General features: G+C 63.5%; 56 protein-coding genes (2 of these 56 only partly in view). 13 read left to right on the top strand and 43 right to left on the bottom strand.

The features are described 5' to 3' along the window. The 16 genes from AKL02_RS02830 to rplO form a co-directional block, all read right to left on the bottom strand. Nucleotides 1–390, bottom strand: the beginning of a protein-coding gene (locus AKL02_RS02830; protein ID WP_083077694.1) for an amino acid ABC transporter permease. The gene continues 873 nt to the left of window position 1, outside the view; the window shows 390 of its 1,263 coding nt (coding positions 1–390); it begins with the start codon at nt 388–390; its stop codon lies beyond the left edge, outside the window. A gap of 137 nt (nt 391–527) precedes the next feature. Continuing rightward, the gene (locus AKL02_RS02825) at nt 528–1,544 is read right to left on the bottom strand and encodes an amino acid ABC transporter substrate-binding protein (RefSeq protein WP_083077695.1); all 1,017 of its coding nucleotides are present in this window, start codon (nt 1,542–1,544) and stop codon (nt 528–530) included. 219 nt (nt 1,545–1,763) lie between these two features. Continuing rightward, nucleotides 1,764–2,474 (bottom strand): ATP12 family chaperone protein, encoded by a 711-nt coding sequence (locus tag AKL02_RS02820; RefSeq protein ID WP_083077696.1) that lies wholly within the window; start codon nt 2,472–2,474, stop codon nt 1,764–1,766. After that, nucleotides 2,471–3,136: an HAD-IA family hydrolase gene (locus AKL02_RS02815; RefSeq protein ID WP_083077697.1), complete on the bottom strand. Its 666-nt coding sequence runs from the start codon at nt 3,134–3,136 to the stop codon at nt 2,471–2,473. The genes AKL02_RS02820 and AKL02_RS02815 overlap by 4 nt, the downstream gene beginning before the upstream one ends. Then, nucleotides 3,133–4,173: an RluA family pseudouridine synthase gene (locus AKL02_RS02810; protein ID WP_083077698.1), complete on the bottom strand. Its 1,041-nt coding sequence runs from the start codon at nt 4,171–4,173 to the stop codon at nt 3,133–3,135. Before AKL02_RS02810 ends, AKL02_RS02815 begins: the two co-directional genes overlap by 4 nt. Continuing rightward, entirely contained in the window at nt 4,170–4,547 is a 378-nt protein-coding gene (crcB, locus tag AKL02_RS02805; protein WP_083077699.1) for a fluoride efflux transporter CrcB, read from the bottom strand. The genes AKL02_RS02810 and crcB overlap by 4 nt, the downstream gene beginning before the upstream one ends. 44 nt (nt 4,548–4,591) lie before the next feature. After that, complete coding sequence (locus tag AKL02_RS02800) at nt 4,592–5,908, bottom strand: replication-associated recombination protein A (protein WP_083077700.1); 1,317 nt, start codon at nt 5,906–5,908, stop codon at nt 4,592–4,594. 86 nt (nt 5,909–5,994) lie between these two features. Next, nucleotides 5,995–6,585 carry an acyl-homoserine-lactone synthase gene (locus tag AKL02_RS02795; protein WP_078545313.1) on the bottom strand — a complete coding sequence of 197 codons (591 nt, stop codon included), beginning with the start codon at nt 6,583–6,585 and terminating at the stop codon, nt 5,995–5,997. 52 nt (nt 6,586–6,637) lie between these two features. After that, nucleotides 6,638–7,249 carry an autoinducer binding domain-containing protein gene (locus AKL02_RS02790; protein WP_078521787.1) on the bottom strand — a complete coding sequence of 204 codons (612 nt, stop codon included), beginning with the start codon at nt 7,247–7,249 and terminating at the stop codon, nt 6,638–6,640. A 245-nt stretch (nt 7,250–7,494) separates the two neighbouring features. Further along, complete coding sequence (gene rplQ / locus AKL02_RS02785; protein ID WP_078521789.1) at nt 7,495–7,914, bottom strand: 50S ribosomal protein L17; 420 nt, start codon at nt 7,912–7,914, stop codon at nt 7,495–7,497. A gap of 140 nt (nt 7,915–8,054) precedes the next feature. Then, nucleotides 8,055–9,071 carry a DNA-directed RNA polymerase subunit alpha gene (locus tag AKL02_RS02780; protein WP_075775948.1) on the bottom strand — a complete coding sequence of 339 codons (1,017 nt, stop codon included), beginning with the start codon at nt 9,069–9,071 and terminating at the stop codon, nt 8,055–8,057. A 120-nt stretch (nt 9,072–9,191) separates the two neighbouring features. After that, nucleotides 9,192–9,581 carry a 30S ribosomal protein S11 gene (gene rpsK, locus AKL02_RS02775; RefSeq protein WP_078521791.1) on the bottom strand — a complete coding sequence of 130 codons (390 nt, stop codon included), beginning with the start codon at nt 9,579–9,581 and terminating at the stop codon, nt 9,192–9,194. 15 nt (nt 9,582–9,596) lie between these two features. After that, nucleotides 9,597–9,965: a 30S ribosomal protein S13 gene (rpsM, locus tag AKL02_RS02770; protein ID WP_078521793.1), complete on the bottom strand. Its 369-nt coding sequence runs from the start codon at nt 9,963–9,965 to the stop codon at nt 9,597–9,599. A 178-nt stretch (nt 9,966–10,143) separates the two neighbouring features. Then, nucleotides 10,144–10,800 (bottom strand): adenylate kinase, encoded by a 657-nt coding sequence (locus tag AKL02_RS02765; protein ID WP_083077701.1) that lies wholly within the window; start codon nt 10,798–10,800, stop codon nt 10,144–10,146. 30 nt (nt 10,801–10,830) lie between these two features. After that, a complete protein-coding gene (secY, locus tag AKL02_RS02760) occupies nt 10,831–12,201 on the bottom strand; it encodes a preprotein translocase subunit SecY (protein WP_078540199.1) in 1,371 nt (456 codons plus the stop codon). 103 nt (nt 12,202–12,304) lie between these two features. Beyond that, entirely contained in the window at nt 12,305–12,772 is a 468-nt protein-coding gene (gene rplO, locus AKL02_RS02755) for a 50S ribosomal protein L15 (protein WP_083077702.1), read from the bottom strand. Nucleotides 12,773–13,193: 421 nt separating this feature from the next. Here rplO and AKL02_RS02750 point away from each other — a divergent pair, with 421 nt between their 5' ends. Further along, nucleotides 13,194–14,207: an NAD-dependent epimerase/dehydratase family protein gene (locus AKL02_RS02750; protein WP_083077703.1), complete on the top strand. Its 1,014-nt coding sequence runs from the start codon at nt 13,194–13,196 to the stop codon at nt 14,205–14,207. Between the two features lie 84 nt (nt 14,208–14,291). Then, on the top strand, nt 14,292–15,470 hold the full coding sequence (locus tag AKL02_RS02745) for an MFS transporter (RefSeq protein ID WP_078602049.1): 1,179 nt from the start codon (nt 14,292–14,294) through the stop codon (nt 15,468–15,470). Here AKL02_RS02745 and AKL02_RS02740 read toward each other — a convergent pair. From AKL02_RS02740 to ectA, 7 genes are all read right to left on the bottom strand, one after another. Then, entirely contained in the window at nt 15,467–17,749 is a 2,283-nt protein-coding gene (locus AKL02_RS02740; protein WP_083077704.1) for an FdhF/YdeP family oxidoreductase, read from the bottom strand. The genes AKL02_RS02745 and AKL02_RS02740 overlap by 4 nt on opposite strands. A 186-nt stretch (nt 17,750–17,935) precedes the next feature. Then, nucleotides 17,936–18,949 carry a cytochrome d ubiquinol oxidase subunit II gene (cydB, locus tag AKL02_RS02735; RefSeq protein ID WP_083077705.1) on the bottom strand — a complete coding sequence of 338 codons (1,014 nt, stop codon included), beginning with the start codon at nt 18,947–18,949 and terminating at the stop codon, nt 17,936–17,938. After that, entirely contained in the window at nt 18,946–20,364 is a 1,419-nt protein-coding gene (locus tag AKL02_RS02730) for a cytochrome ubiquinol oxidase subunit I (protein WP_083077706.1), read from the bottom strand. Before AKL02_RS02730 ends, cydB begins: the two co-directional genes overlap by 4 nt. Nucleotides 20,365–20,529: 165 nt before the next feature. Continuing rightward, nucleotides 20,530–21,960, bottom strand: a complete 1,431-nt coding sequence (locus AKL02_RS02725) for an aspartate kinase (RefSeq protein ID WP_269780186.1) — start codon at nt 21,958–21,960, stop codon at nt 20,530–20,532. A 10-nt stretch (nt 21,961–21,970) separates the two neighbouring features. Beyond that, nucleotides 21,971–22,372, bottom strand: a complete 402-nt coding sequence (locus AKL02_RS02720; RefSeq protein WP_075775937.1) for an ectoine synthase — start codon at nt 22,370–22,372, stop codon at nt 21,971–21,973. Between the two features lie 53 nt (nt 22,373–22,425). Continuing rightward, complete coding sequence (gene ectB / locus AKL02_RS02715; protein WP_098409932.1) at nt 22,426–23,712, bottom strand: diaminobutyrate--2-oxoglutarate transaminase; 1,287 nt, start codon at nt 23,710–23,712, stop codon at nt 22,426–22,428. A 47-nt stretch (nt 23,713–23,759) separates the two neighbouring features. After that, nucleotides 23,760–24,290, bottom strand: a complete 531-nt coding sequence (gene ectA / locus AKL02_RS02710) for a diaminobutyrate acetyltransferase (protein ID WP_232621702.1) — start codon at nt 24,288–24,290, stop codon at nt 23,760–23,762. Nucleotides 24,291–24,543: 253 nt separating this feature from the next. Between ectA and AKL02_RS02705 the strand changes: the two genes are divergently transcribed. After that, complete coding sequence (locus AKL02_RS02705; protein ID WP_078522117.1) at nt 24,544–25,023, top strand: MarR family winged helix-turn-helix transcriptional regulator; 480 nt, start codon at nt 24,544–24,546, stop codon at nt 25,021–25,023. Here the strand turns inward: AKL02_RS02705 and AKL02_RS02700 are convergent, their stop codons facing one another. Continuing rightward, complete coding sequence (locus tag AKL02_RS02700) at nt 25,024–25,809, bottom strand: metallophosphoesterase family protein (RefSeq protein ID WP_078540209.1); 786 nt, start codon at nt 25,807–25,809, stop codon at nt 25,024–25,026. Beyond that, nucleotides 25,806–26,732 (bottom strand): diacylglycerol/lipid kinase family protein, encoded by a 927-nt coding sequence (locus AKL02_RS02695; RefSeq protein ID WP_232621701.1) that lies wholly within the window; start codon nt 26,730–26,732, stop codon nt 25,806–25,808. Before AKL02_RS02695 ends, AKL02_RS02700 begins: the two co-directional genes overlap by 4 nt. Before the next feature lie 408 nt (nt 26,733–27,140). On the opposite strand from AKL02_RS02695, the gene AKL02_RS02690 reads away from it, so the two are divergent. The 3 genes from AKL02_RS02690 (at nt 27,141) to AKL02_RS02680 (ending at nt 30,245) form a co-directional block, all read left to right on the top strand. Next, nucleotides 27,141–28,148, top strand: coding sequence for an ABC transporter substrate-binding protein (locus AKL02_RS02690; protein ID WP_083077709.1), 1,008 nt, complete (start codon nt 27,141–27,143; stop codon nt 28,146–28,148). Nucleotides 28,149–28,240: 92 nt separating this feature from the next. After that, nucleotides 28,241–29,152 (top strand): ABC transporter permease, encoded by a 912-nt coding sequence (locus tag AKL02_RS02685; protein ID WP_083077710.1) that lies wholly within the window; start codon nt 28,241–28,243, stop codon nt 29,150–29,152. Then, nucleotides 29,145–30,245, top strand: a complete 1,101-nt coding sequence (locus tag AKL02_RS02680) for a quaternary amine ABC transporter ATP-binding protein (protein ID WP_078602058.1) — start codon at nt 29,145–29,147, stop codon at nt 30,243–30,245. The genes AKL02_RS02685 and AKL02_RS02680 overlap by 8 nt, the downstream gene beginning before the upstream one ends. Before the next feature lie 50 nt (nt 30,246–30,295). On the opposite strand, the gene AKL02_RS02675 is transcribed toward AKL02_RS02680, so the two are convergent. Further along, on the bottom strand, nt 30,296–30,598 hold the full coding sequence (locus AKL02_RS02675) for a hypothetical protein (RefSeq protein WP_083077711.1): 303 nt from the start codon (nt 30,596–30,598) through the stop codon (nt 30,296–30,298). Between the two features lie 318 nt (nt 30,599–30,916). Between AKL02_RS02675 and AKL02_RS02670 the strand changes: the two genes are divergently transcribed. Continuing rightward, entirely contained in the window at nt 30,917–32,137 is a 1,221-nt protein-coding gene (locus tag AKL02_RS02670) for an efflux RND transporter periplasmic adaptor subunit (RefSeq protein ID WP_083077712.1), read from the top strand. Nucleotides 32,138–32,147: 10 nt separating this feature from the next. Next, complete coding sequence (locus AKL02_RS02665) at nt 32,148–35,216, top strand: efflux RND transporter permease subunit (protein ID WP_078521832.1); 3,069 nt, start codon at nt 32,148–32,150, stop codon at nt 35,214–35,216. A gap of 143 nt (nt 35,217–35,359) precedes the next feature. On the opposite strand, the gene ptsP is transcribed toward AKL02_RS02665, so the two are convergent. From ptsP to AKL02_RS02645, 4 genes are all read right to left on the bottom strand, one after another. After that, entirely contained in the window at nt 35,360–37,603 is a 2,244-nt protein-coding gene (gene ptsP, locus AKL02_RS02660; RefSeq protein ID WP_078545276.1) for a phosphoenolpyruvate--protein phosphotransferase, read from the bottom strand. A gap of 40 nt (nt 37,604–37,643) precedes the next feature. Next, nucleotides 37,644–38,897 (bottom strand): aspartate kinase, encoded by a 1,254-nt coding sequence (locus AKL02_RS02655; RefSeq protein WP_078521836.1) that lies wholly within the window; start codon nt 38,895–38,897, stop codon nt 37,644–37,646. A gap of 157 nt (nt 38,898–39,054) precedes the next feature. Then, nucleotides 39,055–39,489 carry a DUF1178 family protein gene (locus tag AKL02_RS02650; RefSeq protein ID WP_083077713.1) on the bottom strand — a complete coding sequence of 145 codons (435 nt, stop codon included), beginning with the start codon at nt 39,487–39,489 and terminating at the stop codon, nt 39,055–39,057. A gap of 67 nt (nt 39,490–39,556) precedes the next feature. Beyond that, nucleotides 39,557–40,765 (bottom strand): 3-deoxy-D-manno-octulosonic acid transferase, encoded by a 1,209-nt coding sequence (locus AKL02_RS02645; RefSeq protein WP_083077784.1) that lies wholly within the window; start codon nt 40,763–40,765, stop codon nt 39,557–39,559. Nucleotides 40,766–40,933: 168 nt separating this feature from the next. Here AKL02_RS02645 and AKL02_RS02640 point away from each other — a divergent pair, with 168 nt between their 5' ends. After that, nucleotides 40,934–42,529, top strand: a complete 1,596-nt coding sequence (locus tag AKL02_RS02640) for a GMC family oxidoreductase (protein ID WP_083077714.1) — start codon at nt 40,934–40,936, stop codon at nt 42,527–42,529. Nucleotides 42,530–42,669: 140 nt separating this feature from the next. On the opposite strand, the gene AKL02_RS02635 is transcribed toward AKL02_RS02640, so the two are convergent. Together AKL02_RS02635 and AKL02_RS02630 are read right to left on the bottom strand one after the other, a co-directional pair. Next, nucleotides 42,670–43,425 (bottom strand): EcsC family protein, encoded by a 756-nt coding sequence (locus tag AKL02_RS02635; protein WP_078545270.1) that lies wholly within the window; start codon nt 43,423–43,425, stop codon nt 42,670–42,672. 48 nt (nt 43,426–43,473) lie between these two features. Next, a complete protein-coding gene (locus AKL02_RS02630; protein WP_083077715.1) occupies nt 43,474–43,956 on the bottom strand; it encodes a GNAT family N-acetyltransferase in 483 nt (160 codons plus the stop codon). 77 nt (nt 43,957–44,033) lie between these two features. Between AKL02_RS02630 and AKL02_RS02625 the strand changes: the two genes are divergently transcribed. Beyond that, the gene (locus tag AKL02_RS02625) at nt 44,034–44,633 is read left to right on the top strand and encodes a flavin reductase family protein (protein WP_083077716.1); all 600 of its coding nucleotides are present in this window, start codon (nt 44,034–44,036) and stop codon (nt 44,631–44,633) included. Here AKL02_RS02625 and AKL02_RS02620 read toward each other — a convergent pair. Next, nucleotides 44,623–45,501 (bottom strand): DMT family transporter, encoded by an 879-nt coding sequence (locus AKL02_RS02620; RefSeq protein WP_078540221.1) that lies wholly within the window; start codon nt 45,499–45,501, stop codon nt 44,623–44,625. The genes AKL02_RS02625 and AKL02_RS02620 overlap by 11 nt on opposite strands. A 137-nt stretch (nt 45,502–45,638) precedes the next feature. Between AKL02_RS02620 and AKL02_RS02615 the strand changes: the two genes are divergently transcribed. The 3 genes from AKL02_RS02615 to AKL02_RS02605 are packed head-to-tail and all read left to right on the top strand — an operon-like array spanning nt 45,639 to nt 47,468. Continuing rightward, entirely contained in the window at nt 45,639–46,511 is an 873-nt protein-coding gene (locus AKL02_RS02615; RefSeq protein WP_083077717.1) for an S-methyl-5'-thioadenosine phosphorylase, read from the top strand. Nucleotides 46,512–46,518: 7 nt separating this feature from the next. Continuing rightward, nucleotides 46,519–47,049, top strand: a complete 531-nt coding sequence (locus AKL02_RS02610) for an adenine phosphoribosyltransferase (protein ID WP_078521850.1) — start codon at nt 46,519–46,521, stop codon at nt 47,047–47,049. Further along, nucleotides 47,046–47,468: an NUDIX hydrolase gene (locus tag AKL02_RS02605; RefSeq protein WP_083077718.1), complete on the top strand. Its 423-nt coding sequence runs from the start codon at nt 47,046–47,048 to the stop codon at nt 47,466–47,468. Before AKL02_RS02610 ends, AKL02_RS02605 begins: the two co-directional genes overlap by 4 nt. Before the next feature lie 123 nt (nt 47,469–47,591). Here AKL02_RS02605 and AKL02_RS02600 read toward each other — a convergent pair whose 3' ends face one another. From AKL02_RS02600 to coxB, 10 genes are all read right to left on the bottom strand, one after another. Then, nucleotides 47,592–48,995 carry an FAD-binding oxidoreductase gene (locus AKL02_RS02600; RefSeq protein WP_083077719.1) on the bottom strand — a complete coding sequence of 468 codons (1,404 nt, stop codon included), beginning with the start codon at nt 48,993–48,995 and terminating at the stop codon, nt 47,592–47,594. A 134-nt stretch (nt 48,996–49,129) separates the two neighbouring features. Further along, the gene (locus AKL02_RS02595) at nt 49,130–49,714 is read right to left on the bottom strand and encodes a GNAT family N-acetyltransferase (RefSeq protein WP_078604300.1); all 585 of its coding nucleotides are present in this window, start codon (nt 49,712–49,714) and stop codon (nt 49,130–49,132) included. Then, nucleotides 49,714–50,973, bottom strand: a complete 1,260-nt coding sequence (locus tag AKL02_RS02590; RefSeq protein ID WP_078540225.1) for a M16 family metallopeptidase — start codon at nt 50,971–50,973, stop codon at nt 49,714–49,716. Before AKL02_RS02590 ends, AKL02_RS02595 begins: the two co-directional genes overlap by 1 nt. Then, nucleotides 50,970–52,367, bottom strand: a complete 1,398-nt coding sequence (gene thrC / locus AKL02_RS02585) for a threonine synthase (protein WP_083077720.1) — start codon at nt 52,365–52,367, stop codon at nt 50,970–50,972. Before thrC ends, AKL02_RS02590 begins: the two co-directional genes overlap by 4 nt. Nucleotides 52,368–52,376: 9 nt before the next feature. Further along, on the bottom strand, nt 52,377–53,057 hold the full coding sequence (locus AKL02_RS02580) for an SURF1 family protein (RefSeq protein WP_083077721.1): 681 nt from the start codon (nt 53,055–53,057) through the stop codon (nt 52,377–52,379). Between the two features lie 72 nt (nt 53,058–53,129). Continuing rightward, on the bottom strand, nt 53,130–53,933 hold the full coding sequence (locus AKL02_RS02575; protein ID WP_078545248.1) for a cytochrome c oxidase subunit 3: 804 nt from the start codon (nt 53,931–53,933) through the stop codon (nt 53,130–53,132). 17 nt (nt 53,934–53,950) lie between these two features. Further along, nucleotides 53,951–54,544, bottom strand: a complete 594-nt coding sequence (locus AKL02_RS02570; RefSeq protein WP_078521866.1) for a cytochrome c oxidase assembly protein — start codon at nt 54,542–54,544, stop codon at nt 53,951–53,953. Then, the gene (locus tag AKL02_RS02565; RefSeq protein WP_078540229.1) at nt 54,541–54,735 is read right to left on the bottom strand and encodes a cytochrome c oxidase system small membrane protein; all 195 of its coding nucleotides are present in this window, start codon (nt 54,733–54,735) and stop codon (nt 54,541–54,543) included. The genes AKL02_RS02570 and AKL02_RS02565 overlap by 4 nt, the downstream gene beginning before the upstream one ends. A 3-nt stretch (nt 54,736–54,738) precedes the next feature. Further along, a complete protein-coding gene (gene cyoE, locus AKL02_RS02560) occupies nt 54,739–55,674 on the bottom strand; it encodes a heme o synthase (RefSeq protein ID WP_078545244.1) in 936 nt (311 codons plus the stop codon). Nucleotides 55,675–55,708: 34 nt separating this feature from the next. After that, nucleotides 55,709–56,017 carry the 3' end of a cytochrome c oxidase subunit II gene (gene coxB / locus AKL02_RS02555; RefSeq protein WP_108722365.1) on the bottom strand. Its footprint extends 570 nt past the window's final position, so only the last 309 of its 879 coding nucleotides appear in the window; its start codon lies beyond the right edge, outside the window; the stop codon is at nt 55,709–55,711.

Raw genomic sequence — 56,017 nt, 5'->3', positions numbered from 1 at the left:
GACGGTCATCAGCCGCGCCACGAGCCAGTTCTTCGACAGGCGCAGCACGCCCACGAAGATCCCGATGATCGTCGCGGCGACGCAGCCCAGGAAGGACACCCAGAGCGTATTGATGAGGCCGACAAGCAGCGCACGTCCGTGGCTCATGTCGTTGTTATACGGGATGATCGCATTGCCGATATCGTAACCGGCCCTCTGCCCGAGGAAGGAGAAATTGAAATCCTTCCCGAGGTCGTTGAGGTTCTGGATCACATTGTCCACCAGCCATGCCGCGCCGCCCATCACGAGGATGAAGACGATCGCCTGAATCGTCAGGGAGCGATAACGCGTGTCATAGATAAGCTGGCTGAGCCGGAAGCCCTGCTCCGGCGCGTCGGGCGCGCTTGTCATTCTTATTTCCCCTGTTGCCGCGTCGTTATTTTTGTCTGGCCATTCTTGCGGGCCTTAATGGGGATGTCTCCCCTACGCACGGTCTCTTGAAAACGGAACAGGGGCGCGGATTGAACCGCGCCCCTGCCGGGCCCTTCTTAGCGGAAGGGAGGAGCGTACATCAGACCGCCTTGGGTCCACTGAGCGTTCAGGCCACGGGCCAGACCGATCGGGGTCTGCTCGCCAATGGTCGCGGCGAAGATTTCACCGTAGTTGCCGTTGGCCTTGATGGCTTTGACGGCCCAATCCTTGTCGAGGCCGATCATCGCGCCGAGGTCACCCTCGGTGCCGAGCAGGCGGTTGACTTCCGGGTTGTCGGTGCCTTTGGCCAGCTCGTCGATATTGGCCGAGGTCACGCCGTATTCTTCAGCACCGATCAGCGCGAAGACGGTCCAGCGGACGATGTCGGTCCACTGATCGTCGCCCTGACGGACGGCCGGAGCCAGCGGCTCTTTCGAGATGATTTCCGGCAGGATCACGTAGTCGGCCGGGTTCGCGAAAGCGGCGCGGGTCGCGGCGAGGCCGGACGCGTCGGTGGTGTAGGCGTCACAAGCGCCGGCGAGGAACTGCTGTTCGCCCTCGGCGTTCGAATCAACCGTGATCGGCTGATAGGACATGTTGTTGGCCTTGAAGTAGTCGGCGAGGTTCAGCTCGGTCGTGGTACCAGTCTGGATACAGATCGACGCACCGTCGAGTTCCTTGGCCGAGGTCACGCCCGAATCCTTGCGGACCATGAAGCCCTGACCGTCGTAGTAGTTGGTCGCGGTGAACTGGAGCTTCAGGTCGGTGTCGCGCGAGAAGGTCCAGGTGGTGTTGCGTGCGAGCAGGTCCACTTCGCCCGAACCGAGCGCGGTGAAGCGCGTCTGGCCCGAGGTGGGGACGTATTTAACCTTCGAGGGGTCGCCCAGCACAGCGGCGGCGACGGCCTGGCAGACCGCGACGTCGAAGCCGGACCAGTTACCGTTGGCATCCGGCGCGGCGAAGCCCACGAGACCGGTGTTCACGCCGCAGATCAGCTCTCCGCGCGATTTCACGTCATCGAGCGTGGCCGCGCCAGCCAGACCGGCAGTCAGCGTCGCAGCCGTCAGCGCGCCGAAAAAGACGGATTTCTTCATTTTTACCTCTTCCTGTTGTCGCCGCTCTGACAGAGCGGTTCTTGGTCCCTCACGGACCTGGTCGATCGTGTCTCCATGACACGGAGTAACGAAAGTTTGGTCCATCCGATCAAAGAAGGTCAAGGCTAGTTTCCGGAATTCGTGAGAGCCCCTGCGTAAATCGTCAGCAACTGCCGATGCTTTTGGCAGGTCAATAAGCGGCGTGAGAATCCCAGGCGGTCACCTTTCGGTGAGCGTCCAGATTCGAGCCGCGTCACACAGCGCCTCGCGCTTGTGTGCTGCGATCTCCGCTGCCTCTTCGTCATCGCCCCATTGGGCGATTTGCCAGTCTTCGTCGAGCCGCGAGAGCTCCCATGCTTCCTCGGCCGAGAGCCTGCCGCGGGTGACCGCCAGCCCGAGGACGAGGGAGCCGGTGATGCCCACGAGATCATGCAGAGCTGCCAGCGCGAAGGGGTCGAGGTTTGCCACCTCCGCCTCCAGCCGCGCCAGATGGTCGGCAGGCTGATCGACCGGCAGGATGCCCGTCGTGACCTTCAGCTCCGCGCCATAGGTTTGCGCCGCCCATTCCAGCAGCGGGTCCCATTTCGCGCTCTGAAGCTCGACCAGTTCCGTCGGAGCCTCGGCGCGGTAGCACAGAAGATCGGTGCCGCCGAATTCGCAGACATGGGTGACGACCTCGGGATGCTGATGCGCCACTTTGTCGATCGCCGCATTGGCAGAGCGGGTGACGGGCATCGTATGGGGTTTGATCGCGCCGTCCTGCGCGTCCCATTCGGCCGCGATGGCCTCGGCATAGGCGCGGGTCGGCACGGTCAGCGCGGCTTTCGCCGGCGTCTTCACCGCACGCCCGTCCAGCGCCACGCCAAACCCCTCGGCGTGCTCGGTGACGGTGGTTTTCGTCCAGAACCGCTTGGCCGCCCATTCGCTCATGCGCTCATCTCCCACAGATCCAGAAGTGTCGTTTCCAGCCCGTCGAAATCATCGACCATCTGATGCGCGCCCGCCGCTTCGAGCAGGTGCGGCGCGTGGTAGCCCCAGCGCACGCCGATCGTCGCGACGCCCGCGCTGCGGCCCATCTCGATATCGAAGCTGGTATCGCCGATCATCACCGCGTCGCGTGCGTCCACGCCCGCCTCGCTCAACGCCGCGCCGATCATCGACGGGTGCGGCTTGGAGGGGTGATCGTCGGCGGTCTGTTGGCTGACGAACAGCCTTTCCAACCCGTGATACTCGATCAGTGCCCGCAGGCCGCGGCGGGACTTGCCGGTGGCGACCGCCAGAAGCATGTCGTCGCGCGCGGCGAGCTTGCGCAGCAGCGCCTCTGCCCCGGGATAGAGCGGCGCAGGCGAAGCCGCGCGGGCGGTCTTGTAGCTTTGCTTGTATCCCTCGACGATGCGCGCCTGCGTCTCGGCATCGTGCTCCGGCGCAAGCCGCGCCACCGCAAGCGGCAGCGACAGACCGACGATCTGCAACACGGCGGAGGCCGACGGGGCCGGCAGGCCTGCCGCCTCGAACCCAATCGTCATCGCGTGGGTGATGTGGTTCTGGCTATCCGAGATCGTGCCATCGACGTCGAAGATCGCGAGCTTCATTTCAGATCCTCGAACGGATCGGCGGGCACGTCTTTTTCGTGCCAATCCAGCAGGTTCCAGGTCCGCTTCATGTGCTCGGGCAGCGGCGCGGTCAGCGTGATACGCTTGCCGCTGATCGGATGGTCGAAGCTGATCTGACGGGCATGCAGGTGCAGCTTGCGGGAAATCTCGCCGCCCAATTGCGCGCCCCAGCCGTCGCCCATGTTCTCCTGGCTCGAACCGCCATATTTGCCGTCGCCGATGATCGGGCTGCCGATCTCGGCCATATGCGCGCGCAGCTGGTGGGTCCGCCCGGTGATCGGCACCAGCGCGACCCAGCTGACCCGCTGGCCGAGAATGTGCAGCGTGAAGTAATCGGTGGTCGCGCGCTTGGCGCCTTCGGTCTTGTCGACCTTGGCGGGATGGATGCAGATCATCTTCTCGCCTTCGCCGCCGCGCCCGTGACCCGGCGCTTTCACCAGACCGAAGCGGATCGTGCCGGTCTTCGGTTCGGGCGCGCCCGCGACGGCCGCCCAATAGATCTTGCGCGTGGTCTTGCCGCGGAACGCCTCGGACAGGCGGCGCGCGACGCGGTCGGTGCGCGCCAGCAGCAGCACGCCCGAAGTGTCCTTATCGAGACGATGCACCAGCTTCGGCTTGTCCTTGTAGCCGAATGTCAGCGCCTCGCTCAGCCCGTCGACATGGCGATTGCCCTGCCCCGAGCCGCCCTGAGAGGGCAGCCCCGGCGGTTTGTTGAGCGCGATGATATGCTCGTCCTTCCACAGCACGCAGCTCTGGATGAATTTCGCATCCTCCTCCGAAATGCCCTCGGTCCTCGGCGCGGGCGCGGAATCGGGAATCGGCGGCACGCGGATCTCCTGCCCCGGCGCGACGCGCGAATTGGCCTTCACCCGACCCTTGTCCACGCGCAGATCGCCTTTGCGGCAGAACTTTTCGATCATGCCCTGAGACAGATGCGGGAAACGCTTTTTCAGGAACCTGTCGAGGCGCTGTTCGCCCTCGTCCTCGGTGACGGTGATATGCTGGACGCCGCTCATAGCATGGCCCTCATCAATAGAACGCCCGCGACGAGGCCCAGAAGCCCCGCGCCGACCGACAGTCCGATATAGCTGACTGCCAATGTGACATCGCCTTTCTCGATCAAGCGATAGGCTTCGAGCGAGAAAGAGGAGAATGTGGTGAAGCCGCCGAGAAAGCCGGTCGCGAGGAAGGCGTTCCAATGGGTCAGCTGCTTGTCACCGACGAACACCACGAGCGCGCCCATCAGGAACGAGCCGAGGATATTCACCGTGATGACGCCCAGCGGGAAAGGCTGCGCGCCGAAGCTGCGCATCATTCCGACGCCGACGAGGTACCGCCCCGATGCGCCCATCGCGCCGCCAAGCGCGACCTGCAAGATCGTAGAAAGCATCGCTGTCTCCTTTGGCGCCCTAAGAGCGGTCACAGGCCTGAATGTCAAGATTTGCGCTGTTCGCGCAGCTTGGCAAACCAGTCGACCCGCTTTTTCAACTCGCGCTCGAAGCCACGCTCGACGGGCTGATAGAGGACCGGGCGCTTCATCGTGTCGGGGAAGTAGTTCTGCCCCGAGAAGCCGTCCTCGGCGTCGTGGTCATAGGCATAGCCCGCGCCATAGCCCTGTTCGGACATCAGTTTGGTCGGGGCGTTGAGGATATGCTTGGGCGGCGGCTCCGATCCGGTCTTCTGCGCCTGCGCCCGCGCACCTTTGTAGGCGACGTAGCCCGCGTTGGATTTCGGGGCGAGCGCGAGATAGATCACCGTCTGCGCCAGCGCCAGCTCCCCCTCGGGCGAGCCGATCCGCTCGTAGATTTCCCACGCATGGAGCGCATGGGTCTGGGCCTGCGGGTCGGCCAGCCCGATATCCTCGACCGCCATGCGCACGAAGCGCCGCGCGAGATAGCGCGGGTCCTCGCCGCCCTCCAGCATCCGCGCGAACCAATAGAGCGCAGCATCCGGGTCCGATCCGCGCACGGATTTATGGAGCGCCGAGATCAGATTGTAATGCTCATCGCCGGATTTGTCGTATTTCGCTGCGCGGCGCATCAGCCGGGTCGACAGCGCGTCGGTGTCGAGCGTGCCGGTGACTTTCCACGCCGCCACCTGCTCGATCAGGTTGAGAAGCGCGCGGCCGTCCCCATCGGCCATTTCCAGCAGCGCCTCGCGCGCCTTGCCGGTCAGCGGCAGCGGACGATCGAGCGCTTTCTCGGCGCGCTGCGCGAGGCGTTCGAGATCGGCGAGGTCGAGCCGCTCCAGCACCATGACCTGTGCCCGGCTGAGCACAGCGGCGTTCAGTTCGAAGCTCGGGTTCTCGGTGGTGGCGCCCACCAGCATGATCGTGCCGTCTTCCATATGCGGCAGGAAGCTGTCCTGCTGCGCCTTGTTGAAGCGGTGGATCTCGTCGACGAAGAGGAGCGTTCCCCTGCCCTGCCCGCGCCGCAGCTTGGCGGCCTCGAAGACTTTGCGCAGTTCCGGCACGCCGGTGAAGATTGCGGAAATCTGGACGAAGGCGCGATCGGAGGCATCGGCCAGCAGTCGCGCGATGGTGGTCTTGCCGACACCCGGCGGCCCCCAGAGGATCAGCGATCCGAGCGAGCCTGCGGCCAGCATTGCCCCCAAAGGCCCGTCGGGGCCAAGCACCTGTTCCTGACCGATCACCTCACCCAGAGTTTTCGGGCGGATGCGATCAGCGAGCGGGCGCGGCGCTTCGGGCGCAGGCGCATTGGGGGCGGGGGGCGTGTCGAATAGGTCGGCCATGATGGCGTGAACCTAGTGTCTCGCTCCGCCAACGAAAAGCCCCCGCGCGTGTGGGGCGCACGGGGGCTCTAATCTTTCCCATCCCTTTAATGAAGGTTTTGGGAAAAGTTCATCGATACGACCTGGTTCTTGATCCCGTCGATCTCCAGCACCGGTCCCATCGCAGTCATGTCCACGCCAACCCGACCCGCCCAACGCGGCCAATTCGCGTTCAGAAGGGTAAGAGCGGAGCTTGCGCCGAGTTCACGCGCCGAATTGCCGATTTCCTGCACGAGACGCGCATGAACCTTGCGGCGCATCGCCATCGGCACATCGTGGGACACAAAGAGACGCGAGCTTTCCCAGACAGTCTCGCTGACCGGAGCTTCGTCATAGAGAAGATTGGACGGGATCGTCGCGAGCAGCCCCCGCTGCGCATCGCGGATCATGTAGCTGTAGATCCCGCAGGTCGTCGTCGTGGGCGTCAGACGGTTGCCTGCCAGCACCTTGCCCAGCTCGTCATGGACGACCACCCAGCGGCTCGCCGGGGTGTCATACTGGTCATATTCCATGCCCATCGCTTCTGGGAGATCCCATTTATTCTGGACAATGAAGAGCTCGCGCCTGGCGCGCAGCATGTTTGCGAAAAGCTCACCGTGATTATGAAAATTGGTGAACGAAAGCGTAGTGGTCTGCATGTCTTCCTCCTGCAGGTTAGTCACAGTACAGCCGTGCGGAGGGTCAACAACACTATAACAGGCGGAAATCCTTTGCGCGCTGAATAGCTTCGGCGGTCGTCCGAGCCATCAGTCTTGCGCGCGCAGAATTCAGCCGCGCCTTGAGCGCGCTTTCCGAAATTCCAAGTTTCGCGGCCGCCGCCGCGTGTCGGTCACCCCCAGCAACACAGCGCAGGGCTTCGATCTGAGCTCTCGTGAGTTCCTCAGGCGGTTGAGTCATGTCGTGCAATTCGCGCACGATAAGCTCAAAGGTCTCGATCTCGGGTAGGTCGAATTCCCGATCATCGCGCGCCATGCTTGCGATAGTACGGGACCGGATCGGGCCGCATGAGACTGTCGCCCCGTAGATCAGACCATAGTGTTTGGCCTCATCGAAGAGACGGAAAGGATCGGGTAACCGCGGGTCGCTCCACCGGATTGAGCCGGTCTCGCTAAACCCCCAAGCAGTCATAGGGTCACGGAGCACATAGCCGTTTGCGGTATAATGATCGAGCCAGGCTTTGTCGTAAGTCTGGAACGTCATCAAAGGCGCCGTAAAACGAATATGCAGTCCAACAAAATAACCGCTTGGAGCTAAACGATCCAAGTCACGAAGTTTCAAATCGATTCTGCTCTGTATCGACATATCTTTTTAGACAGTTTGGAATTAACCCGGTCAACTTAAAAGTGTTCGCGCCGTGCGGAGTTCGCTCCGACAGTGACATTACGTCCCTACCCGCCCACGCGCTTACACTCGCGAATGCGCATCATCTGCGCAATAACCTTTTGCGTGAGAAATGCGGGAAAATGCAGGCGGAAATAAGAAAATCCCGCCTAATAGGCGGGATTTCGCAATTCTCATTGATTTCGCAGGGAAATCGATCGCGAGGATCAATCCTCGGCAGCCTCTTCGGCTTCGACGCGTGCCTTATCTGCCGCACCTTTTGCGTCCAGATCGCGCTCGACGAATTCGATGATCGCCATCGGAGCCATGTCGCCGTAACGGAAACCGGCTTTCATAATGCGAACGTAGCCGCCCTGACGGTCCTTGTAGCGCGGGCCGAGGATGTCGAAGAGTTTCGCGACATACTGGTCCTGCTTGAGCTGCGAGGCCGCCTGACGGCGTGCGTGCAGATCACCGCGCTTGGCGAGCGTGATCAGCTTCTCGATGACCGGGCGCAGTTCTTTCGCCTTCGGCAGGGTCGTCTTGATCTGCTCGTGCTCGATCAGCGAGCCAGCCATGTTGGCGAAGAGCGCCTTGCGGTGCTCATGGGTACGGTTGAGGCGGCGGTAGCCACGTGCGTGACGCATTGTCTATCTCCAATCTTGCGTTTTGCTTTGTCAGGCCAGCGATGCGTGTCACCGGCTCACCTTGGGGTCTTGTGACCCAGATCGTCCCCGGCAGTCCGGGCATTGGAGGGGCGTTTAGCCAACGCCCCTCAATTCGTCAATCAGAACTGGTCTTCGAAACGCTTGGCCAGATCTTCGATGTTCTCCGGCGGCCAATCTTCGACTTCCATCCCGAGATGCAGGCCCATGCCCGAGAGCACTTCCTTGATCTCGTTCAGCGACTTGCGGCCGAAGTTCGGGGTGCGGAGCATCTCGGCTTCGGTCTTCTGGATCAGGTCGCCGATGTAGACGATGTTGTCGTTTTTCAGGCAGTTTGCCGAACGCACGGACAGTTCCAGCTCGTCCACTTTCTTCAGCAGAAGCGGGTTGAACTCGAGACCGTCGTCCTGGTCCTGCTTGCCAGCCGATTCCGGCTCTTCGAAGTTCACGAAGATCGACAGCTGGTCCTGCAGGATGCGAGCAGCGAAAGCCACCGCATCCTCGGCCGAGAGCGACCCGTCGGTCTCGACCTTCATGGTCAGCTTGTCGTAGTCCAGAACCTGACCTTCACGGGTCGGCTGCACTTCGTAGGCAACTTTCTTCACCGGCGAGTAGATCGCGTCGACCGGGATCAGGCCAATCGGCGCATCCTCGGGACGGTTCTTGTCGGCGGCGACGTAGCCCTTGCCGGTGTTCACGGTCAATTCCATGAACAGGTCGGCGCCATCGTCGAGGTGGCAGATCACGTGATCCTTGTTCAGGACCTCGATGCCCGCGGTCTCGGTGATGTCGCCAGCGGTCACGACGCCCGGGCCCTTGGCCGAGATCGAGAGGCGCTTCGGACCTTCAACGTCCATACGCAGAGCCACGCCCTTGAGGTTCAGGACGATGTCGGTCACGTCTTCACGAACGCCTGCGACCGAGGAGAACTCGTGCAGCACGTTGTCGATCTGTACGCTGGTGATCGCGGCGCCCTGAAGCGACGAGAGCAGCACGCGGCGCAGTGCGTTGCCGAGCGTCAGGCCAAAGCCACGCTCGAGCGGTTCAGCGACGATCGTCGCCTGACGCAGCGGGTCGTTGCCGGGCTTGATTTCAAGCTGCGTCGGCTTGATGAGTTCAGCCCAATTCTTGTGGATCATGCGTTTGCCTCCATACCTGTCCCAGACCCATGCCCAAAGTCGGGGACGCCCGAGGATAAAACCGAAAAATGCGGGCGGGCCGCACGGGAAATCCGCACGGCCCGACCGTCGTAATCTTGATTAGACGCGGCGACGCTTCGGCGGGCGGCAGCCGTTATGGGCGATCGGGGTCACGTCACGGATCGAGGTGACGGTCAGACCGACCGCAGCCAGCGCGCGCAGCGCCGATTCACGACCCGAACCGGGGCCCTGAACTTCGACGTCCACGGTGCGCAGACCGTGATCCTGAGCCTTCTTGGCCGCATCTTCTGCAGCCATCTGAGCGGCGTAGGGGGTCGACTTACGCGAGCCCTTGAAGCCCATCGTGCCAGCCGACGACCACGAGATCGCGTTGCCCTGCACGTCAGAGATCAGGATTTTGGTGTTGTTGAACGAGGAGTTCACATGAACGACGCCAGCGGCGATGTTCTTGCGTTCCTTGCGCTTAGCGCGAACCTTATCACGAGCCATTTGTCCTGCCTCCCCTTACTTCTTCTTGCCAGCGATGGGTTTCGCCGGACCTTTGCGCGTACGCGCATTCGTATGGGTGCGCTGACCGCGCACGGGCAGGTTGCGACGGTGACGCAGGCCACGGTAGCAGCCGAGATCCATCAGGCGCTTGACGTTCATCTGAACTTCACGGCGCAGGTCGCCCTCGACGGTGTAGTTGGCGTCGATATGTTCGCGGATGGCGAGCACTTCGGAATCCGAAAGCTCGTTGACGCGGCGGGTCACGTCGACACCGGTAGCTTCGCAGATCTGCTTAGCCGAGTGAGGACCGATCCCGGTGATGTAGGTAAGTGCGATCGGGACGCGTTTCCCGGTCGGAATGTTGACGCCAGCAATACGTGCCAAAGCGTGTATCCTTTCGTTGCGAGCCCGTAACCCCAGGCCCTTTTTTCACAACACGAGGCCCGAAACTGGCGCTTCGGACCCCACGATTAACTCCCTCGAGAATCTTCCCTTCTCGGAAACGATTCCCGTCGGAGACGCCGTGACCTAGAGGTAAACGCCCTCCGGGTCAAGGCTTCATTTACGATTGCTCTTGCTGATCGAGAATTCGTGCGATCGAGGTCGCCACGGTCTCGATTTCGGCCAGCCCGTCGATCGTGAACAGATCGCCCGCGTGGTAGTAGTAGCCGATCAGCGGAGAAGTCTTCTTGTAATACTCCATCAACCGGGTGCGCAGGCTGTCTTCGTTGTCGTCAGCGCGGCGCTTCACGTCGGTGCTGCCGCACTTTTCGCATTTGCCGTCTGCGGGCCAGGGTTTGGTCTGGTCGTGATAGACCTCGCCGCAGCCGCCGCAGGTCGAGCGACCGGTGATGCGGGCGACGAGCGCTTCGTCATCGACCTGCATCTCGATCACCGCGTCGAGCTTGGTGCCCATCTTGGCGAGCAGCTTGCCCAGGGCGTCGGCCTGTCCCAGCGTGCGCGGGAAGCCGTCGAAGATGAAGCCCTCGCCACCGGCAGCGAGCTTTTCCTCGATCAGACCGATGACGATCTCGTCGGTCACGAGCTGGCCCTTGGCCATGACATCGGCGACGAGATTGCCCATCTCGGTGCCCGAGTCCTTCGCTTCACGCAGCATGTCGCCGGTGGAGAGTTGGACCATGCCGCGCTCTTCGACGAGACGGCGGGCCTGGGTGCCCTTGCCCGCGCCGGGCGGGCCGAGAAGAATGATATTTGCCATGTCGGCTCCCCCTGAAAACGCTTGGCGGATTTAGCGGCGCGCGGGCGGCTTGCGCGGCCCCTTCTTCTTCTTGCCCGAACGGCCGCGAAGTTGCGAGCGCTCGATCAGACCCTCGTATTGGTGGGCCAGAAGATGCGACTGAATTTGGTTGATGGTGTCCATCGACACGGTGACCACGATCAGGACCGAGGTGCCGCCGAAGTAGAACGGGATGGACAGCTGCGAACGCAGGATCTCGGGAAGAAGGCAGACCGCGGCGAGATAGGCGGAACCGATCACGAGAATGCGGCTGACGACGTAGTCGAGATATTCCTCGGTCTTCTTGCCGGGACGGATGCCGGGCACGAAGCCGCCTTGGCTCTTCAGGTTGTCTGCGACCTCGTCCGATTTGAACGACACGTTCGCGGTGTAGAAGTAGGCGAAGAACACGATCATCGCGACGTAGAACAGCAGATACAGCGGCTGACCCGGCCCGAAATAGGCGAGGATCGTCGACATCACCGGACCGGTGTTCTGGCCCGAGAAGGTCGCGATGGTGGTCGGCAGCAGCAGCAGCGACGAGGCGAAGATCGCCGGGATGACGCCCGCCGGGTTCACCTTGATCGGCAGGTGGCTGGAGCCGCCGTCATAGACCTTCATCCCCACCTGACGGCGCGGATACTGGATATGGATCTTGCGCAGGGCGCGTTCCATGAAGACGACGAAGGTGATCACGATCGCGATCATCAGGATCACCCCGAGGATCACCGGAGTGGAGATCGCACCGGCGCGGCCCTGCTCGAGGAAGCGGGCCAGAGCCGCCGGGATTTCCGCGACGATACCGACGAAGATGATCAGCGAGATGCCGTTGCCGATGCCGCGTGCGGTGATCTGCTCACCCAGCCACATCAGGAACATGGTGCCGCCGACGAGCGTGATGACCACGGCAGCGACGAAGAACAGGCCCGGATCATGCGCCAGATCGCCCTTTTCGAGCGACACGGCCAGACCCCATGCCTGGAAGGTCGCCAGAGCAACGGTCGCATAGCGCGTGATCTGGTTGATCTTCTTGCGGCCCTGCTCGCCTTCCTTCTTCATCTGCTCAAGTGCGGGCACCAGAGCGGTCAGAAGCTGGATGATGATCGAGGCCGAGATGTAGGGCATGATGCCGAGCGCGAAGACGCCCATCCGGCCGAGCGCACCGCCCGTGAACATCGACAACACGCCGCCGAGGCCAGAGCCCGCGCTTTGCATGAATTCGCGCAGTGCCTGCGCGTCGATGCCCGGAACCGGAATATAGGTCCCGAGGCGGTAGATGATCAGCAAACCAATGGTGAAGAAGATGCGCTGGCGCAGCTCGGTGGCTTTGCCCAGGGCGTCCCAGCTGAGGTTCGCCGCCATTTGCTCTGCAGCAGATGCCATATGCTCGTCTCTTTCATGTAAAGCGCCGCCCAACCGGTTCCCGGTCGGCGGCGCCTAGAAAACCTTCGCCTATGTAATCGGGCCGGGGCCCGCTCACAACAGCTTATTCAGCGGCCTGCGCCACCGTGACCGAGCCGCCAGCCTTCTCGACAGCCTCAACGGCCGATTTCGAAGCGCCGGTGACCTTCAGAGCCACTTTCGACTTGATGTCGCCCTTGGCGAGAACACGCACGCCATCGAGCTTGCGGCGCACGACACCGGCCGCGACCAGCGCGTCTTCGGTGATGTCCGACTTCGCGTCGAGCTTGCCGGCCTCGATGAATTTCTCGATCTGGCCGAGGTTCACGACGTTGAACTTCTTCGCGTTCGGCTTGGTGAAGCCACGCTTCGGAAGACGACGATAGAGCGGCATCTGGCCGCCTTCGTAACCGTTCAGGGCCACACCCGAACGCGACTTCTGACCTTTGATACCACGGCCAGCCATCTTGCCTTTGCCCGAGCCGGGACCGCGGGCGACGCGTTTTTTCTTCTGGGATGCGCCTTCGTTGTCGCGCAGTTCATTGAGTTTCATATCGCTTCTCCTTGCCGGAACACCTTCCCGAAGCGAGTGCGGAAGGGACACGGCTTTTCGTGTTGATTCTGATGCGGCCGTCGGGCCACCGGGGGCGTATAGTGCGTTTGCCCCGCGCACGCAACTCCCGCGTTTTCGCGCAATCGGGGCGGTCTCGCAGCTAGCGCGCGCCCTGCCCCACCGGGCTGGTCGCCCGAAGGTCGCGCGCCTCAGGCGTGGTATGGCGCCGCCGGTCTCCCGACACCCTATCACGATGCCGCGATGAGCCAGCCGGTGGTCTATATAGACGCCAACGCGCCGGTCGGCGAGCCCGAGCAGACGAAGCTGACCGCACGACCGGGGCCTTCTCTTATCCCGCGCGGCGCTTGACCTTCCCGCCCCGCGCTCGCTACTGCAGATGCAGCATTGGCGAGGGACTTTCATGACGCGCATCGTGATCACCGGCACCGCAGGCTTCATCGGCTACCATCTGGCGAAGCTCTTGCTCGACGAAGGCTATCGGGTGCATGGCTATGACGGAATGACCGACTATTATGATGTCGCCCTGAAACAGCGCCGCCATGCGATGCTGCTGCAGAACCCGAATTTCTCCGCGACCGAGGGGATGCTCGAAGATCTCGAGACGTTCGACGCGATGGCGGATGAGTTCAAACCCGAGATCATCGTCCATCTCGCAGCCCAAGCGGGCGTGCGCTACAGCCTCGAGCAGCCCCGCGCCTATATCGACGCCAATATCGTCGGCACCTTCAACGTGATGGAGGCCGCGCGCCGCCATGAGGTGCGGCACCTTCTGATGGCCTCGACCTCCTCTGTCTACGGCGCGAACGAGGACATGCCCTATGCCGAGACCGACAAGGCCGACACGCAGCTGACGATCTATGCCGCGACGAAGAAGGCAACCGAGTCGATGGGCCATTCCTATGCCCATCTGTGGAACCTGCCGACGACGATGTTCCGCTTCTTCACGGTCTACGGGCCGTGGGGACGTCCGGACATGGCGCTGTTCAAGTTCACCGATGCGATCCTCAACGACCGCCCGATCGACATCTATAACCATGGCGAGATGTATCGCGACTTCACCTATGTCGAAGACCTCGTGCGCGGCATCCGCCTGCTGATCGACGCGGCCCCCGAGCGCCCCGCCTCGCGTGACGAGATCGCCGAGGGCGACAGCCTCTCGCCCGTGGCCCCCTACCGGGTCGTCAATATCGGCAATTCGGACAAGGTGAAGCTTCTGGATTTCGTCGATGCGCTGGAGGCCGAGCTGGGCCGCCCCGCGCAGCGCAATTACATGGAGATGCAGAAAGGCGACGTGCCCGCGACCTGGGCCGATGCCTCGCTTCTGCAATCCCTCACTGGATACCGTCCGCAGACCGATGTGCGCGAGGGGATCGCGAAATTCGTGGCGTGGTTCCGCGACTATTACGGGAAATAACCCGCCGGCCCCTTGCCGCAGCGCAGCGATCGCCTAAGTCACGGGGCTGATACCCGGCGCTACACCTATTTTCGGAGACTACCCATGACGCTCGAACCCCGCCACGCGCGGGCCGTGATCCTGTCGCTGGCCCTCGGCACTTTCGGTATCGGCGTGATCGAGTTCGCGTCCATGGGGCTGCTGCCCTATTACGCGGCCGATTTCGGGATCTCCGAGGCGCGGGCGGGTCATGCGATCTCGGCCTATGCGCTTGGCGTTGTGATCGGCGCGCCGCTTCTGGCGGTGATCGGCGCGAAAATCCCGCGCAAGCAATTCCTGATCGGGTTAATGGGGTTCTATGCGGTGGCGAACCTGCTGGCCGGCTTCGCCCCGAATATGGATTCCTTCATGGCGGCGCGCTTCGCCTCGGGCCTGCCGCATGGCGCCTATTTCGGGATGGCGATGCTGTTCGCCGCCGATCTGATGCCGGTAGGCAAACGCGCGCAGGGCATCGCGATGGTGATCACCGGGTTGACCATCGCGAATATCGTGGGCGTGCCGCTCGCAGGTGCGATCGGGCAGAATTTCGGCTGGCGCTGGGGCTTTGCCATCGTCGCGGTGATCTGCGCGGCCTCCGCATTGATGATCGCGCGCGTCGCCCCCGCGACGCCGCGCGACCCGAATGCCAGCCCGATGCGCGAGCTGGGCGCGCTCGCCAATCGCTCGGTCTGGTTGACGCTGCTCGTGGGCTCGATCGGCTTCGGCGGCATCTTCGCGGTCTATTCCTACCTGTCGGCGGCGATGATCGACACGCAGGCAGGCCCCGCCTGGACGATCCCCGTGGCGCTTTCCGCCTTCGGCGTGGGCGGCACGCTAGGCAACTGGATCTCGGGCAAGCTGTCGGACTGGTCGCGCTTCGGCGCGGGCGTGATCCTGCTTTGCGGGATGATCGTGATGTCGATCCTCTACACCTTCACGATCGGCAACTGGGTGGCGATGTCCGTGGCGATGATCGCACTGGGGTCGACCGCCGGGATGGTGATCCCGATGCAGATGCGTCTGATGGAGGTCGCGGGCGAGGCCCAGACCCTGGCCGCCGCCCTCAACCACGCGGCTTTCAACCTCGCCAATGCGATTGGGCCATTCCTTGCCGGGATCGCGCTTGCGAACGGCTATGGCTGGACGGCCACCGGCTATGTCGGCGCGGGGCTGGCGGCGGCGGGGCTCGTCTTCCTCGCCATCGCATGGCTCGATAGCCGCCGCCCCGCCGCCGTTCCCGCTTAGGCCTTCTCGATGCGGACCGGGACGCCCTTGGAGCCGGGCGTCTTCGACAGCTCGTCATTGAGCCCCACCGGCACCAGCACGTTGCATTCCGGGTAATAGCCCCCGACCGTGCCGCGCGGCAGTTCGAACGTAATGACCTTCAGCCCGGTCTTGCGGCGCGCGACGCCGTCATCCATGTCGCCATGGACCACGACCGGATCGCCGTGCTCGAGCCCGAGATCGGCCATGTCGATCTTGTTCATCAACAGCACGTCGCGCGTCCCTTCGATGCCGCGGAACCGGTCCGAATAGCCGTAGATCGTGGTGTTGAACTGGTCGTTCGAGCGCATGGTGATCATCCGGAAACGGCCCGGCTTGTCGTCGAAGCCAAGCGCGTTCAGCTTGGACGGCGTGGTGAATTCCAGCTTGCCGCTTTCCGTCTTCCAGATGCGATCATGCGCCGGGTTGCCGCGCCAGAAGCCGCCCGGCTCGTTCATCCGCGCGTTGAAGCCACGGAAGTCGTCCGGGTAGGTCGCCTCGATCAGATCGCGGACAACAGAATAATCCTTCACCCATTCGTCCCATTGCAGCTTCGGGTTCGGATCGCAGGCGGCTTTCGCAATGCCGCAGGTGATCGCCAGTTCGGACTTCAGCTTGTCCGAGGCGGGCGCGCTTTTGCCAAGCGAGCCGTGGATCTTCGAGAAGCTGTCCTCGACCGAGACATATTGATTGCCGCTCTCCTGCTCGTCCTTCTCGGACCGGCTGAGACATGGCAGGATATAGGCCACCTCGCCCGGATAGAGATGCGAGCGGTTGAGCTTGGTCGAGATCATCACCGTCAGCTTCTGCTTCGGCCAGGCCTCTTCGATCCGCTCGCTGTCAGGCAGCGCGCGCACGAGGTTGCCGCCAAGCGAGAACATGGCCGAAACCTTGCCTTCCATCATCGCCTGCGCCGCATCGACGATGTGATAGCCGTCTTCCTGCGGCGGCTCGAAGCCGTAAAGCTCGCGGAGCTTGTCCATCGGGATCAGCTTGGCCTTCTCGGCAATGCCCACCGTACGCTGGCCCTGCACGTTCGAATGCCCGCGCACCGGACAGCAGCCCGCGCCCTTGCGGCCGATATTGCCGCGTAGCGCGAGAAAGTTCACCAGCATGCCGATATTGGTCGCGCCATGGGCATGCTGGGTCAGCCCCATGCCATAGACGCCGATGACCTTCTCGGCGTGGATATAGATGTCGGCCGCCTGACGCAGTTCGGCCTCGGACAGCCCGCATTCTTCTGTGATCTTTTCCCATGGCGTCGTCCGGCAGAAGGTCAGGAACCCGTCATAATTGACCGCGTGTTCCTTCAGGAAGTCCCAGTCGATGATCGCCGAGCGGCCCTGTGCCTGCGCTTTTTCGTCCTCTTCGATCACCGCTTTGCACAGGCCGGTTAGCGCCGCGATATCCGAGCCCGCTTTGAGCTGGTGATATTGATCGGAGATGATCGTCTCACGCCCCGTCGCCATGTCACGGATGTTCTGCGGATCGACGAAGCTGACGAGCCCCTGCTCTTTCACCGGGTTGAAGGTGACGATCTTCGCGCCGCGATCCTTCGCCGCCTTGAGCGGATGCAGGAAGCGTGGCGAGTTGGTGCCGGGGTTCTGGCCGAAGAAGAAGTAACAATCGGTCTCCTCCAGGTCTTCCCAAAGCACCGTGCCCACCGACGACCCGATCACCTTCTTCAGGCCGACCGACGTCGTCTCGTGGCACATGTTCGAGCTTTGCGGCAGGTTGTTGTTGCCATAGGCGCGCGCCATCAGCGCCCAGAGGTAGCTGGCCTCCAGCCCGGCATGGCCCGAGGAGTAGAACACGACCTCTTGCTTCGGCAGGTCCTTGAGGATCGACCCGATCTCGGAGAAGGCCTCGTCCCAGCTCACCTCGACATAGCGATCGGAGGCGCGGTCGTAGCGCATCGGCGCAGTCAGGCGGCCGGTCTTTTCCAGCTCGTGGTCGGACCAGTCCATCAGGTCCGAGACCGTGTGGTCGTCCCAGAACTCGGGCGTGTGGCGCGACTTGGTCATCTCCCACAGCGTCGCCTTCGCCCCATTTTCGCAAAATTCGAACGGGTGGTAATTGGCGGGTTTCGGGAAGGCGCAGGACGAGCACATGAGACCGCCCGGTTTGTTCTGACGCTCCAGCTCGCGCAGCACATCCGGCGAGGGCCACGAGTCGCCAAAGACCCGGGCGATGCCCCGCATCGAGCCCCAACCACCGGAGGGGCCGCTCTCTTCGGGTAGTTTATCAAGCTTGTCAGACATGGCGCGTAGCTCCTCCGGGGTCGATCCGCGCACATGAAATTGCGCGCGCCCCAACGGGCGCGCGCAGGCCAGCCGACCGGCTGAAGTCCGCAGAGGGAAAGGCTCTGCATATGATGCGCGGGATGTGGGTCACATCGTTCCAACCCTGCCTGCGCCCGGTCGGTTCCGGCCGTCCCGTAGCCTCACTCAGTAGTGATGCTCATGCTCCGATGTCTTGCCGCGGAACACCCAATATGCGTAGGCCGTATAGGCCAGAATGATCGGCAGGAAGATCGCCGCACCGACCAGAATGAAGCCCTGCGACATTGCCGTCGTCGAAGCCTCGCGGATCGTGATCGAGGCGGGCACGATATAGGGGAAGATCGACAGACCGAGCCCCATGAAGCACAGGATGAAGATCGCAATCCCCGAAAGATAGGCGACCACGCCCCGATCCGAGCGGATCGCGGTCCAGTAGCCGAAGCCCGCCACCATCAGCAAAAGCGGCACCACGGCGCTCCAGATGACGCCCGGCCACTGGAACCAGCGGTGATAATATTCGGGATGCAGGAACGGCGTCGCGAGCGAGGCGAGAGCGATAAACCCGAGTGTCGCGATCAGCGACACCTGCCCGACGCGCCGCGCGAGATCATAGAGCCCGTGCGAGGTCTTGATGACGAGCCAGGCAGAACCCAGCATCACATAGCCCGCGACCAGCGCCAGCGCCGTGCCGAGCGAGAACCAGCTCACCCAGTCGAACGGCCCGCCGGTAAAGGTGCGCCCGGTCACTTCGGGGCCGCGCAGCAGCCCACCAAGGATCGCGCCCTGCGCCAGCGTCGCGATCAGCGAGCCGCCGAAGAACGCCTTGTCCCAGAGCTTCTGCCAGCGCCGGGTCTTGCCGCGAAACTCGAAGGCCACGCCACGAAAGGCGAGCGAGAGCAGCATGATGATGATCGGAACATAAAGCGCGTTCAGGATGATCCCGTAGGCCAGCGGGAAAACGGCGAGCAGACCGCCCCCGCCCATCACCAGCCATGTCTCGTTACCGTCCCAGACCGGCGCGACCGAATTCATCGCGCGGGTTCGGTTCTCCTCGGAGCCGAGGAAGGGAAAGAGGATGCCGATGCCGAGGTCGAACCCGTCGAGCACCACATAGGTCAGGATCGCGAAGGCGATGATCGCCGCCCAGATGTCGGGCAGGTAATGGGCGAAGCCGCTCATACGTGGGCCTCCTCTTTCTCGGTCGTCACATCGTTGGCGAGCATCGCGCCCGCCACGCCGCCGGCGCGCTGGGGCGTATTCTCCACCGGCTCCGCCGACTCCGGCCCGCGCCGCATCAGTCGCAGCAGGTAGAAGGTGCCCGAGCCGAACAGGAAGGCATAAACGACCACGAAGCCAATCAGCGCCGCCCAAGCTGCGCCATGGCTGAGGTTCGACACCGATTCCGCGGTCGTGAAGTGACCGTAGACCGTATAGGGCTGGCGGCCGAATTCGGTGGTGAACCAGCCCATGATGATCGCGAGGAACCCGCCCGGCGCGAAGACCAGCGCCATTTTGTGGAACAGCCCCGGCTCGTGCAGGCGCTTGCGCCACATCAGCCAGCCGCCCCAGAGCCCGATCGCCGCGAAGGCGAAGCCGAGACCCACCATGATGCGGAAGGTGAAGAAGACGATCGTCATCGGCGGGCGTTCATTCGCCGGGAAGTCCCCGAGGCCGGGCACTTCGCCGTCGAGCGAGTGCGTCAGGATCAGCGAGGACGCATAGGGCACCTCGATCTTGTAATCGGTGCGCTCCTGGCTCGGGTTCGGGATGCCGAACAGGATCAGGCCTGCGCCCTTGCTGGTCTCCCAATGCCCTTCCATCGCCGCGATCTTGGCGGGCTGATGTTCGAGCGTGTTGAGCCCGTGCTGGTCGCCTGCGAAAATCTGGATCGGCGCGGTCACGAGGATCATCGCCACCGCCATGCGGAACATCGTGCGCACCGCATCATCCGCCGTGCCCTTGATATGGTGCCAAGCCCCGACCCCAGCCACGACGAGCGCCGTGGTCAGGTAGGCCGCCAGCACCATATGCACGAAGCGATAGGGCAGCGAGGGATTGAAGATCACCTCCCACCAATCCTTCGGAATGAACTGGCCGACATCGTTCATCGCAAAGCCCGCGGGCGTCTGCATCCAGCTGTTCACGGAGAGGATCCAGAAGGCCGAGAGCAACGTCCCGAAGGCCACCATCGTCACGGCGAACATGTAGATCCACTTGTTCACCCGGTTGCGCCCGAAGAGCATGATCCCGAGGAAGCCCGCCTCGAGGAAGAAGGCCGTCATCACCTCGTAGCCCATCAGCGGCCCGATCACCGGTCCCGCCTTGTCGGAGAAATGCGCGAAGTTCAGGCCGAACTCGTAGGACATAACGACGCCAGAGACGACGCCCATCCCGAAGACCACCGCGAAGATATGCTTCCAGAACTCGAATATCCTCAGGAAGACCTCCTTGCCGGTAATCATCCGCAGGGCTTCCAGCACCATCAGGTAACTGGCCGTCCCGATGGAGAAGGCTGGAAAGACGATATGCGCCGAGACGACGAAGGCGAATTGCGCCCGCGCCAGATCGAGTGTCGGTATGTCGAAAATGCTCATGGCCGTCCGCGTTTCTGCACGTTGCGTGATAAGAACTAGACTTACCCAAGGATACGGCAACCGCCGGAGCGTGGTTCAAAGCCCAACTGGGACGGGTTGTCGCAGCCAAAGAAAAAAGCCCGCACGGAGATCCGCACGGGCTTCATCAGTTCAATGCCGCTTATTTCAGGCGACTTGTTTGAGGGCGCTTTCTTCCGGGATGAACTCCTCATGGAGCGCCTTGATAACGGGTTTCAGATCACCGCGTTCGAGCACGTATTGCACATCGACATTGCGCGGACCCTGAGTCGCACCGAGGCTTTCCATGCCCGCTTTCGCGATCGCCTGCAGACCCCGGGTCAGAACCGAGAGGCCCTTCAGGTCGCGCCCGATGACCGAAGCCATTGACAGCATCCGCGCCGAGATTTCCGCCGAAGGGTAGATCTCGCAGAGGTCTTTCTCGACCTTCTGGAGCACTTCGATCGGCGCGTCGACATAGTGGGTAATCGTGTTGGCGTTCGACGCTTTCGACACGATGCGCACGCCATGACGCGTCAACACTTCGAGGATTTTAGCGTCGTAGCCCTTCACGCCGACCATGTCCTGTTCGAACACTTCCAGCGCGATGATATCGAGCCCGGTCACCATCTCGACCGCCGCTTCCTTGGCAGGCTTGTCGTCGATCAGCGTGCCCGGATCGCCCGGGTCGAACGCGTTGGTGACGCGCAGCGGAACGTCCGCCTGGCGCAGGGTCTTGGCGGCTTTCGGGTGGATCGCCTCCATGCCCATGTTCGACATCTGGTCGGCCACGTCATAGTTCGTGTGACCCAGCTTGCGCACCTTGCCTTCGCCCACCAGCTTCGGGTCGGCGGAGGACAGGTGGAATTCCTTGTGAATGATCGCCTCGCGCGCGCCGGTGAGAGCTGCGAGCTTCGAGAAGGTCACCTCGGAATAGCCACGGTCGAATTCCCGCATCAGGCCTTCGGCGCATTGCGCATAGCCCGTCACGATCGGCATCTCGGTCGCGGGGTCGACATCCTTCATCGCACCCATGATCCGGCCTTCGAGATCGTGGTCGGTCTCATCGCGCCAACCGGACAGGTCGACGAGACGTGCGTTCACGCCGTTGCGCTGCAGTAGGAGCGTGGTGACGAAAGCGGAATGCGCCTCGCCCAGACCTGACAGCAGCTCGCGAATCTGCAGCATGTGCTGCGAGAGCCGGAAGTGCCCGTAGGAGCACAGACGCTGCAGGTCGATCAGGCAGTTGCGCGCGCCTTCGATACGCTCACGCACGAACTCGGTGGCCTGCGCGATGTCGCCCGGGTGCTCGAGCACCTTCTCATGCGCTTCGACCATCGCGGACGAGACGCGGCTCAGCGCCTCGTGCCAGCCATGTTCGCTATCGGCCTTGGCAAATTGCGCATAGACGCCTGCCTCGCCCGACTTCTTATGTTCGAGCAGCAGATTGGTGATGCCACCAAACGCCGAGACGACGAAAATGCGGTTGTAAAGAACGGCGCCCTTGCGGTCTCCGATGAACAGCGTGTCGAGCAACTCGTCCACGCGGCTCATCGAGGTGCCGCCAATCTTTTCGACTGTGTGATTCTGGTGGGTCAATTTGGCCCCCTTACGAATTTTCCAGTTCTTCGGCCGGCGCATACGAGCCGTCCTCACGGTGAACCTCGTTACCGGTCACCGGCGGGTTGAAGCAGCAAGCCATGACGAGGTCTTCGTCACCCGCGACGAGGCGGTGATGGTCATGCAGGTTCAGCGCATACATGACACCCGGCTTGATTTCGTGGCGCGTGCCGTTGTCGAGCTCGGTGATGTGGCCGTTGCCCGAGATGCAGTAGACGCTCTCGAAATGGTGCTTGTAGTGGAACGTGTGGTCCGAACCGGCCTTAAGCGTGGTGATGTGGAAGCTGAAGCCCATCTTGTCGTCGGCGAGCAGCATGCGCACGCTGCTCCAATCGGCGTCGGACACGTCGCGGTCGGTGTTTTTAAGCTTGTTGAAATCACGAACGATCATGTGATGTGTCTCCGTATCTGAATTTCTTGGTCGCTGGGGGAGGCAGCGGCGGATTATTCCGCCGCGATGTCCGTGCGCTCGCCGGTCACCTCGGTGGCGGCTTCGCGCAGGATTTCCAGACCCTTGCGGAATTGTTCCATCGGCGTGGTCAGCGGCGCGAGAACCTTCACGACCTGGTCGTCATTGCCCGAGGTTTCGATCACGAGACCTTTCTCGAAGCAGCGGCCACAGATCGCCGAAGCAAGCTCGCCGGTGCCGACATCGACACCCTGCATCAGACCACGGCCCTTGAGGAAGGCACCCGGCACGAGATCGGCCACAGCGGCCAGACCTTCCCGCAGGACGTCCGATTTCACGGCCAGTTCCTTCTGGAACTTGTCGTCGGCCCAGAACTTCTCGATCGCCACGGTGGCGGTCACGAAGGCATGGGTGTTGCCGCGGAAGGTACCGTTATGCTCGGCCGGGCCGAACACGTCGTAGTCGGGACGCACCAGAACCAGCGCCATCGGCATGCCGAAGCCCGAGATCGACTTCGCCTGGGTCACGACGTCCGGCATCACGTCCATCTCCTCGAAGGAGAAGAAGGTGCCGGTGCGGCCGCAGCCAGCCTGAATGTCGTCGATGATGAACAGCGCACCGTGCTTGCGGGCAACTTGCTCGACGCCCTTCACGAATTCCGGGCTTGCGGCGTTGAGGCCGCCCTCGCCCTGAACCGTCTCCAGCATGATCGCCGCCGGAGCGTCGATACCGCCCGAGGCGTCCGAGAGCATTTGGTCGAGCAGCGCGACCGAATCTACACCATCGGCATAGGCGTCATAGGGCATGCGGGTCACGCCATGCGTGTCCATGCCAGCGCCACCGCGGTGGTAGCCGTTGCCGGTCGCCGCCAGCGCGCCCATGGTCACGCCATGGAAGCCGTTGGTGAAGGCGATGATGTTGGTGCGGCCGGTCGCCTTGCGCGCGATCTTCATCGCGGCTTCGACGGCATTCGCACCGGTCGGGCCGATGAACATCAGCTTATGGTCCATGCCGCGCGGCGCGAGGATGTGCTCCTCGAACGCGCTCAGGAACTTGCCCTTGCTGTCGGTGTGCAGGTCGAGCGCGTGACCCATCTTGTTCTCGGTCAGGTGCTCGATCAGCGCCTGCTTCATGTCCGGGTCGTTATGCCCGTAGTTCAGCGACGAGCAACCGGCGAGGAAGTCGATATAGGTGTTGCCCTCGGCGTCGGTCAGTTCCGAGCCTTGCGCGCTGGTGAAAACGGTATCGAAGCCACGGCAGTAGGAGCGGGCCTCAGATTCGCGTTGGGTAAAGATCGTTTTATCCGTCGAATGAACGGTCATGGGGGACTCCATAGAATTGGGGGATGAGGAGGGTGCGCGGCCTGAGATCAGGCGGCGGCACGCGCCTCCTCGGGGAAGGTGATGGTGACCATATGCTCGGTCGAGGCATGGCCGTCGAAATGGTCTTCTTCGTGGAAGTGCGCCTCATCGGTCAGCTCGCCGCCCATCGAACGTGCGAAGGAGCGGAAGAGCGCCCAGCTCGCTTCGTTGCTTTCGGTGATGGTCGTCTTCAACTTGGTGCAGTCTTCGGCGACGTCGCGCTGGATGAGGTGGCGCAGCATGCGCTTACCAAGGCCAAGCCCGCGTGCGTCGGGGGAAACAGCCACTTGCCACACGAAGAACGTGTCCGGCTCGGACGGGGCGATGTAGCCCGAAATCCAGCCGACGACTTCGCCTTCGCGCTCCACGAGGACACAGGTGTCCCCGAAGTGATCGCACTGCAGAAGGTTGCAATACATCGAATTTTCATCAAGCGGCTTGCAGCGGCGGATCAGCTTCCAGATTTCGCTGCCGTCTTCGGACTCCGGCTTACGGAAGACCAGTTTAGAACCCTTCTTGATCGACTCGACTTGCGGCACGGCTCTTTCCTCTCGTTTGCTTCGGTAGCCTAAGTAGTTCATGTGGTCGAAAATTTCAACCACCTAACTAATGGAACCCGGAAAAGTTCCGCTCATAGCCTTATATTCTTGCTTATAAGCCCTAAATACCATTAGCATGACAAAGCAAATGAGTAAAAACGAACACGATAAACTTAGCAAAGCCAAGCAATTGCAGAGCACGGAACTCTCTGCGATACTGGGTCGTCTTGATAAAAAAGGGGCCCGCCGCCTGATGGAGCGTGTCGATACGAGCCTGATCGCTTTGCGTAGAATCCTGCGCGCGACCGAAATGTTCGGCCGCGACCTGGCCAAGGCTGCCGGGCTTACGCCTGCGCAGTTCCGCGTGCTGCAGGTGATTTCCGAAAAAGGTTGGTCCACACCGAAGGCGATCGCCCAGCGCATGGGCGTGAGTCAGGCGACGATGACGGCGCTGATCGACAAGCTCGAGCGCAAGGGCATGGTGACCCGTCAGCGTTCCGAGCGGGATCGCCGTCAGACCGATATCGTGATTACCGAACTTGGCGCGAGCGCGATCGACGAGGCCCCCGACGCGCTGCAACAGATCTTCGTTCGCCGCTTCGAGGCGCTGGAAGATTGGGAGCAGGCGCAGATCATCGCATCGCTCGAGCGCGTGGCCTCGATGCTCGACGCACATGATATCGACGCGGCGCCGGTTCTGGACTGGGGCGATATCTCGGGCAAGCCGAACTGATCAGCCCTTGACCCAAGCCCCATCGGGGCCCCGCGTGAACTCGTCGGCCCCGATTGGCTCGAAGCTCATGTCGCGCGCACCATAGAGCGTGATCGACAGAGCATCGCGCCCCCCTTCAATCACATTGAACGTATTCGGCTCGCCGCGCAGGCGCGAGGACAGACCCGTCCCCGCTTGCACGAACAGGATGCCCGGCACCGCCGAGAAAGGCGCCACCGATCCGCTGTGCAGATGCCCCGAGAGCACGAGATCCGCGCCGCAGTCCGACATGCCCTCCAGCGCATCCCCTGCCCCGTCCATGAGCGCCTTGTCGACTTCGGGCCCATGTTCGAGCGGATGGTGCATCACCGCGATTCGCAGCCTCTCGCCCGCCTCGCCGAATTCCCGACACAGGCGGGAGATCGTCCGCTCGGGCACCTTGCCGCGCTGCCAAGCGAAGCGGTTCACGGTGTTCACGCCGACCGCCTTGAGGTGATCGGTCTCGAAGACCGGCTCCAGATTATGATTGATATCGGATTTGTAGCGCCCGAAGGGTTTGAGCATCCGCAGGAAGAGATTGTCGAGCGGTGTGTCATGATTGCCGGGCACCGAAAGGGTCTCGCTTTCGATCTGCTCCACGAACAGCCGCGCCTGCGCGAACTGGCCGCGCCGGGCGCGCTGCGTGAAGTCTCCGGAGATCACCGTCAGGTCCGGCGCGAGGCGGTTCACCGCTGTCAGCAGTGGCGCCTCGAGCTCGGGCAGGCTGCGCCCGAAATGCAGATCGGAAAGGTGAACGATACGGGTCATGCGTTAGCGTCTTGGGTCTCGGTGTCCGTGTCCTTGGCTGGCAGCACGATCCAGAGCGGCTCGTCGGACATCTTGAAGCGGAACGGGCTTTCTTCGCGGCATTTCTCACCGTCGAAGGCCAGCAGGCCGCGCCCTCGGGCGGTTTCGATCTCGAAGGATTTCGCGCGGATCAATTCGTAATCCTCGCCCTGTTTGGTCTTGCGGCGCACCAGCCGCGCCGACAGGCGGAAGAGGTCGCGACGGCTCTGCGCCTTCGCGACCAGCACGGCGAAAGCGTCGTCGCTGATGACCGTCGCCCCGTCGAGCCCGAAGAAATCGAGCTGATAGGCCGAGCGCGCAATGAAGACGAGCGCGGTGCGACGGTTCCGGGTTTCCCCGTCCGCCGTAATCTTCAGCCGCATCGGGCGCTGAAAGCGCAGGAAGGTCTTGAAGACCGACCAATGCGCCACGATCCGGCGACGGCCCCAGCGGGCGTAAATATCTTCGCGCGCCTTGAGGATCGACGGGTAGATACCGAGCGACGCATTATTCAGAAACACCCGCCCGTTTACCTCGCCGACCCGGATCGGATGTGCATTGCCTTCGCGGATCGCGCGCGCCGCCTCCTCCGGATCCTCGGAGAGGCGCAGGCCGCGCGCGAAGAAGTTGAACGTGCCGAGCGGCAGCACCGCCATCGGCACCTCCTGCCCCACCAGCGCACCCGCGACGGCCATCGCAGTGCCGTCGCCGCCGGCTGCGACGATCATCTCCGCACCGTCGTCGAGCGCCTTGCGGACAGTCGCCACGATATCGCTTTCCGGGGACCAGCGGTAAAGGGACGCACCGTCACCAAGCGCATCCATCGCGCGGCGGATCGCCTCTTCATCTTTTGCGTTGCCGCCCGAAGAGGGGTTCGCAATCAACGCGACCGCTTGTCGGCGCAATGCGACGCTCGGCTCCGGCGGGGTGCTGGAGCTCGATTTTCCCACGCTATGATCGCCCTGTGAATATGATCGCGGCGCGGTGCCCGCACCCGAGCCTCCGGAGGCCTCGGTCCCTGTGTCAGTCCCCGACGTAACGGAAGCCTTTTGCTCGGTCGTCATGCGTTCACCTCTTCGTCGCGGCTTTAACGCTGCACAGCGGCGGAAAGGTCCCTGAAAAGGTTGCGCCACCCGACTTGGTTATTTACGACATAGAAGTGTCGGAATTTGGCAAGTCTGCCTGCGGATCTCCCGCGAGCGTGACAATGTGACGATTCCAACCCGGGAAAAACCGGGACTTAACGCGACCGATATCACGGCGGCAGCCCGCGCGGATCGCTTCAATCAAAGCTGCCACAACAGGAGAACTGTATGAACAAGAAAGCGCTTGCTGCGTTACTGACGGCACTGCCGCTGGCGACCTTCTCGGCGCCCGCCTTCGCCGCCGATGGCGAATGTGGCTCCGTTACCGAGGCCGAAATGAACTGGGCTTCGGCCGGGGTCGCTGCTTGGGTCGACAAGATCATTCTCGAAAACGGCTACGGCTGTGACGTGACGCTGGTGACCGGCGACACGATGCCCACCTTCACCTCGATGAACGAAAAGGGCGAGCCCGACATCGCACCCGAGCTTTGGGTGAACGCGGTGAAGGTCGCGCTCGACAAGGCCGTCAGCGAAGATCGCCTCGTGATCGCTGCAGAAATCCTCAAGGATGGCGGCGAAGAAGGCTGGTGGATCCCGAAATACGTCGCTGACGAGCACCCCGACATCAAGACGGTCGACGATGCTCTCAAGCACCCCGATCTGTTCCCCGATCCGGAAGAACCCTCGATCGGTGGCGTCTACAACTGCCCGTCGGGATGGAACTGCCAGATCTCGACCGCGAACCGCTTCAAGGCCCACAAGGCCGAGGAGAAGGGCTTCAAGCTGGTCGACACCGGGTCGGCTGCGGGTCTCGACGGCGCGATCGCCAATGCCTACGAGTCCAAGAAGGGCTGGCTGGGTTACTACTGGGCCCCGACCGCGATCCTCGGCAAATATCCGATGGTCAAGCTCGACGCGGGCGTCGAGGGCGACAAGGAAGCCTGGGACAACTGCAACTCGCAGGCCGATTGCGTCGATCCCAAGCCCAACGCCTACCCGACTTCGGACGTGTACACGGTCGTGACCAAGGAATTCGCCGAGAACAACGCGGTTGCGATGGACTACCTTGGCAAGCGTGAATGGTCGAACAAGACCGTGGGCGAATTCCTCGCATGGCAGGCCGACAACCAAGGCACCAACGAGGACACCGCTTACTACTTCCTCGAGAACTATCCGGACGTCTGGAAGGCTTGGCTTTCTGACGATGTGATCAAGAAGGTCGAGGACGCGCTCTGAGCGGGCGATCCGAGATTTTGGCGCGCGTGAGGGGAGCCTCGCGCGCGTTTTCTTTTAACCGGCGCACATAATCGACCGGAGGACATAACAAGATGGCATCTTCATGCTGGGGCTTGCCGGAACTGCTCTGTGAGTTCCCTTCCCTTCCCAACTCCACCCTGCGTCACATGCGCATGGGCATCGACGACGGGTTTCGCGGCATCGTTCGCGCTTATTCCGATCAAATCGACGCGGCCACCCGGCCGCTTCAATGGTTTCTCAACACCCTCGAACACGCCTTCGTGGACACGCCGTGGTTCATCATCTTCGCGCTGATCCTCGTCGTGGTGTGGTTCGCCTCGCGCAATGTGAAGATCGTGCTCGGCTCGTCCATGGGGCTTGCCTTCATCGGCATCTTCGGCCTTTGGGAGGACACGATGACCACCCTCGCGATGGTCACGGTGGCGACGCTGATCGCGATCATCCTCGGCCTGCCGATCGGCATCCTGATGGCGCGCTCGGACCGGATGCAGAAAATCCTGACGCCGGTGCTCGACGTCATGCAGACCATGCCCTCCTTCGTCTATCTGATCCCGGTCGTCGTGATCTTCGGTATCGGTAAGGTGCCCGGCGTGATCGCCGTGGTGATCTACGCGATCCCGCCGATGATCCGCCTGACCAATCTGGGCATCCGCCTCGTGGACAAGGAGGTCATCGAAGCCGCGGACGCCTTCGGCGCCAATCCCCGTCAGAAACTTTGGGGCGTGCAGCTTCCGCTGTCGCTGCCGACGATCATGGCGGGCGTCAACCAGACCATCATGATGGCGCTGGCGATGGTCGTCGTGGCCTCGATGGTCGGCGTTGGTGGCCTCGGTAAAAACGTGCTGCAGGCGATTAACAACCAGTTCTTCACCATCGGCTTCCTGAACGGCTTCGCACTCGTTGCGATCGCGATCATCTTCGACCGCGCGAGCCAGGCGTTCGGCAAGCGGCTGCAGAAACATTCGGAGGCTGGCCATGACTGATGCGACGACCAACACCGATACCGGCAACCGCTCGGGCATCGAGATCCGCAATCTCTACAAGATCTTCGGGGCGCGCCCCAAGGATTACGTGGAGAAGGTGCAGGCCGGCATGGGCAAGGAAGAGCTCAACGACAAGCACAAGCACGTTCTGGGCCTGCAGGACATCAACCTTACCCTGCCGCCGGGCAAGATCTCGGTGATCATGGGCCTGTCGGGCTCAGGCAAATCGACGCTCATCCGCCACATCAACGGGCTCATCATGCCCACGGCCGGGGAGATCCTCTATAACGGCCGCGACGTGGTGAAGATGAACGAAGAGGAGCTGCGGGAATTCCGTCGTCATGAGACGGCGATGGTGTTCCAGAAGTTCGCGCTTCTGCCGCACCGGACCGTGCTGGAAAACACCTGCTACGGGCTGGATATCCAAGGGGTCGACCGGTCGAAATCGGAACCGATCGCGAAGAAATGGATCGAACGCGTCGGGCTCGCGGGCTACGAGGACAACTATCCGAACCAGCTCTCGGGCGGGATGCAGCAGCGGGTGGGCCTCGCCCGCGCGCTGGCCAACGACGCGGACATCCTGTTGATGGACGAAGCGTTCTCGGCACTCGATCCGCTGATCCGGATGGATATGCAGAAGGTGCTTCTGGACCTGCAGGCCGAGCTGAAGAAGACGATCGTCTTCATCACCCACGACCTCGACGAGGCGCTGCGCCTTGGCGACAAGATCGCGATCCTGCGTGACGGTGCGCTCAATCAGGTCGGAACGGGGCAGGAAATCGTGCTGCGCCCGGCGAATGAATACATCGCCGAGTTCGTGCGCGAGGTGAACCGTGGTCGCGTGATCCGTGCAGAAACCATCGCGTTGCCGCTGCCCGAGGGCGAGTTGCCGAAGATGAAGGTCAAGGCCAGCTCGGTGCTCGAAAAGATCGCGCGCCGGATGGCCGATGCCGAGGTGCGTACGGCGACGGTTGTCGACGCGGCCAACAAGCCGATCGGCATGGTCGACATGACGACGATCCTGACCGCCATGGTGACGCCTGCAAGCGTCGAAGAAGGCGATGACGAGGTCGAGGAAGACAGCGCCGCCTAAAGACTACGGGGTCGCCGCGTCAGCGTGGCGGCCCTGCCCGGCTCGTGCCGTCAGAGCCAGCTGGGCCCGCGGCGCGACAATCGCGTCATATTGGCGCTGGTGTGGTTTCCGATCTGCGTCATCGACGCTGAAATCGCCCGATCCGCCGTTTGCCCCCGCAGAAGCGCGAATGCCGCAGCCTCCGCCGCAGCTACGACCGCCACGGGCTTTTCCTGCACCATCTGGAACGATTCGAGCGGGGAGACATCCCAGAGCCCCATCAGTCCCGCAACGCGCATCGAAATCACCGCTTGGGCCTCAAAGCCGATCCGCGCGGCCTCGAAGCCGATGCGCATAAAAGACAGGGGATCCATATAAACTCCTAAAACCAGACATCGCTGCAAAGCGACGTCAGGTCGTCAGGATCGCAGGTATAGGTTGAGATAATGCACTCTTCTTCACCGTCGAGCACAGAAAAATCAGATTTTCGCGAGGTGAGCATTCGTGAAGCCCTATAATTGCTCTGACGCACAGACTTTCCGCCTTGCCTTCACGGCACTGTGACCCATCCTTTTAACGTCACTCGCGTATTGACATGACAAGGACGTGAACCAAATGGTTCAGAAATCGCGCGCAGCTCGGCCGGCGGGGTCGTATTTGCGTGCAAACAGGGATTTTGACGGGACAGCCAAATGATCAAACGCCTCCTCATCGCCCTCGTCGCGCTCATCCTCGTGGTGGGTGGCGTCGTCGGCTACAATCTTTTCCGCTCGAAGATGATCGCGCAGTTCTTCGCGAATATGACACAGCCCCCCGTGGCGGTTTCGGTCAGCGAAGTGAAGCCGATCACCTGGCAGCCGGGCCTCGAGGCGATCGGCACCGCCGCCGCCGTGCGCGGCACCGAACTGGCCGTCGAAATGGGCGGCACCGTGCAGGAGATCCATTTCAAGGCGAATGACAAGGTCGAGAAGGGCCAGGTCCTCATGCAGATCGACGACAGCTCCGAGCGCGCCGACCTGGCCTCGGCCAAGGCCGCTCAGGACCTCGCCGAGACCAATCTCAAGCGCGCGCGCCAGCTTGCCGACCGGGGCGTGTCCGCCACGTCCAATCTCGATCAGGCTGAGGCCAGCGCGCAGGAAGCGCGCGCAAGCGTCGCGAAGCTGCAGGCCGTGCTCGAGAAGAAGCGCCTGACCGCACCCTTCGCAGGCATCATCGGCATCCCACAGGTGGAGGTCGGTCAGTATGTCGGCACCGGCACCACCTATGCGACGCTGCAGGATCGTGACCATATGCGCGTCGATTTCACCCTGTCCGAACAGCAGGCGCGGCACGCCGAAGCGGGCCAGACCGTCAAGGTGAAGACCGAGGACGGCTCGGTCGATCTGGAAGGCAAGATCACCGGCATCGAACCCAAGATAGACCCGAATTCGCGGCTCGTGACCCTGCGCGCCGAAGTCCCCAATGGCGAAGGGAAGCTGACGCCCGGCCAGTTCGTCCATGTCACGGTCGTGCTGCCCTCCGAGGACAACGTGATCGCGCTGCCGCAAACGGTGGTGAGCTCCAACCTCTACGGCGACTCGGTCTTCGTGGTGCGCAAGCAAACGCCCGAGGGCGCGGATCAGCCGCAACTGGTAGCCAAGCAGGTCTTCATCACGCTCGGACGCCGCTCGGGCACGCTCGTCGAAGTGACGAAGGGTCTGAAGGCAGGCGATATGGTCGTCAACGCGGGTCAGAACAAGCTGAACTCCGGCGCGACGGTGAGCATCGACAACGCGATTTCGCCCGATCCCGACGCGCCTTCCACCGAAGAGGTGATGAAAGCCTTCGGCATGGAGGGCAATGCGCAGGCAAGCTCCGACACGACGTCGGACGCCCAATCGGACACGACCTCAGACGGCGCGAAGGCGCAGTAAGGCCAAGCCCATGAACATCTCCGAGATCTTCATCCGCCGCCCCGTCCTGTCGATGGTGCTGGGCGCGTTCATGCTTCTGCTGGGCGCGCAGGCCTATTTCAACCTGCCCGTCCGCCAATATCCGGAAGTCGAGGAAACGGTGGTCACGATCACCACCGCCTATCCCGGCGCCTCGCCCGAACTGATTCAGGGCTTCATCACCTCGCCGCTGGCCGCTGCCGTGGCGACCACTGAGAACGTCGATTACGTCACCACCCAGTCGCGGCCCTCGGCCTCGGTCATTTCGGTCCACATGAAGCTCGGGTCGAACTCCGACGCGGCGATGACCGAGGTGCTGTCGAAGGTGCAGCAGGTCAAAGGCCAGCTGCCCTCGGCGGCGAAGGACCCGGTGATCCAGAAGGGCACCGGCCAGACCTTCGCGCTGATGTATCTCGCGGCGCTCAACCCCAACATGACGCCCGAGCAGCTGACCGAATATCTGCGCCGGGTGATCCGTCCGCGCATGTCCACGATTCCGGGCGTGGCTCAGACCCAGATCATCGGTGCCTCCGACTACGCGATGCGGGTCTGGATCGATCCGGACAAGCTCGCCGCGCGCGGTGTCACGGCATCGGAAGTCGTGGGCGCGATTCAGGCGTCGAACTTCCTCTCGGCCCCGGGCAAGACGAAGAACGAGTACGTCGCCCAGTCGATCACGCTGCAATCCACGCTGCAAACGCCCGAAGCCTTCGGCAAGCTGCCGATCTCGGGCAAGGGCGACGACGTGGTGCGGCTGCGCGATGTCGCGAAGATCGAACTCGCCAAGGCCTCCGAGAACGAGATCGTCACCTTCGAGGGCAAGGAAGGCACCTTCCTCGGCGTGTACCCGACGCCTGCCGCCAATCCGCTCGACACGGCGGCTGCGGTACGCAAGGCGCTGCCCGACATCAATGCCTCGCTCCCCGAAGGGATGAAAATCCAGCTGGTCTACGACTCGACCGAGACGATCTCGGCCTCGATCCACGAGGTGTTCAAGACCATCGGCGAAGCGGTCGCAATCGTGACCGTGGTTATCCTGCTGTTCCTCGGGTCGCTGCGCTCGGTGGCGATGCCGATCGTGACCATTCCGCTCTCGCTGATCGGGGTGCTCGCGGTGCTGCTAGCGCTCGGATACTCGATCAACCTTCTGACGCTGCTGGCAATGGTGCTGGCGATCGGCCTCGTCGTCGATGACGCGATCGTGGTGGTGGAGAATATCCACCGACATATCGAAGAGGGGATGAAACCGATCCCAGCCGCCGTGCAAGGCATGAAGGAGATCACCGGACCCGTCATCGCGATGACGATCACGCTGGCCGCGGTGCTCGCCCCTCTGGGCTTCACCGGCGGGCTGACGGGGCAGTTGTTCCGGGAATTCGCCTTCGCACTCGCGGGGTCGGTGATCCTGTCGGGGATCATCGCCCTGACGATCACGCCGATGATGTCGGGCCGCCTGCTGAGACATGGCGAGTCGAAGGGCTTCCAGGCCTTCGTCGACCGCAATTTCGACCGGCTCTCGGGCTGGTACGGGCGGCGCGTCGATGGCTCGCTCGATCTGCGGGGGATCACCCTTCTCATCGTCGCCTCACTCGTGGGCGTGACCGGGTTCATGCTGATGAACACCAATTCCGAGCTTGCCCCGGATGAGGATAACGGCGCGCTCTTCGCGATCCTGAACGGGCCGCGCTACGCGACCAGCGAGTACACCCAGAAATATATCGACCAGGTCGGGCGCGACACGGCCGATATTCCCGAAGTGCGCACCGATTTCTCGATCGCGGGCTTCGGCGGGGACAGCTCTCAGGGCATCTATATCTGGGCGCTCAAGGACTGGGCGGACCGCAACCGTAGCCAGAAGGAGATCCAGCAGGAGATCCAGGGCGATCTCGGCAAATCGACCGGGTTGAAAGGCTTTGCCTTCGCCCCGCCGTCGCTGCCGGGCACCGGGGGCGGTCTTCCGATCTCGGTGGTGATCCAGTCGATCCACTCCGCGAAACGCGTCGCCGAGGTGGCCGAGGAGATCAAGAACAAGGCGCAGGCCTCGGGCAAGTTCATCGTCGTACAGAACTCGCTCAACTTCGACAGCCCGCAGGTCAATGTCACGATCGACCGCGACCGGGCGGCGGCGTTGAACGTGCCGGTCTCCGATATCGGCTCGACCTTGGGCTTGCTGGTGGGCGAGGCGTCGGTGGCGCAGTTCGACCGCGACTCCAACAGCTACGACATCATCCCGCAGGTGCCGCAGGAGTTCCGCGCGAACCCCGAAGAGCTGGGCCGCTACTTCGTGCGCTCGTCCTCGGGGGCGATGATCCCGCTGTCGTCGCTCGTGAAGATCGACACCGGGGTGAACGCGTCTTCGATCGAACAGTTCGACCAGCTGAACGCGGCCACGATCACGGCGCTGCCGCTGCCCGGTGGCTCCACCGGCGAGGGCGTGCAGACCATCGTCGACATCGCCAAGCAGGTGATGCCCGAAGGCTTCTACGTGAACTATTCGGGCCAGTCGCGGATCGAGACGCAGCAGGGCAACACCATCCTGATCGCCTTCGCGGCGGCCGTGCTGGTGATCTACCTCGTGCTCGCCGCCCAGTTCGAGAGCTTCCGCGACCCCTTCATCATCATGATGACGGTGCCGCTGACGATCTTCGGGGCCGTGCTGCCGCTGAACCTCGGGTTGGGCACGCTCAACATCTATTCCGAGGTGGGGCTGATCACGCTGGTCGGTCTGATCACGAAACACGGTATCCTGATGGTCGAGTTCGCCAATCAGCAGCGCGAGCAATCGGGCCTCACCCGCAGGCAGGCCATCGTGAAGGCCGCGCAGACCCGTCTGCGTCCGATCCTGATGACCACCGCCGCAATGGCGCTGGCCGTGGTGCCGCTGATCCTCGCGCAAGGCGCGGGCGCAGAGGCGCGCAAGGCGATGGGCCTCGTGATCTTCTCGGGGATCCTGATCGGGACGATGTTCACGCTGTTCGTGGTGCCGATGTTCTACACGTTCATCGCGCCCTCGGATAAATCCTTCAAGGAAGCGGAAGCGAAACGTCTGGCCGCAGGCTGACGCATGAAAACAAGGCTGGGGGCTTCGCGCCCCCAGACCCCCGCGGGATATTTGGGCCAAGGCGAAGTGTCAGAGCTTCGCCTTGGCCCAAAATCATTCCGGGGGTGAGATTTCGTGGATAGGAGCGGCAGCCCCTGCCCCGCTCAGAGATGGGCGAGGTAACTCGTCACGGCAGGGCGCACGCTGGATTGGCCGGCATTGCGCGCCTGCTGGATCACCTGCCGCAGCTCGCCCAGATCGGCGCGGCGGATCAGGTGTTTGACCGGGCCGATCGAGGCGGGCCGCATCGAGAGCGTACGGATGCCGAGCGCCGCGAAGGTCAGCGACTCGATCGGGCGGCCCGCATCCTCGCCGCAGAAGCTGAGTTGGGTGTCCGAGACCGCACAGCGCGCGATGATCCGTTCTAGGAAGTTCAGGAACGACCCGTCGAGCGTATCGTAGCGGCGGCGCACCCGTTCGTTCTCGCGGTCGGCGGCGAAGAAGAACTGCTTCAGGTCGTTGCCGCCGATCGAGATGAAATCGCAATCGCGGTAGAAGCTGTCGGGGGCGAAGCCGAGGCTCGGGGTTTCCAGCATCGCGCCGATCCGAAGCTCCTCGGGGACGGGACGGCCCATCTGCGCCTCGCGGTCACGCACCCGCAGCAGCGTGTCGCGCGCGGCGTAGAATTCCTCGGGCAGCGCGATGAAGGGGAACATGATCGAGGTCGGGCGCCCATCGGCGGCGCGCAGCAGCGCCTGCAGCTGCATCCGCAGAATCCCCGGCTTGTCGAGCCCCACCCGCAGCGCACGCCAGCCCATCGCAGGGTTCGGCTCGTCCTGCGGCTTCATGTAGGGCACGACCTTGTCGGAGCCGATATCGAGCGTGCGGAAATTCACCCGCTTGCCGTCGGCGGCATCCATCACCCGCTTGTAGAGCTGCACGAGTTCATTGCGGCGCGGCACCTTGGTGCGGGTCAGAAATTGCAGCTCGGTGCGGAACAGGCCCACCCCATCAGCGCCGGAGCCCTTCAGCGAGGGTAGATCCGCCATCAGCCCCGCATTCATCATCAGCGAGACGGTCTGGCCCGATTTGTCCATCGCGGGCTGGTCGCGCAACGAGGCGTAGCGTTTCTGCGCCTCCGCCTGCATCGCGATCTTGTCGCGGAAAGCATGGGCCACGCTTTCCTCGGGCCGCAGATGCACCACGCCCTGATCGCCGTCGACGAGGATCGGGTCCCCGTTCAGCGCCTCCGCCGTGATCCGGCCCGCGTGGATCACCAGCGGGATCGAGAGCGCGCGGGTGACGATCGCGGCATGCGAGCCGACGGAGCCTTCCTCCAGCACCACGCCCTTGAGCTTGCGGTCATAGTCGAGCAGTTCCGCCGGGCCGATATTGCGCGCCACCAGCACCGGGTTCTCCGGCATCTCGGCCCCGGTATCGCTGCCCTGCCCCGTCAGTTGCCGCAGCAAGCGGTTCGACAGGTCGTCGAGATCGTTGAGCCGTTCGCGCAGGTAGGGATCGGGCGCCTTGCGCATCCGGTCGCGCGCGGCGTTCTGTTCTTTCTCGACTGCGGCTTCGGCAGAAAGACCCGCGGTGATGTCTTCCAGCATCCGCCGCTTCCAGCCCTTCGACGCCGCGAGCATCTTGAAGGTCTCGAGCACCTGCCGCTGATCCTTGTCGATCAGGGTCGGGCTGGCCAGCATCTCGTCGATCTTGCCGCGCAGTTCGGTGATCGCCTCTTCGAGGCGCGCAGCCTCGGCCTCGGGATCTTCGGCCACCGGGTTCGTCACGACGACGCGCGGCTCGTGCAGCCAGACGCGGCCCTCGGCGGCGCCCTCCTGACCCGTCGCACCGCGGAACATGACCGGGAAGCGATGCGTCGCGCCGATCTCGGAATTCTCGCCACCGGTGAAAGCGCCGAGTTCGGTCATTTCGGCCAGCACCATCGCGACGACCTCGAGCCCGTAAAGCTCGTCATCCGAGAAGCTGCGCTCGTCCTTCGACTGCACGACCAGAACGCCCAGCTTCTCGCCCACGCGCTGAATCGGCACGCCGACGAAGCTGGAATAGATCTCTTCGCCCGTCTCCGGCATGTAGCGGAAGCCCGGCTCGGAGGGTGCATCGGCGGAGTTGATCGGCCGGCCCGACCGCGCGACACGGCCCACGAGACCCTCGCCCAGCCGCATCCGCGTGTGGTGGACAGCCTCTGCCTTCAGACCTTCGGTGGCGCAAAGCTCGAGCGTTTCGGGATCGCGGAACAGATAGATCGAGCACACTTCGGTGCCCATCGAATCCGCGATGATCTGGGTGATGTGATTGAGCCGGTCCTGCCCGTCGCCCTCCGTGGCCAGCGTATCGCGCAGGCGTCGCAACAGCGTGCGACTATCACTTTCGCTCAGTTCCACCATCCGCGCAGGTTGCCCCTGTTGCTGCGGCCCTTCGGGTTACTCAGGCCTTGTCGAGTTCGAAGGCATCATGCAGGGCCTGAACCGCCAGTTCCAGATATTTGCGGTCGACCAGCACCGAAATCTTGATTTCCGACGTAGCGATAACCTTGATGTTAACGTTTTCAGCGGCCAGCGCCTTGAACATCTTCGCCGCGACCCCCGCGTGGGAGCGCATACCGATGCCCACGACGGAAATCTTTGCCACGTCTTCGTCGGCGACCAGTTCGTCGAATTTGATCAGCCCGGCGTCGCGGGCGTCTTCCATCGCCTTGCGGGCGCGGGCGACCTGATTGACCGGGCAGGAGAAGGTCATGTCGGTGACCTTGACCTCGTGTTCGGCCTGACGCTCGGAGATGTTCTGGACGATCATGTCGACGTTCACCCCCGCATCCGCGAGCGGCCCGAAGATCGCGCTGGCGATGCCGGGGCGGTCTTCGACCGTCACGAGGGTCATTTTCGCTTCGTCGCGGGAAAAGGCGACGCCGGAGACAACTTTCGATTCCATGATTTTATCCTCGTCGCAGACCAGAGTGCCCGAATTCTCCGTGGTTTCCTCGAAGGAGCTTAGCACGCGCAGCGGCACCTTGTAGCGCATCGCGAGCTCGACCGAGCGGGTTTGCAGAACCTTCGCCCCGAGGCTCGCGAGTTCCAGCATCTCCTCGAAGGCGATGCGGTCGAGCTTGCGCGCCTTGGAGGAAACGCGCGGGTCGGTGGTGTAGATGCCGTCGACATCGGTGTAGATGTCGCAACGCTCCGCGCCGAATGCGGCGGCGAACGCCACGGCGGTCGTGTCCGAGCCGCCCCGGCCGAGCGTGGTGATCCGGTTTTCCGGCGAGAGCCCCTGGAAGCCCGCGATCACCGCGACCTTGAAGCCCTCGGAGAATTTCTGGTCGAGATTTTCGCGCGGGATCGACACGAAGCGCGCCGCGCCATGGGCCGAAGTCGTGTTGATCGGCACCTGCCAGCCCTGCCAGCTGCGCGCGGAGACACCCATCTCCTGCAGGCGCAGCGACATCAGACCGGCGGTGATATTCTCGCCCGAGGCGACCACGGCGTCATATTCGCGCGCGTCATAGAGCGGCGAAGTGGTCTCGACCCAGTTGACGAGTTCATTGGTCTTGCCCGACATCGCCGAGACAATCACGATGACATCGTAACCGCGTTCGACTTCGCGCTTCACCTTTTCGGCGGCGTTGGCGATCCGGTCGAGATCGGCGACGGAAGTGCCGCCGAATTTCATCACCAGAATGGGCATGGAAATCCCCCTTGGGCAGAGTCGGGCCTCTGCTAGCTCAAGCCGTTGGGCCGCGCAAGAGATTTGGCGTTTTGCGGGCCTCAGATCGGCGCTGGGGGCGCTGCCCCTCTTCGCTCGCGCGAATTCACCCCGGGATATTTGGAAAGAGCGAAAAGGGTCAGTTCGTCTTGCGCGTGGACACGAAGGGCAGCGGCAGAACCGGCAGCCCGTCCTCCAGCAACTTGCGCGCCTCTTCAGGCTTCGCCTCGCCGTGGATCGCGCGTTTCTTTGCGGTGCCTTCGTGCATGGCGCGCGCTTCCGTAGCGAAATTCATGCCGACGTAATCGGAATTCTTCTCGATCTCGCGGCGCATCGCGGCAAGGGCCTGCTCAGCCTCGGATTGCGGCTGCGAGAGAGGGCGTTCAGGGGCGGGCTCGCCCGTCTTGCGCGTCTGTGCGACAGGCGGTGCCATCAGAGATTTCTCGACCTTTTTCGAACCGCAGATCGCACATTCCAGCTGGCCTGCGGCTTTGAGCGCCTCGAACCCGGAGGCCGAGGGGAACCAACTGTCGAAGCGGTGCTCATTCTCGCATTGCAGCGTATAACGGATCATGTCTGCATCTCCCGGATGCATATGCAAATAAGCGTTTTAGGCCGCGATGCAAGCGCATCGCAGTCGCTCAGAGCCGTGTAAGGAGCGCCTTTGCAAGGCTTTCGACATCGGCAGGCGGGCCGAGAGCCCCCCGTGCGGCGCGCGCCATTTCGGCCTGCGCGTCGGCGTCGAGCGCGGTGAAGGCGGCCGCAAGATCGGCTTCGGTTTCGCAAAGCCGCGCCCCGCCTGCCGCATCGAGCGCGGCATAGGCCTCGGCGAAATTCGCGACATCGGGACCGTGCAGCAAGGCGCAGCCGAAGCCCGCGGGCTCATAGGGGGTATGGCCGCCCTTTTCGACGAGCGAGCCGCCTACGAAACACAGGCCTGCGCTCGCATACCAGCGGCCCATCTCGCCCAGCGTATCGGCCAGATAGACCTCCGCCGTCGGAGGCTCGTCCTTCGAGCGAGTGGTATGGCGCAGCCCGGCCTTGGCGATCAGCGCCGCGATCTCGGGCGCACGGCGCGGATGGCGCGGAGCGAGGATCAGGCGCAGGCCGGGGCGGCGCGCGCGCGCCGTCGCGAAGGCGGCAAGGATCGGCGCGTCTTCTCCCTCATGGGTCGAGGCAGCCAGAACCGTATCGCTGCGCGGCCAGTCGAGCGGCACACCGGGCGCGACGGTGATCGCCGTCTTGAGATTGGCGGGCGGCATCAGTCGATCACGCGGCAGTCCGAGATCGACGAACCGCGCCTCGGATCCCGCATCCTGCGCCGAGAGCGCGCTGATCTGCGCGACCATCGGCTGCGCCATCCCGATCTTCGCCCAGCGCGCGGCAGAGCGAGCCGACATCCGTGCGCCGATCACGAAGATCGGCCGCCCCGCATCGGCCATCAGAGCCATGCGGTTCGGCCAAAGCTCATTCTCGATCACGACCAGCGCGCGGGGATCATGCCGCGACAGAAACCGTCGCAGCGCGGCGCGATGATCGAGCGGCGCCATGCGGATCGCGATGCGCGGATCGGCCCAGCCCTGCCCCAGCTCGCGCGCCGTCACCGTGTTCACCGTCACCAACAGCTGCACCGCGGGATCTGCGGTCAGCAGCGCATAGATCAAAGGCTTGGCGGAGGTCAGCTCTCCGTTCGAAGCCGCATGCAGCCACAGACGGTGCGGCGCGGCCTCCCCGCCGCCCAACCGCTCCGCCAGAGCGCTCCGGCTTTCCCGCCCGCGCAGAACGCGCCAGAGCAGCGCCGCCAGAACAGGCAGGCTCGCGATACTGACGAGAAGGCGGTAGAGGACCATGAAAGGCTCCGGCAGGATTTGCGCCATAGAACGGATCACCCCCCTCACAGGCAAGCCCCTCCTTGCGTTTTCGCAAAGCGACTTTGCGCGAATGAACGGGTCATGGCCTTGTTTCCCGCGCGGCAGCTTGCGAAAGTCTTGCCCGGAGGCGCAGTTCGGGAGGGGCTCATGGAGCAATACGATTACATCGTGGTCGGCGGTGGCAGCGCAGGCTGCGTTCTGGCGAACCGTCTGTCGGAAGATCCGAAAAACAAGGTGCTGCTGCTGGAAGCAGGCGGGCGCGACAATTACCACTGGGTGCATATCCCGGTGGGCTACCTGTACTGCATCGGCAATCCGCGCACCGATTGGGGCTACAAGTCGAAAGCCGATCCCGGTCTGAACGGGCGCGAGCTGCTCTATCCGCGCGGGCGTATCCTTGGCGGCTGCTCCTCGATCAACGGCATGATCTACATGCGCGGTCAGGCGCGCGATTACGATATGTGGGCGCAGTCGGGCAATCCCGGCTGGAGCTGGGACGACGTGCTGCCGCTGTTCAAGAAACAGGAAGATTTCTATCGCGGCGAAAGCGACCTGCATGGCGCGGGCGGCGAATTGCGGGTGGAAGAAGCCCGCGTGCGCTGGGAGATGCTCGACACCTTCCTCGAAGCCGCTGAGGAGGCAGGCTTCCCGCGCACCGACGATTTCAACACCGGCACCAACGAAGGCGGCGGCTATTTCCACGTCACGCAGAAAGCCGGCTGGCGCTGGAGCGCGGTGAAAGCCTTCCTGAGACCCGCGATGAAACGCCCGAACCTGCGGATCGAGACCAATGCGCAGGTCGAAAAGCTCTTGATCGAGGACGGTCGCGTCATCGGCATCCGCTACAATCAGAATGGCCAGAGCCATGACGTGAAGGCGGGCGAAACGGTCCTCTCGGCGGGCTCGGTAGGTTCCGTGCAAATCCTTGAGCTGTCGGGGATCGGGCGCGGCGACGTGCTGTCCGAGAATGGCATTACCCCGGTGGCCGAGGTCGATGGCGTGGGCGAGAACCTGCAGGACCACCTGCAACTGCGCCTCATCTACAAGGTCTCGGGCGTCAAAAGCCTCAACACCATGTCCTCGACCCTTTGGGGCAAGGCGAAGATCGGCATGGAATATGCGCTGTTCCGCTCGGGGCCGATGTCGATGTCGCCCTCGCAAGCCGGGATCTTCACGCGCAGCTTCCCCGAGAAGGAAACGCCCGATCTGGAATATCACGTCCAGCCGGTCAGCCTCGACAAGTTCGGCGATGCGGTCCACCCCTTCCCCGGCATGACGGCGAGCGTGTGCAACCTGCGCCCCGAAAGCCGCGGTCATGTGCATATCACCTCGCCCGATTTCCGCGCCCATCCCGAGATCGCGCCGAATTACCTCTCGACCGAGGGCGACCGCCGCGTCGCCGCCGAAGCGATCCGGCAGGTCCGCCGCGTCGCCTCGCAACCCGCTTTCGCGAAATACAAACCCGAGGAATACAAGCCCGGCCCGGACTATCAGACCGAGGCGGATCTCGTGAAAGCGGCGGGCGATATCGGCACCACGATCTTCCACCCCGTCGGCACCTGCCGGATGGGCTCCGATGACGGCGCGGTGGTGGACTCGCGGCTGCGGTTGAAAGCGCTGAAAGGACTGCGCATCGCGGATGCCTCGGTGATGCCGACGATCACCTCGGGCAACACCAACGCGCCGACGATGATGATCGCCGAGAAGGCCGCGCAGATGATCCTCGAGGACGCGAAGGGCTGAGGGTTCGGAGGGGGCGCTGCCCCCGCTCCTTCGGAGCCCCCCGGGATATTTTCGCCAAGAGGAAGAACGGCTTTCCTTCCTCTTGGTCTAAATATCCCCGCCGGAGGCATCCGACATTGGGCAGAGGCGCGACGCTTCGATCACTTGGCGATGCGGGCCACCAACTCCTCGCGCAGAACGCCCTCATCGGTGCCCGTGTCGCGGGCAAGGCGCTTGAGGCCGAAGTGGACGCGAGCGATTTCCTGATAATAGCTGGTGAAGGCGTAGTTGACGGCCGCGCCTGCGACCGCGCCAAGAACCGGGGCCGCCTGAGCCGCGAGTTTCTGACCCAGCACGATCGACAGGCGCGGCGCGACCTTGGCGATCAGCGACTTCAGGCTCGGCCCGGTGATGGTGGCGCGCGCGGCGAGGAAGCTCAGATCCATCCCGTCATCATCCTCGAGCGGCCCGGCAGAGGCGAAGACCCGCAGGCATTCGAGCCGCACCTCTTCCGAGGCCGGATCGAAGCCATGTTCGGCGGCGATGCCCTGAATAGCCCGCAGCAGCATTGTGACCGTGAAGGGCAATTCCGCGAGCGAACTGCCCAAGCCACCGACACCGCCCGCCGCGCCCATCGCGGTGGTCAGCGTGCGGTTCATCCAGTCGGGCCGGTCCGAGACGATCCCGCGCGAGCGTTCGGCGGCGGTCATCGCGCCTGACAGCGCGCGTTCCGTCGCCCCGTCCAGCCCATTGCGCACAGGGGTAGGCAATTTGCCCAAGAGCCCCTCGGCGGAGCCTCCGATATAGCCGATCACCTGCATCACCACGCCGCCCGCTGCGCGGTGACGTTTCGCGAGCGAGTCGAGCTGACCCAGAATCGCCGGGTCGCTCACGGGGGGAAGAATATCTGCCATCATCGCCTCCTTGCCTTTCCCAGATATGGGGCGGGGGAGGCGCTTCGGCAATCAGTCGTCTTTCTCGACTTGGCCTTTGACGCCGTCCCATGCGCCGGGCACCAGTTCGAGGCCCAGAACGCGGTCGGGGTTGGTGGGCGGCGGCATCTCGACATCGTGGAGCTTCTCGAAGCCAAAGCGCTGGTAATAGGGCGCGTCGCCCACCAGCAGCACCCGCTCCCAGCCCAGATCGGCGGCGCGGGAGAGGCTTTCATGCATCAGGATACCGCCCAGCCCTTCGCCCTGCCGCGTCGGGTGGACCGCGATCGGCCCCAGCAGCAGCACGCGCTTGCCGCCCACCCTGACCGGCCAGAAGCGGATCACCGCAGCGAGGATGCCGTCCTGGCGCAGCGTGAGGCAAAGCGGGCGCACGGGATCGACCCCGTCGCGCAGCCGGTAGGAGGACAACGCCGTGCGACCCGGCGCAAAGCAGAGGTCATAGAGCGCCTCGACTTCCCACCAGTCTTCCGCCGTCTCTTGTTCGAGCTGATACATACGCCCGCCGCCCCTTTCAGGCTGCCCCTTTCCTGCGCGGTAGCATGCGCTAAGTTCGGGATCAAACAGGAGAAAGCATGTTCTATCGCACCTCGGATGGCCACCCTCTCGCCCATAACCCGTTCAATTCCATCGTCGCCCCGCGTCCGATCGGCTGGATTTCGACGCGCAGCGCGATGGGAGACAACCTCGCGCCCTACTCCTTCTTCAACGCGGTCGCCTATACGCCACCGCAGGTGATGTTCTCCTCGACCGGGGTGAAACCCGACCGCGACGGCACGAAGGACAGCGTCTCGCAGCTGCGCGAAGCGGGCGTGTTCTGCGCCAATCTCGTGACCTATGCGCTGAAGGATCAGATGAACGCCTCCTGCGCCAATTATCCTGCAGGCACCGATGAGTTCGCCGAATGCGGGATCGAGAAGGCGGAATGCGAGACCATCGATTGCCCGCGTGTGGCCGCGGCGCCTGCCTCGCTCGAATGTCGCGTGGTGCAGGTGATCAAGCTGCTGGGCGAGGGGAATTACCTCGTGCATGGCGAGGTGACTGGCATCCATATTGCGGACGATTGCCTGAAGGACGGGCTCTATTCGCCGCCCGACCGTCTTGTTCGGCTCGGCAATCGCGGCGATTACGCGGCCGTGTCGGAAACCTTCGAGATGCTGCGGCCTAAGCTCTGACGCGCGCGCGGGCCCGGCTGCGGCGACCTTCGACGAGCGTGTAGAGACCGCTCGCCACGATCAGCGCCGCACCCACGATCATCGCCGCATCGGGCCGCTCGCCGAACACGACCGCGCCGAGGATCAGCGCGAAGATCAGGCGGGTGTAGCGGAAGGGCGTGATGACCGAGACCTCGCCCATCCGCATCGCCTTGGTCAGCGACCAATAGGCGAGGCTGCCGAAGGCCACCGCACCGGCCACGTCGCGCAGCGCAAAGAGATCGGGCGTCGTCACACCGCCGAAGATCAGCAGGATCAGCACGCCGGTCGGGATCAGCATCATGAAACCGTAGAAGCTGAGCTGGAAATTCGACAGGACCGGCGGGCAGGCGCGCGTCGCCAGATCGCGCCCCGCGAACCCCAGCATCCCCAGCACGGTCCAAAGGGCTGCCGGGACGAAACCGTCGAGGCCGGGGCGCAGTACGATCAGCACGCCGATGAACCCGATCCCCACCGCGACCCAGCGGCGGATGCCGACGCGTTCGGAAAACACCACCGCGGCGCCTGCAACCACCACGAGCGGCGTCGCCTGCAGGATCGCGGAGGCATTGGACAGCGGCGTCAGCGCGATCCCCAGCGTGTAGCCGAGACGCCCCACCACTTCGAGCGCGAGCTTGATCAGGAGCGGTTTCGAGGCGAGCGCCGGATGCAGCAGACGCTGCCCGCGCGCGGTGATGAGTACTGCGAAGACCGCCATCCCGCCGAGGCCGAATAGCATCAGCACCACGCCCACCGCGAGATGGGTCGAGGCGGATTTGACGAACATGTCTTCCATCGCGAAGGCCGCCATCGCGACGACCATCAGCACCGAGCCGCGGATATTTTCCATAGATCCTCCCGTGGGGACTCCCATACCCCCCTGCGCCGATAGACCGCGCGGCAAGTGGCTGCAATCCCTCTTTCCTCCCGGGGCCGTGGCGCTTAGGCTCGCTGCGACGCGGAAAAGACAGGCGAAGGATGCGCAGAATGGACAGAATGATCGGGGTGATCGGCGGCTCGGGCGTCTATCAGATCAACGGGCTCGAAGGGGCCGAATGGATCACCGTCGAGACGCCGTTCGGCGCGCCCTCCGATCAGGTACTGACCGGCACGCTGGACGGTGTGAAGATGGCCTTCCTGCCCCGCCACGGGCGCGGCCATGTCGAGACGCCGACCACCGTTCCCTACCGCGCCAATATCGCCGCGATGAAGCAGCTGGGTGTGACCGATCTGATCGCCGTCTCGGCCGTGGGCTCGCTGAAAGAGGCCTATGCGCCGGGCGATTTCCTGATCGTGGACCAGTATATCGACCGCACCTTCGCCCGCGAGAAGACCTTCTTCGGTCCCGGCATGGTAGGCCACGTCTCGGTCGCGCATCCTGTTTGCTCCGACCTCTCGGCAGCCTGCGCCGAGGCCGCGCGCAAGACCGGCGTGAGCGTCCATGAGGGCGGCACCTATGTCGCGATGGAGGGTCCGCAATTCTCGACCAAGGCCGAGAGCGAGCTTTACCGCCAATGGGGCGCCGACGTGATCGGCATGACCGGCATGCCCGAGGCCAAGCTCGCCCGCGAGGCGGAGCTGCATTACGCCTGCGTCGCGATGATCACCGATTACGACTGCTGGCACCCCGATCATGATGCCGTGGATGTGGCGCAGGTCGTTGCCGTCGCAATGAAGAACGCCGATAAGGCGCGCGATCTGGCCGCGGCTCTGCCCGGTCTGCTGAAGGGCGCTGCGGGCGATTGCGCCACCGGCTGCACCCACGCCCTCGACAGCGCGATCATGACCGCCCCCGACAAGCGCGACCCCGAGATGGCGCGCAAACTGAAGACCATCGCGGGCCGCGTGCTCGACCTCTGAGGATCCCATGACCAACGTCAAAGACTATATCCGCACCATCGCCGATTTCCCCCATGAGGGGATCATGTTCCGCGATGTGACGACGCTTTTCGCCGATCCGCGCGGCTTCCGCATGGCGATCGACCAGCTGCTGCACCCGTGGGCGGGCCAGCAGATCGACAAGGTCGTGGGGCTGGAAGCGCGCGGCTTCATCATCGGCGGCGCGATCGCGCATCAGCTGTCGAAAGGTTTCGTGCCGATCCGCAAGAAGGGCAAGCTCCCGGGCCAGACGATTTCGCAGGCTTATCAGCTGGAATATGGCGAGGCAGTGATGGAGATGCATGAGGATGCGATCAAGCCCGGCGAGAAGGTTCTGGTCGTCGACGATCTGCTGGCCACCGGCGGCACCGCGCAGGCGGGCATCCAACTGATCGAGCGCGTCGGCGGCGAGATCGTGGGCCTCTCCTTCATCGTCGATCTGCCGGAACTGGGCGGACGCAAACTGCTCGAAGATCGCGGCATGAATGTCAGCGTTCTGTGCGAATTCGAGGGGGCGTGAGCCCCCGTCCCGTCCCCGCCATTCTCGCCGTCGTGATCCGCGACGGTCAGGCGCTGCTGGTACAGCGGGCGAACCCGCCAGATGCCGGGCTCTGGGGCTTTCCCGGCGGCAAGGTCGAGTTCGGCGAGACGCTTCTTGCGGCAGCAGAGCGCGAGTTGCTGGAGGAAACCGGCGTGCAGGCGCGGGCCACCCATGCCTTCAACGCGCTCGACGTCCTCGCGGATGATGGAAAGGGCACGCTGGAGCATCACTTCGTGCTGGTCGCGGTCGAATGCCAGTGGCAGGCCGGAGAGCCGGTCGCGGACGACGACGCGCTGGATGCACGCTGGGTCGCTATCGACCGGATGGAGGAGGACCTTCCCCTCAGCCGCGACGTGGCGCGGATCGCGCGACAGGCCGCCGCGCTCGGACCGCGTTAACGTCTTTCTTACGCGAATCGACCTAACCTGAACGGGCCTGATGGTTCGGCTGCTTGCAATGACACGTGAACCAGAACGCCGCGCTCCGCCTGCTCTCCTGGCGGGGCGCGTTTCTCTTGGCCCTCAGCGCTCCGCCAGCACCGCGCCGGGGTTGAGAATGCCCTTGGGGTCGAGCGCCGCCTTGATCGCGCGCATCGCGGCCAGCTTGCCCGGATCGCCGTAACGCTCCAGATCGCCCACTTTCAGCCGCCCGATCCCGTGCTCGGCCGAGATCGAGCCGCCAAAGCGGTCCACCAGATCGTAGACCGTTTCGGGGATCGCACGACGCAGGTTCTCGTATTCCTTGCGGTCGCGCCCCTCGGCGGGGAAGGCGTTGAAATGCAGATTGCCGTCGCCGACATGGCCGAAGCAGTTGATCCGGATATTGCCGAGGTCGAGAAGCGCATCACGCGCCTCTTCGATGAAAGCGGCCAGTTTCGGCAGCGGCAATGAGATGTCATGGCTCGAGATCGATCCGATCCGCTTGTTCGCCTCCGGCAGGCTCTCGCGCAGGGACCACATCTCGGCGCGCTGGCTCTCGGAGCTTGCGATCACCCCATCGCTGACCAGTCCCTCGGCCGCTTCGAACAGCTCTGCCAGCGCCTCCTCCGGCGCCAGCCCCTCGGGCAGACCGATCTCGATAAGCACCGACCAGTCGGGGCGCGCCTCGAAAGGTTGATGCACCTCCGGCCCGACCTCGTCGAGAAAGCGCAGCCCCTGCCCCGAGATCATCTCGAAGGCCGACACGCAGCCCGGCATCCGGGCCTCGGCCAGTTCCAGCAGTTCCAGCGCGGCGGCGGGGCTTTCGACCACCATCATCGCCGTGCCGACCGCCGCCGGGCGCGGGAACAGCCGCAGGGTCGCCGCCGTGATGATCCCGAGCGTGCCCTCGGACCCGATCAGCAGGTCCTTCAGATCGTAGCCGGTATTGTCCTTGCGCAGATGCTTGAGGCCGGAGATCACCGTGCCATCGGCCAGCACCGCCTCGACGCCCAGACACAGCTCGCGCGCGTTGCCATAGCGCAGTACGTTCACCCCGCCCGCATTGGTCGCCAGCACACCGCCGATCCGGGCAGAGCCCTGGCTTGCGATCGTCAGCGGGAACAGCCGCTCCGCGCCTTCCGCCGCCTGCTGGGCCTCGAGCAGCGTCGCGCCGGCCTCGATCTCCAGAACATGGCCGGTGACCGCACGGACGGCATTCATTTTTTCGAGGCTCAGGATGACTGGCACGGGACCGTCTTCGGTGATCTGGCCGCCGACCAGACCGGTGCCGCCGCCATAGGGCAGCACGGCGACGCCCGCCGCGTGACAGTGCTTCAGAACCGCTGCGACCTCTTCGGTCGACGTCGGCTTGACCAGAACTCCGCCAAGGCCGTGATACCGCCCGCGCGGCTCTTCCAGATAGGACGCGCCCGGCGCCCCGAGGCTCAGGCCCGGCACCGCGTCCCGCAGCGTCTCGACGAAACTTTCATCAGCGGCGGTGCGCATCTCTGCCTCCTTCGGCTTGGCTGAAATATCCCGGGGGGTGAGCCAGGATCAGTGGCCTTCCGGTGGAAGGACGCCCCGGCGAACGCCCGTAGCACAAGCGAAGGGCCGGACGTCCGTCGCCAGCATATCCGTCCCTATCGGACATCCGTCCGTCCCCGGCGATCCGAGCGCAGGTTGGAATAAAGGACATGATTGCGCCAGCGCCCGTTGATCTGCAGGTAGCTCTGCGCGACGCCCTCGTATTTGAAACCGGACTTCTCCAGCACCCCACGCGAGGCCGCGTTCTCCGGCAGGCAGGCCGCCTCGATGCGGCTCAGGTCGAGCTTGGTGAAAGCGTAATGAACCACGGCCTCGATCGCCTCACGCATATAGCCATGACGCGCGTGGCGTTGGCCGATCCAATAGCCCAGCGTGCCCGCCTGCGCCGGTCCGCGCCGGATATTGTCGAGCGTGATCGCCCCCAGAAAAATGTCATCGCGGCGCGAGAACAGAAATACGGGAACGGCGGTGCCATTCGCGATCGCGCGCGCCGCCCAATAGACCCGGTTCGAGAACGCCTTGCGGCTGAGGTGGTCGGAGGACCAGCTCGGCTCCCACGGCACCAGGAAGTCGCGGCTATCCTCGCGCAGGCTGGCCCACGGGCGATAATCCCCATGCTGCGGCGGACGCAGGATCATTCGATCCGTATCGATCCGCAGCTGACGACGACGCGCGAACATCAGGCGGCGAGCCTTTCGCGCAGCTCCCCAAGCTCGGGCGCATCTTTGACCGGGCCGTAAAGCGCCATGGCCGTGCGCCCGCCGACGGCGAGCCGTTCGCCGAAATCGCGCACCGCATCGCGGGTGACGCTGTCGATCCGCGCCGAGGCCTCGTCGATCCCGGGCACCCGGCCCCAGATATAGAGGCTGCGCGCCATGCGTTCGGCGCGCGCCGAGGCGCTTTCCAGCCCCATCAGCAGCCCTGCCTTGATCTGGGCGCGGGCGCGGGCGATCTCGACCTCGGTCATATCCTCGGCGGCGCGCTTAAGCTCGTCGATGGTCAGTTCGGCCAAGCCGCGGACCTCGTCGCCGGAGGTGCCCGCATAGACGGTGAACATGCCGGTATCCTCGTAGGCGCCTGCCTGCGAGAAGATCGTGTAGCACAGACCCCGTTCTTCGCGGATCTTCTGGAACAGGCGCGAGGACATGCCGCCGCCCATCGCCACCGAATAGACCTGTGCGGTGTAGAGATCGGCGTCGCGATAGCTGGGCGACTCGATGCCAAGCGCGAAATGCGCCTGTTCGAGCTGTTTGATCTCGCGCCGCTCATTGCCGATCCATTTCGCGGGATAGGGCGCGGGATTCAGCGCGGGGCGCAGGTCGCCGAAGATATCCTCGGCACGCTTCACGATTTCCGCGTGATCGACCGCGCCAGCGGCCGAGAGGATCATCTGATCGGGGCCGTAATGTTCGGTCACAAAAGCAGAGAGATCATCGCGCGCGAAGCTGCGGACCTTCTCCGCCGGGCCGAGGATCGTGCGGCCCATCGGCTGATCGGGGTACGCGGCCTCTTGCAGCCAGTCGAAGATCACGTCGTCGGGCGTGTCGAGCGACTGGCCGATCTCTTGCAGGATCACGCCGCGCTCCACCTCGATCTCGCGCTGATCGAAGACCGGGTTCAAGAGGATGTCTGAAATCACGTCGAGCGCGAGCGGCACATCCTCGGCCAGCACGCGGGCGTAGTAAGCGGTCATCTCGCGCGAGGTATAGGCGTTGATATAGCCGCCCACGTCCTCGATCGCTTCCGCGATCTGCAGCGCCGAGCGCGTCTTCGTGCCCTTGAACGCCATATGTTCGAGGAAATGTGCGATGCCGTTCTGCTCGGGGCGCTCGTGGCGGCCACCGGCCGTGATCCAGACGCCGATCGCGGCAGAGGCGAGGCCCGGCATCGACTCGGTGATGATGCGCAGACCATTCTTCAGGGTGGTCATTTCGATCATGTGCGGCGGCGCTCCCGGATCAGGGCTTCAAGGTCTGCAAGGTCATTCGGCACGCGGGTCACGCGCTCCTCGCGGGTGAACAGGTCTGCCATGCGCGGCGGCAGGTCGGGGCGGATGCCCGTCGCCTCTTCCACCGCATCGGGGAACTTGGCAGGATGCGCAGTGGCGAGCGTGATCATCGGCGTGGCCGGGTCGCGCGCGACCGCCGTTTTGCCGACGTTCACGCCGACAGCCGAATGCGGACAGAGCAGCTCGCCGGTTTCCTTGAGCGTATCGCCGATCTCTTCCATCGTGCGCGCCTCGCCAACCGAACCGCTGTCGTAGATGTCGCGCAGCGCACCGATCGCGTTTTCGGAGACGGTGAAGGAGCCTTCGGTTTTCAGCTCGTCCATCAGCTTCTCGATCGCGCCCCCGTCCTTGCCATAGGCCCAGAACAGCGCGCGCTCGAAATTCGAGCTTACCTCGATATCCATAGACGGCGAGATCGAGGGCGTGACGCCCTGCTTGGTGTAATCGCCCTTCTCGAGGCAGCGATGCAGAATGTCGTTCTGGTTCGTCGCGATCACCAGACGCTCGACCGGCAGGCCCATTTCCTTCGCAAGGAAGCCCGCAAAAATATCGCCGAAATTGCCGGTGGGCACGGTGAAGGAGACCTTGCGATGCGGCGCACCAAGCACCACGGCCGAGGAAAAGAAATAAACGATCTGCGCCAGCACGCGGGCGAAGTTGATCGAGTTCACGCCCGCCAGACCGACCTCATCGCGGAAGTCAAAGTCGTTGAACATGTCCTTCAGCTTGCCCTGGCAATCGTCGAAATCACCATCGAGCGCGAGCGCGTGGACATTGCTCTCGATAGGCGTCGTCATCTGGCGGCGCTGCACTTCGGAGACACGGCCATGCGGGAAGAGGATGAACACGTCGACATTGTCGAGCCCGCGGAACGCCTCGATCGCCGCCGAGCCGGTATCGCCCGAGGTGGCGCCGACGATGGTGATCTTCTGGTTGCGCTTTTGCAGTTCGATCTGGAACAGCTGCCCGATCACCTGCATCGCGAAATCCTTGAACGCGAGCGTGGGGCCGTGGAACAGCTCCAGCAGGAAATGGTTCGGCGCCAGCTGCACCATCGGCGCGCGGGCGACATGGCCAAAGCCGGAATAGGCACGCGTGATGGCGCCGCGCAGTTCCTCGTCCGAGAAAGTCTCGGAGACGAAGGGCTTCATCACACGGAAAGCCACCTCTTCGTAGGGCTGCCCTGCGAGCGCTGCGATCTCATCGGCGGAGAACTGCGGCACGGTCTCAGGCACGTAAAGCCCGCCGTCACGGGCAAGCCCCGTCAGCATCGCATCGCCGAAATTCAGAACCGGGGCTTTGCCCCGAGTGGAAACATAACGCATCGTCAATCCTCAGGCCTGTTGCCGCCTGATACGCCAGAGAAGAAAGATTGTCATCCCAGCCCAGACGATTGCGAGCAAAAACCAGGTGATCGCGTAGCCGAGGTGGTCATTGGGGATGCCGGTGATGGTCACGGGGACCGGCGTTATGCCCTGCGCGGCCCCTTGAACGGTGCGGGCGACGATCAGGATCGGCTCGGTCCCGAGCTTGGCGGCCATAGCGGGCACGTCGCGGGCAAACCAGATGCCGGTCTTGGCGTCGGGCTCGGGCGTGTAGCTGTCGGTCTCTTCGGGCCAGTGCAGGTTGCCGGTGACGGTGAGCTCCGTAGCGGGGCGGTCGGTGCCCTTTTCACCCTCGGGGATGAAGCCGCGATCGAGCAGGATCTTGCGGCCCTGATCGGTCTCGAAGGCGTCGATGACCCGGTAGCCCGCGCCGACGCCCTTCTGACCCGAGAGCACAAGGATCTCCTGGCCCGTCGTGCGCCCGCTTACCGTGACGGGTTCGTATTTCAGCGGCTTGGTGTCGGTGCCTTCAGGCGGCAGCGCCTGCGGCTGACCTTCGATCTTGGCGGAAATCTCGGCCAGCATCGCCTCTTTCCAGCCAAGGCGCTGCACCTGCCAGATGCCGAGCGAGATCAGGATCGCGCAGCCGACGATGCCCAGCAGCAGCGGAAAGATGTAGCGTTTCATCAAGCCTCCAACAAAGCGGCGCGAGGGTCGCCCCCCGCGCCGATCTGCGCATTTGCGTGTTAATGCCGGGGGCGCTTACGCGCTGCCCCAGATATAGATCGACGCGAACAGGAAGAGCCAGACCACATCGACGAAGTGCCAGTACCAGGCGGCCGCCTCGAAGCCGACATGCTCGTTCTGGGTCATCTGGCCCTTTACGATGCGGATCAGGCAGACCAGCAGGAAGATCGTCCCGATGATCACGTGCGCCCCGTGGAAGCCCGTCGCCATGAAGAAGTTGGCGCCGTAGATATTGCCCGCCAGACCGAAGGCCGCGTGGCTGTATTCATAGGCCTGCAGCACCGTGAAACAGGCGCCGAGGACGACCGTGAGGATCAGGCCCTGCTTGACTTGGCTGCGGTCGTTTTCATGCACCAGCGCATGGTGTGCCCAAGTGAGCGTCACACCCGACAGCAGCAGGATCACGGTGTTGATCAGCGGCAGGTGCCACGGATCGAAAGTCACGATGCCCTCGGGCGGCCATACGCCATCCTGAATGGGGCTCATCGGGCCCATCGGATACATGGCGTGCTTGAAGAAGCTCCAGAACCAGGCCGCGAAGAACATCACTTCGGACATGATGAATAGGATGAAGCCATAGCGCAGGCCGATGCGCACCACCGGGGTGTGATCGCCCACTTCGCCCTCGTGGACTACGTCCGACCACCAGCCATACATGGTGTAGAGCACCACGAGCAGGCCGCCGAAGAAGACGTAATGGGTAATGCTCTGCATCCAGAGCACCGCCCCGAAGAGCATGATGAAGCCGCCCACTGCACCGAGGAATGGCCAGATCGAGGGCGGTAGTATGTGGTAGTCGTGGTTCTTTGCGTGGGCCATGCGTCTCCCTCCGATGGCTAGTTGACCGTCTCCGTCTCCCTTTGACGGACCGAGGCAGTTTCCTCCGGCTCGGGAAGGTCGGTTTCATAGAAAGTATAGCTCAACGTGATCGCGTGAATCCGCTTCGCATCGGCATCCTCGACAATGTCGGGATCGACGAAGAAGCTCACCGGCATCTGCACCCTCTCCCCGGGTTGCAGCACCTGTTCGGTGAAGCAGAAACATTGGATCTTGTCGAAATAGTAGCCAGCCACGTCGGGCGAGACATTGTAGCTCGCCGTGCCCGCGATCGGATGATCGGTCGGGTTGTAGGCCTCGTAGAAGGCGAGCCCGTTCTGCCCGATCTTCAGTTTCATCTCGGTCTGGACCGGCTTGAACTCCCACGGCATGCCGCGCGCGACATTCGCGTCGAAACGCACGAGGATCTCGCGGTCGAGCACTTTGTCGGGCAGCACCTCGGCGGTGTTGGTCGTGCCGCCATAGCCGGTGGTCTTGCAGAACCAGTTGTAGAACGGCACTGCAGCCCAGGCCCCTGCCCCCATCACGACGATCACCGCGAGCAGCGAGAGCAGCACGCGCGTGTTCGACCGATCTGCGGGGCGTTGGGTCATTGCGAAGCCCCTTCCGCCGGCAGCACGGAGGCGCGCGGTTGGTGGTCGTAGGCTTCCATTTTCGAGCCGTTCTCGACCTTGACCACGGTCAGGCCGAAGACGATTGCGACGAACCCGAGAAGAACCGCGCCCAGCCCCGCATTGCGCGAGAACCGACGGATATGAAGGTCACTGTCCCGGGTGATTGCCATCGCTTACCAGACTCCCAAACCGATATAGCTCAGCCCCGCTTCGGCCAGCAAAGCTGCGAAATGCGCGAAGAGGTAGATGAGCGAGAAATAGAAGAAGCGCTTCTCGACCGCGTATTTGTCGGCCTCCGCCTGCGCTTCGGTGCGGGCGTGGATGTCGATCGCGCCCTTGATGAACAGCGCATTCATGATCAGCGCCGTCGCGAAATAGACCGGGCCACCGATCGAGGTGAAACCCGTGCCGACCGCGATGGGGGCGAGGATGAAAGCGTAGAACAGGATGTTCTTTCGCGTGACCAGACGACCGTGGGTCGAGGTCAGCATCGGCACTTTCGCCTCGTCGTAATCGGCCTTCATGAACAGCGCGAGCGACCAGAAATGCGGCGGCGTCCAGAGGAAGACCAGCAGGAACATCGCCACGGATTCGATCGAGATACCGCCCGTCGACACGGCCCAGCCGATCATCGGAGGGAACGCGCCTGCCGCGCCGCCGATCACGATGTTCTGCGGCGTCGCCCGCTTGAGCCACATCGTGTAGACGACGACGTAGAAGAAGATGGTGAAGGCGAGGAACAGGCCCGAGAAGATATTCGTGGCCAGCGCCAGCATCACGCAGGAGATGCCCGACAGCGCGAGGCCGAAGCCCAGCGCCTCGCGTTCCGAGATGCGGCCCGCCGGGATCGGACGGTTCCGGGTGCGACGCATGATGCGGTCGATATCCGCGTCATACCACATGTTCAGCGCGCCCGAGGCCCCGCCGCCCAGCGCGATGAACAGGATCGCGACGAAGCCCACGAAGGGATGCACCGGATTCGGCGCGACCACGAGACCGACGAAGGCGGTAAAGACCACCAGCGACATCACGCGCGGCTTCAGAAGCGCGATGTAGTCGCCGAACCGCGCCTCGTTGTCCTGTTGGCGGATATAGCTGATGTCACTCATGAAAGCGTCCCTCGGGTGTTATCGCACAATGAATTCAGTTCTGTGCGACCCGAACCGCGCCATCCGTCTCGACCGAGGCGAAGTCATTCTTCGCACGCTCAAGCCAGTTAGCGTAAACTTCCGGTGAGACAACTTTGACCACGATGGGCATGTAAGCGTGATTGGTGCCGCAAAGCTCCGAACACTGGCCGAAATACACACCTTCTTGATCGGCCTTAAACCACAATTGCGCGATCCGGCCCGGCACGGCGTCCTGCTTCACGGCGAAGGCGGGCACGGTCCAGCTGTGAATCACGTCCGCGCCAGTGACTTGCACGACGATCGTCTTGCCCGCGGGCACGAC

The sequence above is a fragment of the Thioclava electrotropha genome (genome assembly GCF_002085925.2).
Taxonomy (GTDB): domain Bacteria; phylum Pseudomonadota; class Alphaproteobacteria; order Rhodobacterales; family Rhodobacteraceae; genus Thioclava; species Thioclava electrotropha.
The sequence above is the reverse complement of the archived record's forward strand: the minus strand, read 5'-3'. Positions and strand labels throughout refer to the sequence as shown.

Coding starts and splice junctions, on each gene's coding strand:
- AKL02_RS02825 (WP_083077695.1), bottom strand. CDS start 1,544: ATGAAGAAATCCGTCTTTTTCGGCGCGCTGACGGCTGCGACGCTGACT.
- AKL02_RS02820 (WP_083077696.1), bottom strand. CDS start 2,474: ATGAGCGAATGGGCGGCCAAGCGGTTCTGGACGAAAACCACCGTCACC.
- AKL02_RS02815 (WP_083077697.1), bottom strand. CDS start 3,136: ATGAAGCTCGCGATCTTCGACGTCGATGGCACGATCTCGGATAGCCAG.
- AKL02_RS02810 (WP_083077698.1), bottom strand. CDS start 4,173: ATGAGCGGCGTCCAGCATATCACCGTCACCGAGGACGAGGGCGAACAG.
- crcB (WP_083077699.1), bottom strand. CDS start 4,547: ATGCTTTCTACGATCTTGCAGGTCGCGCTTGGCGGCGCGATGGGCGCA.
- AKL02_RS02800 (WP_083077700.1), bottom strand. CDS start 5,908: ATGGCCGACCTATTCGACACGCCCCCCGCCCCCAATGCGCCTGCGCCC.
- AKL02_RS02795 (WP_078545313.1), bottom strand. CDS start 6,585: ATGCAGACCACTACGCTTTCGTTCACCAATTTTCATAATCACGGTGAG.
- AKL02_RS02790 (WP_078521787.1), bottom strand. CDS start 7,249: ATGTCGATACAGAGCAGAATCGATTTGAAACTTCGTGACTTGGATCGT.
- rplQ (WP_078521789.1), bottom strand. CDS start 7,914: ATGCGTCACGCACGTGGCTACCGCCGCCTCAACCGTACCCATGAGCAC.
- AKL02_RS02780 (WP_075775948.1), bottom strand. CDS start 9,071: ATGATCCACAAGAATTGGGCTGAACTCATCAAGCCGACGCAGCTTGAA.
- rpsK (WP_078521791.1), bottom strand. CDS start 9,581: ATGGCTCGTGATAAGGTTCGCGCTAAGCGCAAGGAACGCAAGAACATC.
- AKL02_RS02765 (WP_083077701.1), bottom strand. CDS start 10,800: ATGGCAAATATCATTCTTCTCGGCCCGCCCGGCGCGGGCAAGGGCACC.
- secY (WP_078540199.1), bottom strand. CDS start 12,201: ATGGCATCTGCTGCAGAGCAAATGGCGGCGAACCTCAGCTGGGACGCC.
- rplO (WP_083077702.1), bottom strand. CDS start 12,772: ATGAAACTCAATGAACTGCGCGACAACGAAGGCGCATCCCAGAAGAAA.
- AKL02_RS02750 (WP_083077703.1), top strand. CDS start 13,194: ATGACGCGCATCGTGATCACCGGCACCGCAGGCTTCATCGGCTACCAT.
- AKL02_RS02745 (WP_078602049.1), top strand. CDS start 14,292: ATGACGCTCGAACCCCGCCACGCGCGGGCCGTGATCCTGTCGCTGGCC.
- AKL02_RS02740 (WP_083077704.1), bottom strand. CDS start 17,749: ATGTCTGACAAGCTTGATAAACTACCCGAAGAGAGCGGCCCCTCCGGT.
- cydB (WP_083077705.1), bottom strand. CDS start 18,949: ATGAGCGGCTTCGCCCATTACCTGCCCGACATCTGGGCGGCGATCATC.
- AKL02_RS02730 (WP_083077706.1), bottom strand. CDS start 20,364: ATGAGCATTTTCGACATACCGACACTCGATCTGGCGCGGGCGCAATTC.
- AKL02_RS02720 (WP_075775937.1), bottom strand. CDS start 22,372: ATGATCGTTCGTGATTTCAACAAGCTTAAAAACACCGACCGCGACGTG.
- ectB (WP_098409932.1), bottom strand. CDS start 23,712: ATGACCGTTCATTCGACGGATAAAACGATCTTTACCCAACGCGAATCT.
- AKL02_RS02705 (WP_078522117.1), top strand. CDS start 24,544: ATGGAGCGTGTCGATACGAGCCTGATCGCTTTGCGTAGAATCCTGCGC.
- AKL02_RS02700 (WP_078540209.1), bottom strand. CDS start 25,809: ATGACCCGTATCGTTCACCTTTCCGATCTGCATTTCGGGCGCAGCCTG.
- AKL02_RS02690 (WP_083077709.1), top strand. CDS start 27,141: ATGAACAAGAAAGCGCTTGCTGCGTTACTGACGGCACTGCCGCTGGCG.
- AKL02_RS02685 (WP_083077710.1), top strand. CDS start 28,241: ATGGCATCTTCATGCTGGGGCTTGCCGGAACTGCTCTGTGAGTTCCCT.
- AKL02_RS02680 (WP_078602058.1), top strand. CDS start 29,145: ATGACTGATGCGACGACCAACACCGATACCGGCAACCGCTCGGGCATC.
- AKL02_RS02675 (WP_083077711.1), bottom strand. CDS start 30,598: ATGGATCCCCTGTCTTTTATGCGCATCGGCTTCGAGGCCGCGCGGATC.
- AKL02_RS02670 (WP_083077712.1), top strand. CDS start 30,917: ATGATCAAACGCCTCCTCATCGCCCTCGTCGCGCTCATCCTCGTGGTG.
- AKL02_RS02665 (WP_078521832.1), top strand. CDS start 32,148: ATGAACATCTCCGAGATCTTCATCCGCCGCCCCGTCCTGTCGATGGTG.
- ptsP (WP_078545276.1), bottom strand. CDS start 37,603: ATGGTGGAACTGAGCGAAAGTGATAGTCGCACGCTGTTGCGACGCCTG.
- AKL02_RS02655 (WP_078521836.1), bottom strand. CDS start 38,897: ATGCCCATTCTGGTGATGAAATTCGGCGGCACTTCCGTCGCCGATCTC.
- AKL02_RS02650 (WP_083077713.1), bottom strand. CDS start 39,489: ATGATCCGTTATACGCTGCAATGCGAGAATGAGCACCGCTTCGACAGT.
- AKL02_RS02645 (WP_083077784.1), bottom strand. CDS start 40,765: ATGGTCCTCTACCGCCTTCTCGTCAGTATCGCGAGCCTGCCTGTTCTG.
- AKL02_RS02640 (WP_083077714.1), top strand. CDS start 40,934: ATGGAGCAATACGATTACATCGTGGTCGGCGGTGGCAGCGCAGGCTGC.
- AKL02_RS02635 (WP_078545270.1), bottom strand. CDS start 43,425: ATGATGGCAGATATTCTTCCCCCCGTGAGCGACCCGGCGATTCTGGGT.
- AKL02_RS02630 (WP_083077715.1), bottom strand. CDS start 43,956: ATGTATCAGCTCGAACAAGAGACGGCGGAAGACTGGTGGGAAGTCGAG.
- AKL02_RS02625 (WP_083077716.1), top strand. CDS start 44,034: ATGTTCTATCGCACCTCGGATGGCCACCCTCTCGCCCATAACCCGTTC.
- AKL02_RS02620 (WP_078540221.1), bottom strand. CDS start 45,501: ATGGAAAATATCCGCGGCTCGGTGCTGATGGTCGTCGCGATGGCGGCC.
- AKL02_RS02615 (WP_083077717.1), top strand. CDS start 45,639: ATGGACAGAATGATCGGGGTGATCGGCGGCTCGGGCGTCTATCAGATC.
- AKL02_RS02610 (WP_078521850.1), top strand. CDS start 46,519: ATGACCAACGTCAAAGACTATATCCGCACCATCGCCGATTTCCCCCAT.
- AKL02_RS02600 (WP_083077719.1), bottom strand. CDS start 48,995: ATGCGCACCGCCGCTGATGAAAGTTTCGTCGAGACGCTGCGGGACGCG.
- AKL02_RS02595 (WP_078604300.1), bottom strand. CDS start 49,714: ATGTTCGCGCGTCGTCGTCAGCTGCGGATCGATACGGATCGAATGATC.
- AKL02_RS02590 (WP_078540225.1), bottom strand. CDS start 50,973: ATGATCGAAATGACCACCCTGAAGAATGGTCTGCGCATCATCACCGAG.
- thrC (WP_083077720.1), bottom strand. CDS start 52,367: ATGCGTTATGTTTCCACTCGGGGCAAAGCCCCGGTTCTGAATTTCGGC.
- AKL02_RS02575 (WP_078545248.1), bottom strand. CDS start 53,933: ATGGCCCACGCAAAGAACCACGACTACCACATACTACCGCCCTCGATC.
- AKL02_RS02570 (WP_078521866.1), bottom strand. CDS start 54,544: ATGACCCAACGCCCCGCAGATCGGTCGAACACGCGCGTGCTGCTCTCG.
- AKL02_RS02565 (WP_078540229.1), bottom strand. CDS start 54,735: ATGGCAATCACCCGGGACAGTGACCTTCATATCCGTCGGTTCTCGCGC.
- cyoE (WP_078545244.1), bottom strand. CDS start 55,674: ATGAGTGACATCAGCTATATCCGCCAACAGGACAACGAGGCGCGGTTC.